This is a genomic window from Methylobacterium sp. 142-1Y (genome assembly GCF_057747795.1).
The window spans coordinates 2,507,501-2,565,171 of record NZ_CM173224.1; the positions used below are offsets into that span (position 1 = coordinate 2,507,501).

A 57,671-nucleotide genomic window follows, 5' to 3' on the forward strand; every position below is an offset into this window, starting at 1 on the left:
ATCAGGGGTGCGCTCTAACCACCTGAGCTACAGGCCCGTCGCTTGGCTTACCGCCCAGCGTGTCCGGATGATGAGAAAGAGAAACGAAGACGGCGCGTCCCGCCAATTGGGTCCTGACTGGACCCTTGATCCAACGACGCCGTACGAGGAGAGGACCGGTCACCCGATCGTCCTAACAAACAGCATCCTTAGAAAGGAGGTGATCCAGCCGCAGGTTCCCCTACGGCTACCTTGTTACGACTTCACCCCAGTCGCTGACCCTACCGTGGTCGCCTGCCTCCTTGCGGTTGGCGCAGCGCCGTCGGGTAAGACCAACTCCCATGGTGTGACGGGCGGTGTGTACAAGGCCCGGGAACGTATTCACCGTGGCGTGCTGATCCACGATTACTAGCGATTCCGCCTTCATGCACCCGAGTTGCAGAGTGCAATCCGAACTGAGACGGCTTTTGGGGATTCGCTCCAGGTCGCCCCTTCGCTGCCCATTGTCACCGCCATTGTAGCACGTGTGTAGCCCATCCCGTAAGGGCCATGAGGACTTGACGTCATCCACACCTTCCTCGCGGCTTATCACCGGCAGTCTCCCCAGAGTGCCCAACCTAATGATGGCAACTAGGGACGTGGGTTGCGCTCGTTGCGGGACTTAACCCAACATCTCACGACACGAGCTGACGACAGCCATGCAGCACCTGTGTGCACGCCTCCGAAGAGGACACCCGATCTCTCGGGTTCGCATGCCATGTCAAGGGATGGTAAGGTTCTGCGCGTTGCGTCGAATTAAACCACATGCTCCACCGCTTGTGCGGGCCCCCGTCAATTCCTTTGAGTTTTAATCTTGCGACCGTACTCCCCAGGCGGAATGCTTAATGCGTTAGCGGCGCCACTGACCTGCATGCAGACCAACGGCTAGCATTCATCGTTTACAGCGTGGACTACCAGGGTATCTAATCCTGTTTGCTCCCCACGCTTTCGCGCCTCAGCGTCAGAACCGGACCAGACAGCCGCCTTCGCCACTGGTGTTCTTGCGAATATCTACGAATTTCACCTCTACACTCGCAGTTCCGCTGTCCTCTTCCGGTCTCAAGCCAACCAGTATCGAAGGCCATTCCGTGGTTGAGCCACGGGCTTTCACCCTCGACTAAATCAGCCGCCTACGCGCCCTTTACGCCCAGTGATTCCGAGCAACGCTAGCCCCCTTCGTATTACCGCGGCTGCTGGCACGAAGTTAGCCGGGGCTTATTCCTCCGGTACCGTCATTATCGTCCCGGAGAAAAGAGCTTTACAACCCTAAGGCCGTCATCACTCACGCGGCATGGCTGGATCAGGGTTGCCCCCATTGTCCAATATTCCCCACTGCTGCCTCCCGTAGGAGTCTGGGCCGTGTCTCAGTCCCAGTGTGGCTGATCATCCTCTCAGACCAGCTACTGATCGTCGCCTTGGTGAGCCATAACCTCACCAACTAGCTAATCAGACGCGGGCCGATCCTTCGGCAGTCAAGCCTTTCCCCAAAAGGGCGTATCCGGTATTAGCTCAAGTTTCCCTGAGTTATTCCGAACCGAAGGGCACGTTCCCACGCGTTACTCACCCGTCTGCCGCTGACCCCGAAGGGCCCGCTCGACTTGCATGTGTTAAGCCTGCCGCCAGCGTTCGCTCTGAGCCAGGATCAAACTCTCAAGTTGAAGAGCTGATCAAAGCTGATCACAATAGTAACGGAGGCTCACGACCGATCGGCGTTTCCGCCTGATCGTGTGAGCACCGAAACGTTAAGACCAGCATCATCCTACTCGTGATCCCACCCGAAGGCAGGATCCGCAGGGACGACGCCGTCCACGCTTCTCTTTCTCGTATGCACTTGTCAAAGAGCGACCCGATCGAAACCGGGGTATCATCGGCAACAACGGGACCAGCGCCTGACCAAGGTCAGGCTCGCCGGCCCGGACTGTCTCGAAGATGGCTCAGCGGCCGGTCCGCGGGAGCGGCCGGCGCCGATGGGTGGTCGTATAGGCCCCGGATTTTCCCCCGTCAACCCGTTTGTGAAGCTCTCGCGACAGAAATCCCCCTCCCCTGCTGAATTCAGGCGGCCGCGCAATGGCTGCGGGCCAGGGCGACGGCCCGGCGGGCCTCGGTCACGGCGTCGGGCAGGCCGGTCCCGGCCGTGATGGCGGTTTCGAGCGCGCGGCAGGCGGCGGCCAGGTCGTCGAAGCCGAGGCTTCCGGCCATCGCCACGATGACGTGGGCCTCGTGCGCCAGGACGGCGAGGTCGGCCTGCGGCGCGAAGGCCGTGGCGAGCTGGCCCATCAGCCGGTCGCGCAGGCGGCGCAGTTCCGCCTCGCCGATCAGCCGCGTGAGTTCGGCGGTCTTGCGGGCGTCGAGCACCGGCGGGCGGGCGGGCTCGGACGGGCGGCGGGGTGTATCGCTGAGGGGGCCGGCGGTCGCCGCGCGGCTGCCGGCCTCGGTCAGGCGCACGCTTACCCCGCTGCCGGAGGCCAGGCAGGCAAGCGCCCCCGCCTCGGTGAGGGTCAGCACCGCAGCCATCAGGGCAGCAGGCGACAGACCGGTCTCGTAGGCCAGCCCTCCTTCCCCACCCGCCAGCGGCAGGTCGCGTGCGGAGGCGTGGAGCAGGGCCAGGAGATGGCCGGCGGGGTCGGCCGGCGCTTCTGCGGGGGTAAGCCCGGCGCGACGGGCGGAAAAGCCGGTGCAGGCCTCCGCCACCGCGGCCCAGGAGGCCGGCTCAGCCACCCGGAAGGTCACGTCGCAGGCCCCCGTCAGGCGCCCGGTGAGGTCGACGCTCGGCACCGGACGGGTCGATGTCCCGGCCCGGGCGGCGCGCAAGCCCGGGAGCCCGGCCTCGCCGCTCAGGAGGATCAGGTCGGCATCGGTCGCGCGGGTCACCGGCACGAAGGCCTGGGCGAAGGCTGCGGCCTCGGCGGGGCCGGGCGCCGGGCAGATCAGGGCGCGGGGCCGGCCAGTCAAACCGAAGCGGCGCCACACCGCATCGGCACCGGTCTCGGGGAGAGGCGCCTCCTCCGGGCGGGTCAGCCGGTCGAGGGCGGCGTAGAGCGCCTCCGGGTCGAGGGGCTTGACCAGGATGGCGTCGAACCGGGCATCGGCGCCGCGCCGGGAGGCCAGGCCGTGCCGGTCGGCGGTCACGCCGATCAGCCGCACCTTGTCCTCCGGGCGGGAAACCTCGCGCATCAGCCGCGCCAGGGCGTAACCGTCCATTTCCGGCAGGTGGTAGTCGATCATCACCACGTCGTGGCGGCGCTCGCTCAGGAGCCGCAGGCCGAGGAAACCGTCCGAGGCCACGTCGACGCTGTCGCCCCGGCGCTCGCACAGGGCGCGGACCAGGTCCTGGAAGCCGGGATCGTCCTCGACCACGAGAAGGCGCAGGCTCATCGGGTACTCCGCTCGGGCACAATCAGGGCAGGGTCGATCACGGGCGCGGGGCCGGGCCGCGCGTGGCTTCGGGCGGCAGGATCGCGGCGCCGGGGGGCAGGCTCGCGAGGGCCGGGGACGGGGTCTCGACCGCCCCCGCGAGGACGCCGCGCATTGCGGCGGTCCCCAAGCCGATCGCGGCCGAGCCGCCCTCGGCCGCGTCGCCGAGATACCGCATCCCGGACGGTGCGGGCTCGGGGGCCGGCGCGTCGGCGACCGGTGCCGGGCGGGCTCGGTGGACGGCTTCCTTGTGCGGGCGTGCCGGGCGGCGCGCGGCGCGGGCCGGCACCGCCACGGGCTCCCCGGAAAAGCGCGGCACCAGGCGAAGCTCGGTGACGGCGGCAGCCATCGCCTCGAAGGTCACGCCGTCCCGGCACAGGCGCAGGCGCAAGGACAGGGGCGCCGGCGCGCCGCCGGCGAGAACCGGCGCCTCCGCGATCCACTGCCAGGCATAGAGGCAGCGGGCCGCGCCGTTGCGGCCGATGGCGAGGCCGTAGGGGCCGTAGGCGTTGGCCGAGGGGCGGGTGACGACCTGCATCGCCAGGCCGGGGAACGCGCTGGTCAGTTCGGCGCGGATGCCGGCCTCGGTCGGTTTGCCGCCGAGGACGGCGTCGAGCGCGCCCTCCTTGGGAGACGAGACCAGCACCAGGTCGTCGCGCCCGCCCCGATGCGAGGGGGCGCTGAAGGCGATCGCCTGCTCGAACCCGCCGGCGCCGTCGCGCTCGCGCAGCGCCACGGGCCGCCCGATCCAGGCCGGCAGGACGACGACCGGGGTGGCCCGGCGCTGGACCGAGGCGGCCGGAAAGGCGGTGTCGAGGCTGGAAAAACGCGGCGCGGCGGCGCGCTCCTGCGCGGTGCAGGCTCCCAGGGCGACAGTGACGGCGGCGAGGGCGAGCGGGCGGATCACGGCAGGGGCTTCCGGTTGCGGGGAAGGAGGGCTCCGGTGGTGGCGACGTCGCGCAGGACGGGCGGATCGGCCGGGACCGCCTGCATCGCCGACCACAGGCTGCCGAGGGGGGCGGGACGCTCGGCCGCGCTCGGGATGCTGGGGCCGGTCTCGCCGGTCCAGGCCGGCAGGAGCGAGAAGCCGTAGCGCTCGTAGGGCATCGGCCCGACGCCCGGGACGCGCCGCGCAGTGGTCGGCAGGCGGCCGGCGGGACGGGACGGCGCGACGGCGACGGCGGAGAACGGGCTGCCGGTGGGGGCGGCGCGCAGCTCGTTCTCGGGCGCTACCGCGACCGGGAAATCGCTGCGGCGCACGACCGGGGCGGACGGCGCCTCAAGGGTGTCGGGCTGGGGCACGCGGCCGCGCGGCTCGGGCCTCTCGGCGCGGGGCGCGAGGTCGAGATAGGCGCTGCGCGGCGCCGTCTCCGCCGGGCGCGGCGCAGGCGCGTCGCAGGGGGAGGGCCGGTCGGAGCGGGGCGAGAAGAGGAGGCCGACGACCCGCGGAAACAGCCCGTCGTAGCGGTTGACGAGGTCGACGAAGGCGCGCTGCTGGCCCGCCCGCTGAAGCGCCAGGGCGTAGCCGTAGACGGTCGCTTCCTTCGGGTACCACGCCACGGCGCGGCGGAACCAGGCCAGGGCCGCGTCGAACTGGCAGGTGTTATAGGCGTACCAGGCGAGCGCCTGCGCGCCCTCGCCCGAGGCGGTGGCGGCGGTGACTTCGGCGTAGCGGCGCAGGCGCTCGGGCTCGATCGCCGGGGGGGTCGCCCGGGTCAGGTCGCGCTCCAGGATGTCGATGAACAGGAGCGCGTTGTTCACCAGCGGCTCGCGCCAGGCATAGGCCACGTCCTCCGCCTCCCGGCGCAGGCCGAGGCGCAGCAGGGTATGGGCGAGGCCGTGCGCCACCATCGCGTCGCCGCCCCGGGCGATGGCGCGCTTGAACCAGGACAGGGCCTCGGCCAAGTCGCTGCGCTTGAAGGCGTACCAGGCCACCAAAGCCGGCTGGTCGGGATCGGGCGCCGCCTCGGCATAGGCCTGGAAGGCGGCGAGATCGGCAGGGTTCACGGCTTGGCCGGCCTCGTCGTGCAACACCGCCGAGAGACGGGCACGGATCAGGTCGATGCGGATCGGCGCGAGGTCGTCGGCGGGGATTTTGGCGCCGAGCCGGTCGATCTCGGCCATCGGCAGCAGCGGCAGCGCCCGCAGCAGGCCGGCCCGGCGCTCGTCGGCGCCCGCACCGGGAGCGGAGAGCGCCCGGGTAAACAATGCGATCGCCTCCGGCACCCGGTCGGCGCGGGCGAGCGCTTCGGCCGCGCTCCAGACCACCTCCGCCTCGCCCGATTCGATCTCCGGGCGCCGCCGGTCGGCGAGGCCCGCGAGGTCGCTCCAGCGCCCGGCCTTGACGAGCGCCCGCACCTCGTCGCGCAAAAGGCGGCGGGCGATGGCGCCGACGAGCGCTCCGGAGGGCGTCCAGCCCGGCTCGGTGCGGGCGCGCTCGGTGAGCGCCTTCTTCAGGGCATCGAGGCGGCCGTCCTTGAGGAGGTCCCAGAAGGCCTCCTCGTCCTCGGCGCCCGGCTCGGCGGTCCAGAGGTCGGCAGGCGGCGTCCAGCCCGGGAAGCGGCGCGACAGGCGAGCCGTTTCGGCGGCGACCCGCTCGGGCTGGCGTTGGGACGCGTAATAGCGGAGTGCCGTCTCGTCGGGCCGGGACTCGGCGGCGGTGGCGGGCGTCGCCCCGGCGACACCGAGGGCGAGGGCGAGGATCAGCGCGGGGCGCATGCGGGATACCTCGTCTTGAGGGCGGCCAGCGCCAGGAGCTGCAGGGTCGCCGGGTAGTAATGCTCGGTCTCGGCCCGCACCCGGGTCAGCGAGGGCGGGAACGGCGTGCCGCGGGCGGCGCAGGCGGCGAGCGCCGGCACGGCGCCGTAGCCGGCCTCGGAGAGGCGGGCGGTGACCTTGCCGCTTCCCGTGTCGACGAGGGGGAGGTTGCCGGCATCCGGCCGCGGCCAGAGGGCGAGGAAGGGCGCGTAGAGCTCGGCATCCGTCGCGCCCGCCATGGCGAGGTAGAGCGGGATGCGCAGAGCGTTGTAGGCGAAGTCGGGCGCGAAGCCGTCGGCGGGCCTCGGCGCGGCTTCCGCCAGGGAGACCCACTCGCTCGGCAGGCGGGCGGGCCCGAACCGGGCGGCCCGGAGCAGCCGGCGGCCGCTGCGGTCGAGCCCAGCCCAGTCGAATTCAGGCGCCAGGAGCGGCATCCGGTCGAAGGCCGGGAAGATCCAGTAGGACAGGTTGACCACCGGGCCGTCGGGACGGTCCTCGGCGGAGAACCCGGCCACGCCGGGCAGGAGCAGCGGCCCGTGGGCGGCCCGCGGCAGGATCAGCTTGCGGCCGAGCTCGACCGCGATGCGCCGGCCGGCGACCCGGTGCGAGGGATCGTTCCAGAGCGTCACCGCCTCGGCGAGCGCCCAGGCGACCAGGAGGTCGCCGTCGGCGGCGTCGTTCATGTCGGCGACGGCCGGGCGCCGGTCGGGCTCCCAGCGCCAGGCGAGGAGCTGGTCGTCGCGCACCATCAGGTTGGCGCGGGTCCAGGTCCAGATCCGCTCGAAGGTGGCGCGGTCGCCCGCGAGAGCGGCGAGCAGCATGCCGTAGCCCTGGCCCTCGCTGTGGCTGATGCCGCCGTTGCCGGTATCGACCACCCGGCCGGCTTCGGTGACGAAGTGGGCCTTGTAGGCGCGCCAGCCGTCATGGTCGGCGAGCGGCGGGGCCTGGGCCGCGGCGCCGGTGCAGAGGGCCATGAGCGCGAGGAGGATCGCGACGGTCCTCATGACGTCTTCCTGCCGAGGTTGCGCACCAGCTGGTGGGTCGAGGCGGCCAGCAGCCCGGCGCAGGCGAGCGCCATCAGGGCGTAGACCTCGCGGTTGAGGGAGAGCCAGCCGGCGGCGATGCGGCGCAGGTTGCCGAACGAGGCCGGGGCGGTGGCGACGTAGCGGGGGCTCCCGGGACCCTGCACCGCGACCGCGCCGTCCGGCGCCAGCAGGGCGACGCCGCCGCGGGGCCGGCTCCAGACCAGGGGCTGGACGAGGCAGGCGGTCGCCTCGCTCAAGGCGGCCGGGCTCGGGGCGGTGACGAGGGTCAGCACGTCGTCCGGCGCCGGCCCGGTCACCCCTTGGGCGAGGACGAGGGCGGCCTCGGGCAGACCGAGCGCCGCGGTCGCCGTCGCGCGGCAGCCCGGGATGCCGCCGCGGCGCAGGAGTTGGCGGCGCACGATCGGGCTCGCCTCCGGCGCGGGATTCGGGGCTCCATCGTCCCGTCGCATCCATGCGTCGCGCAGGACCTGCGGGTCGAGGCCGGCGGCCGTCAGGAGCGGCGCGTCGAGGCTGCGCAGGGCCGCCACCATCACGGTCGGCCCGACCACGCCGCTGCGCCCGGCCGCGAAGGCGAAGGGGATCGGCCGGCCCGCCGCCACGCCGAGGCGCGTCGCCAGGGTGGCGGCGGCCGCCATGGTGTCGCGGTCGGGGGCGGGCACGGACAAGGTCGGGGCGCGGCCCTCGCTTCCCGCCCGGTACGGGAAGCCGGCCGCTGCCGTGGCCGCAAGCTCCGGCTGGCGGGCGATCCGGGCGAGGTCGGGGATGGTGAGCCGGGTGCTGGCGCGCAAGGTCAGGCGGGGGCCGCCCGGGCCGGCGCAGGCGCGGTCGTCGGCCCGGGGCAGTTCGGCCAGCAGGGTGATCCGGTTGGACCCCGGGCGCAGCAGGCGCAGGGGCAGGAAGACCCGGCGCCGGTGCAACGTCTCGCCGCCGGCCTTGCCGAGGGGGACGCTGCCCGCCGCCTCGCCGTTAATCGCCACGCTGACCTGCGCGCCGGGCGCGAGGCCGGCCGGATAGGTGGCGTCGAGGTCGAGGGCGATCTTGGCGTAGTCGGCGGCCAGCAGATCGTGCGGCAGGGCGAGATCGAGGGTGAGCTGGGCGGTCCGCCCGCCGACCACCACGTCATCGAGGCCGAGATCGGCGAGCGCCAGGCTCTCGCCCCCGGTGATCGGCCGGCCGTTCGCGTGGCGTAAGGCGTCGAGGCCCTGCGGCGTGCCCCGTGGCGGTGCCGCGGCGAGTTCGCCGAGTTGGGCCAGGGCCGCCGTCACGTCGGCCTCGCCGGGTCCGGTGACGACGACGACCGGGCGACGATCGGGCCGGCCCGGCAGGAGCGCGAGGCGCGGACCGGTGACGGGGCCGAGGGAGGCGATGTCGAGGCTGCGGGCGAGCTCGGCCGCAGGCGCCACCGCCAGGGCGATTCCGTCGCCGGATTCGGGCGCCGGCGCGAAGGAGACGGCGGGCTGGGTGAACCGGCCGGCCAGCGCCAGGGCCTGGGCCCCGGCGAGGAGGCCTTCCACCCGGCGCTCCGACAGGCGCTCGCCGGTCTGGATCAGGCGGATCGGCACGGCGCCGTCCGGCCCCGGCCGGGTGGCGGCGAGATCGGCGAGGTCGCCGATGCCGTCCCCCGACGCCACGAGGCCCGTCGTGTCGGGGTCGATCTGGGTCCACAGCTCGTAGGTCGCCGGCACCGAGCAATCGACGCGGTGGCGCTGGTCGACCGCGATCGTCACGGCGTTGAAGCCGGCGCGCAGGGCGCCGGGCGGGATCGTCATGGTCTCGAGCCGCAGGCCCCGGACGCCGTCGATCGCGGTGTGGCCGATCTCGGCACCGTTGAGGACGACGCGCAGGGTCGAGGCCTCGGGAAGGACGGAGATCGCCGAGAGGTAGCCGAGCTGGAACCGCCCGCCCGCCCGCGCCTCCGCGGCGGTGACGAAGAGCGGCCAGGTGACGGTGCCGGTCTCGCCCCAGAGCCGCAAAGGGCCTGCGACGGCGGGGAGGCGGCGCAGGGCCGGGCCCTTCGGGGCGGGGGCTGCCGGAACCGGCGGAACCGTGCCCGGCAGCACCATGGTGGGCGTCGGGCCGAAGCCCGAGAAGGTCTGGGCCGAGGCGGGCGTGCCGCACAGGACGGCGACGGTGGCGACGAGGAGGCGGCGCATCCGAACGATCTCCTCAGGCAGCGCTGCGGGAGGCCGCGTCGCGCGGGGCCGCGAGGATGTCGCGGAGACCGGCAGTCGTGGCGAGGTCGAGGGGATTCATGCGGCGCGGCGGCGCGATCGGGACCGGGGCGGCTCCGGTGCCGGCGAGCGCCCGGATGCTCTCGGCCCATTCCGTCGGGTCGAGCGCGCCGGGAGCCGAGGCCTCGCCGGAGGCGGGCGCGGCGGCGAGGAGGTCGCAGATCGCCATCCGCCAGACCGCCTCGTCGACCGGAGCCGCGGATACGGGGGCGACCGGGGGATTGACCGGCGCCTCGACCCGGACCGGCACCGGAGCGGGAGTCGGCGCGCGCAGGACGACCATGGGGGGCTCCGAGGACACGTCCGAGGTCGTTTCGACGGGAGCGTCCGGAAGTGCTTCCAGGGCGGCCTTCAGGAGGGCCTTCGAGGGGACTTCCACCGGAGGCGCGGCGGCGACCGGCACGGGCAAGGCGGCGGCGGGGCCAGGCATCGCGGGGGCAGGCATGGCGGGGGCAGGCATGGCGGGAGTCTGGGCGACGCTCGGCCGCTCGCGGGCGATCTCGTCGGCGAGGATCACCTGCGGGGCCGGCTCGGCGGCGGGCCGAAGCGGCAGCGCGGCGGCCTCCGGAATCCCGGCCAGGATCCCGGGCAAGATCCCAGGCAGGATCCCGGGCAGGTTGTCGATCGCGAGAGCCGTCGTCTCCGGCGCGGGCGCCGGCAGGACCGAGCGTCGCGACCTGCCGACATAGGACAGGGCCCGCGCCGGCTCGGCGATGCCCCAGGCGAGGAAGCGCAAGCTGCCGGTGACGAGGTCGCGGTGGCGCCGGCGGCTCGCGAGAAAGGCGCGCAGGGCGCCGGCATCGCCGTACATCAGCCCCGCCACGGTGTGGTACTGCGCAGGCGCGAGGGGCGCGAAGGCGACGACCCGCAGGTCCGGCGCCAGTGCAGCCCGGAGGGTGAAGCGCAAGGCCGGTCCCGCCGCGGCGTGCAGGAGGCCGCCCTCCGCCATCGCCGGCCAGGGCGCGCCGTCGGTCCGGCGCAGGGTCGCGGCCTCGGCGCTCATCCGCTCGATCGTCACGGGAATCCGAACGGATCCTTGCCCATCCCCGATCGCCGCCAGGGCCGGCCGGCCGACCGGCAGGCTCGGGACGCGCTCGTCCTGGCGCCGCTCGGCGACGACGCCGAGGCCGACGCCGGCGATCACCAGGTTGAACCCGCACCACAGCCCGACGACCAGCATCAGGCCGGTGACGCCGGGCTCGTAGAGGTAGCGCCACGCCGCCATGCCGCAGCCGGCCGCGAGGGCTGCGAAGATCGCGAAGAACGGCCAGGCCAGGGCGGAGAGGTGGTCGCGGTCGAGGCCGGCGCCCTTGGCGGTGACCGAGAAGCTCGGGCGCCGGGGCGACAGGATCACCGAGGCGATCGAGCGGACGAGGAACACGCCCTGGACGTACTCGTAGAGTTCCGAGACGAACGGCCAGCGCACGTGGCCGTACAGGTAGTTCTGAATCATCAGGTTGGCGACGATGTAGGTCGCCGTATAGGCCAGGGCCTCGTCCACCGACGAGACGAAGATCTTGACGTCGAAGAAGATGTGCAGGAGCGGCGCGAGCATGAAGATCAGCCGCGGCAGCGGGAAGAACCAGAACGTCATGCTCGACAGGTAGGCGAGCTTCTGGATCGGACGCAAACCCCGCTTGGTCAGCGGGTTCTTGAGCATCAGGATCTGGATCATGCCCTGGCACCAGCGGCCGCGCTGGACGATGAAATCGGCCAGGCTCTCGGGCTGGAGTCCGGCGATCAGCGGCTGGCCGACATAAGCGCTGGTCCAGCCCTTGCCGTGCAGGTCGAGGGCGGTCTCGCAATCCTCCGTGATGGTGATGCCGGAGAAGCCCCCGACGGCGTCGAGGGCGCGACGGCGCAGGAGCGCCGCCGAGCCGCAGAAGAACGAGCCGTTCCACTTGTCGAGCCCGGTCTGGGTCACGCCGTAGAACATCTCGTTCTCGGACGGCATGCGGGCGAAGGTGCGCAAGTTGCGCTCGATCGGGTCGGGATTGAGGAAGACGTGCGGGGTCTGGACCAGAAAGAGATTCGGGTCCTGCGCGAACAGCCCGACCGTCTCGGCGAGGAACGAGCGGAACGGTGCGTGGTCGGCGTCCAGCACCAGCACGATCTCGGCGCGCGAGGCGGAGAGCCCGTTGTTGAGGTTGCCGGCCTTGGCGTGCTCGTTGCGCGCGCGCGTCAGGTAGCGGGCGCCGAGTTCACGGCAGAGCGCCTGCAGCTCGGCCCGCCGGTCCTGGGCGGCCTTGGCCTTGGCGGGGTCCGGATCGGCGCATTTCTGGTCGGTGCCGCCGTCGTCGAGGAGCCAGATCGTGAGCTTGCCGGCCGGATAATCGAGGTTGAGCGCCGCCGCGAGGGTCACGGCCAGCAGTTCGGTCGGCTCGTTGTAGCTCGGGATCAGCACGTCGACGGCGGGCAGGTCCGCGGCGGGCGGCAGCGCGACGGGGGCGCGCACCAGGGGATCGGCATTGACCACCAGGCTGACCGCCAGGATCAGCACGCAGTAGAGCTCGGCGGCGAGCAGCAGCAGGCCGAAACCGAGGCCGACGGGATCGTCGAGGGACGGCAGCGTGCCGGTGAGGCGCCAGTAGACGTAGCGGATCACCACCAGGCTGCCGAGCGCCAGGAAGGCGAGGCGGGGCAGGCCGCGCCGCGGCGCCAGCAGCCACAGGGCGGCCATGCCGGCGCACGATGCGGCGCAAAGCCAGGTCTGCGCCTCCGGGCCGACCGGCTGGACGAGGAACCCGATTGTGAGGAGGGCCGAGAGCCCCCAGGCGATCCAGCGCAAGGCGGCCATCTCAAAAACCCGCCCGCATGTCGACCGTGGTGTAGAGGCCGCCCTTGCGGGTCTGGTCGTGCAGGTAGCCGGCGGCGACGCCGAACTGGAGCGCGCCGAACTGGAACCCGCTCCAATGGGCGCCGATCCGCCATTGCCGGTAGTAATCGTCGCCCAGCAGCGCGACCTCGGGCCCGAGGAACCCGCCCATCACCGCGACGCCGCCGCGCAGGCGGCCGTAATAGGCGTTGAAGGTGCTGGAATAGGTGCCGGTGGCGTGCACCATCGTGCCGGGGGTCGGCCGGGCATAGAGGTCGAGGGCGGCCTTGAGGCCGCCGGCGTTGCGCACGCTCGCCTCGAGCCCCGGCACCTCGTTGCGGCGCACGTTGAGGCCGACGAAGGCCGACAACACCGCCTCCGGCCAGACCCAGCCGTAGCCGAGCATCGCCGCGACCTCCGCCTGCTGGCCGAGCCCGGTTCCGGCCCGGTACGAGCCGATCGTCGTGTCCGCCCGCAGGCGCAGGCCGCTGGCGAGGAGAGTGCCGGACGGCGCCGCGGTCGCGGTGGCACCGGCGAATTGCGAGCCTTGAGAACTCACGGTCGCCGAGGTGTCGACAGAGACGATCCAGGCCTCCTGCGGGCTCGCCGGCTCGGTGCCGGTATACCAGTCGGCCGCGAACGCCGGCCGGCCGGACACCGCCAGGACGAGACAGCATCCGGAGAGGACGCGCGGAAACGGGCCGCGCCGGTGAACGACGCGGGCGAGATTGCGGTGCATGTCGATACGCTACCTGACCCAGCAACACGGGCAGGATCGGGCCCGCATCCTTAAGCGGACCTTGCCGGAACGGGCGGCATCCCGTGCGATTAAGTCTTACGTCCTTCAGGACGATTTTCGCTGGAACAGACTTGCCGGAGGGCCCGTCAAGCCCGCCGGCGACCCGTGTCCACAAGCGCGCCGGGATAGGCGGGTCCGGGGGCGGATGCGGCTTCCGCCGGCATGCCGCCCCACCGGAGAAGTCGCGGGATCCCCTCTCCCGAGTGGGAGAGGGGTAGGGGTGAGGGTGGAGACGGTGCCGCGGGCAGGCTGAACCGCTCCGCTGCCAGCACGACGCTCGGCGCTCTATTGCTGAAACGTGTCACCCTCACCCCCGGCCCCTCTCCCACACGGGAGAGGGGAGAGCGCTCGACTTGGGCAAGTTCGCATCGTGTGAAGGGGAGTCGGTCGGGGCCGGGTCGAATGCTTGCGGCCCGGGAATCTGCGCCGGATACCCCCACCCATCCCCCGCCTTAAGCCGTCCGGCCGAGGCTGGCCGGTGCAGGGGGAGCCTCCTCCAGCCCGGCGATCAGGCGACGGGTCTCGAAGGCCGCCGCGGTGCACCGGGCCCGAGCCCGAGCGAGCGTCATCGGGAAGGCGGAGGGATCGCGCGCGACCTCGTCCTCGGTGCAGGCCTCGAGTTCGGCGCAGGCCCGGGACAGGGCGGCGAAGCCGAGCATGCCCGCCGCCGAGACGAGGCCGTGGGCCTCGAAGCGCAGCCGCCCCCGGCCGGCGGCTTCCGTCCCCTCCCCGGCGAGCGCCCCGGTGACCTGCTCGGCGAGGTGGCCCAGCAGGCGGCGCACCGCCTCCGGCGGCAGGAAGGCGCACACGCCGTCATAGAGCGCCTGGTCGAGCAGGGCCGGCTCGTCCTCGGCGGGCGGCGCGCGATCGAGCCAGCGGGCGAGGAGCGCGGTGAGCTCGGCCGGCGCGAAGGGCTTGCCGAGATGGTCGTCCATCCCGGCCGCGCGAAACGACTGGACCTGGTCGGGCAGGACGTTGGCGGTCATGGCGATCACCGGCACCCGCCCGGCCTGACCGGGCAGGCAGCGGATCAGCCGGGTCGCCATGGTGCCGTCGAGGCCCGGCATCTGCACGTCCATCAGCACGAGGTCGTAGGCCCCGGCCTCGACCGCCCGCACCGCCTGGAACCCGTCGGTGGCGACGTCGACGCTGTGGCCGGCCTTGCGCAGCATCAGGCAGGCCAGTTCCCGGTTCACCTCGATATCCTCGACGAGGAGGATGCGGCCGGGGCGGCTCGGCTGGGCGGCGGCGCGCGCCTCCGGCGGCGCCTGGTCCTCGGCGCGGGGCAGGGTCAGGGTGAACCAGAAGGTGGCGCCGCGGCCGGCCTGCGAGATCACCCCGATCTCGCCGCCCATCGCCTCGACGAGGCGGCGGCTGATGGCGAGCCCGAGGCCGGTGCCGCCATAATCGCGGCGGATCGAGCTGTCGACCTGCGAGAAGCGCTCGAACAGCCGGCTCTGCTTGTCGGCCGGGATGCCGATGCCGGTATCGGCGACGGAGAAGCGGATCCGCTCGCCGGCCCGGCCGCTGCCCTCGTGGCGCAAGGACAGGGCGACGCTGCCGCGGGGGGTGAACTTCACCGCGTTGTTGAGGAGGTTGAGGAGGATCTGGCGCAGGCGCGCCTCGTCGCCGACGAGGCGGCGCGGCAGGCTCGCATCGATGGCGCTCGTCACGTCGAGCGTCTTCTCGGCCGCCGCTGCCCCGACCACGCCGAGGCAGCCCTCCGCCAGGGCCTCGATCGCGAAGGGCTCGCCGCGCAAGGCGACCGCCCCGGCCTCGACGGAGGAGAAATCGAGGATGTCGTTGACGAGCGTGAGCAGCCCCCCGGCCGAGGCGCGGGCAAGCCCCGCATAGCGCCGCAGCTCCGGCTCCAGGCCGTCGGCCTGCGCCAGCAGGCCGGTGAAGCCGATGACCGCGTTCAACGGCGTGCGGATCTCGTGGCTCATCGCCGAGAGGAAATCGGTCTTGGCGGCGTTCGCCCGCTCGGCGGCGGCCTTCGCGGCCTCGGCGGCCGCCTTGGCGGCGACGAGCCCGGCCTCGGCATCCTTGCGGGCCGAGATGTCGAGGTTGAGGCCGGTCACCCGCAGGGCCCGGCCGTCCCGGTCGTGGCAGAGCCGGCCGATCGCCTGGATCCAGCGCTGGCCGCCATCGGGCAGCCGGACCCGGAACGCGACGTCGAAGGTGCCGCCGCCGACGATCGCCCCGCGGAGCGCCGCGAGCGCCGGCTTGCGGTCTCCCGGCGTGAGCCGCCGCAGCCAGGCGCCGAGCGCGATCACCGCCGGGCGGTCGCCGGGCAGGCCGTGCAGCCGCGCGCTCTCCGGCGCCAGCGTCACCTCGCGGGTGACGAGGTCGAGGTCGAACAAGCCCGCCCCCGCGGCCTCCTGGGCGAGGCGCAGGAGGTCGCCGGTCTCCTCCAGCGCCTTGCGGGCGGCCAGGATCTCGTCGATGTCGAGGGCCGAGCCGAGCCAGCCGAGGAGCGCATCGTCCTTGCGCAGGGGCTGGAACGAGAGCTGGTGCCAGCGATAGGCGCCGTCGCGGTCGCGCAGGCGCCCCTGTGCCTCGCCGCTGCCGCCCTCGGCCGGAACCCCCTGGAGGGCCGCCTCGATCCGCGGCCGGTCGTCCGGGTGGTAGCGCTCCTGCCGCGCAGCCCGCCCCTGGCCGATCGCGCCGAAATAGCGCTCGAAGGCCGGGTTGGCATAGACCGTCTCGCCGGTATCGGTGCGCTCCATCCAGACGAGCTGGGGCAGCGTATCGGCGAGCGCCCGGTAATGCGCCCGGCTCGCGCGGAGCGAGGCTTCCGCCTCGTGGCGCGCGGCCGCGTCGCGGATCGACGCGATGTAGGGCGGTCCTTGCGCCGACAGCCGGGTCTCGACCCAGATCCAGCGCCCGTCGGCATGGGACAGGCGGTGTACCAGGGCGCCGCCGCCGGCGAGCAGGGCCGCCACACCGGCCCGGTCTTCGGGATGGACCAGTTCCGCCAGGGCGAGGCCCGCGAGCGTCTCGGGCGCGCGGCCCGTCAGCGCCCGGCTCGCCGGGGAGGCGGAGACGAGCCGGCCCGCGCCGTCGATCTCGGCGACGAGGTCCGGGCACCCGGCGAGCCGCCGCCCCGCCGCCCCGCACCCGAACAACCGCGCCAGGGCGGAGCGCCAGCCGGACCGCGCCCCGCTCACGGTGCGATGCCCCGAACCGTGCTCGCCACGGCCGTCCTGCCCGCGAGTTTCCTGCCCGCGAGTTTCCTGCCCCCGAGTGTCACGCCGCAACGCCCCGCATATCCAAGACGATCGTCTGTCCCCGCGCCGTGCGCCGCCCTCCGCGCACAGACAACCACCGGGTGCATGCCTGCATCGGGAGCCTTCGTCATGGTGTGAGCGGTCTCGAGGAAAGAACGAAAAATTGTCAGATGATAGTTAATCATCAATTCATTAAACGGGACTTAACCTATCTCTGCGATCAAAACGGGCATGAACCTCACGTCCCTCACGCCACAGATCGGTTCGGCTTCCTCGGCGACGGCCATCGCCGCCGAGACGCAGCTCGGCAGCGAGCGGCGGCGCGACCGGCGCTTTCCCGTGACCCTGTCGGCGCGGCTGCGCCATGGCGGCCGGAGCCACCGCACCGAGATCCTGAACCTCAGCCGCGGCGGCCTGCTGCTGGCGCCGGTGGAGGCGGCGGCGCTCGTCCCGGGCGCCGTGATCCGGGTCGAGGCGGCGACGATCGGCGAGGTCGAGGCCCGCGTCGTCAGCCTGAGCGCACTCGGGATCCATGCGCGGGTCGGGGAGACGCCCGAGCGCTTCCAGACCGCCCTGGTGCGCCTGGCGCGGCTGACCCGGATCTGGACGGCGCCGGGGATGTGAGGGCGGCGTTCTGGAGGCTCTCGACGATCCATCCCATCCGTGACCTGACCCTGAGAGCCGGGTTGCGCAGGATTTTCCCGCAAACCCTTGCGATGAATGGGATCCTCCCACCCGCTCATCTCGATCTGAGGTGCGACAGACGGGAGCCTCGAAGGAGGGCTCCAGGGATCATGGAGGCTTCTGGAGCCCTCCTGCGAGGTCAGTCGATCTTCGATCGTGTGCGATCTCCGATCGCCGACACCTCAGGACGAGGTGAAAGGCAGGATATCTCGTATTCGCTCTCGTTTCTCGGGAGAGAAATCCGCTCATACAAGTCCTGAAATGCGCGGACTGGAATAAAAACATCCCCAGTCAACGCTAGGGCTTTTGCCGAGCGCCGCTGAACAGTTCGGTATTAGCCAGCTGGAGCAGAACGGAAGCGGCCGAAATCGGGGCTCATCGGTCACCGGAAGGCGCACTCGCGGAGGAGTGGCTTCACCGCCCCATGGGGCCGCCTCCATCCCGTCATTCGTCGAGATGCCGCTACGCCTCGACCCGAACGGGTGCCGGGGCGATCGTCGCGGCCCGTGTCATGGGTGGCGTCATGCCTCCCTCCATCGGTCTCAGCCCTCCCGGCGAAAGCGGGAGAGCTACGAGTGAGGGTGATCCCGTCCGTGCCCGCCGTCAAGCGGTCATGGAACCGCCGCCGGGGCGTCGGCGCCGAGGCGTGCGGGCTTGGTGCGGATGTCCATGGCGTTGCCGCGCCAGACGATGTCGCGGGCGACCCAGGCGGCGAGCCAGATCGGGATGAACAGGAGGTCGCGGGCGAGGCAGGCGAGCGGCCAGCGCCAGGAGCGCGGCCAGCCGTTGCGCGCGGCGAGCCGCCACTCGGCGCCGTACCACACGATGGCGGTTCCGATCATCGCCGCCAGGCCCGCGAGGTCGCCGCCCGCCGCCGGATAGGCGGCCAGCATCGGGATCACCGCGCCGGTGCCGATCTCGGGGGCGAAGAACAACGGGAAGGTGACCCGGCGCAGGCGCGCCCAGCGCAGCTGGCGCGACCACACCTCGGCGGCGCGGCGGGGCCCGAGCGGCTGGGCGAAGGGCGAGGCGACGAGATGGACCTGCCGGCCCATCGCCCGCACCAGCTTGGTGGCGGCGGCGTCCTCGGCGATCTCGGCACCGAGCGCCCGGATGCCGCCCTGCGCGTCGAGCAGCGGGCGGTACCAGAGCATGCTCTTGCCTTGCGCGAAGCCGAGGCCGAGCGCCTCGCCGACATATTGCCAGCGCGCCTGCAGGGTGTTGAGGAAGGTGCACTCGACTTCGGCCCAGAAGCTGCCGGGCCGGGTGCCGACCGGGGTCGAGCAGACGAGTCCGGTCTTCGGCCGCCAGGCGGCGCGCAGGCGCTGGATGTAATCCGGCGGCATCAAGACGTTCGAATCGGCCAGGATGACCCAGTCGTGGCGCGCCGCCTCCCAGCCGCGGATGCAGTTGTTGAGCTTCGGGTTGTCGCTCACCCGCTCGTCGCCGACGATCAGCCGTGCCGGCACGCCCGGATGCATCGCGATCAGGCGCTCGACGAGCGGCACGATCGGGTCGGTGGCGCGGGCGACGCAGAAGATCAGCTCGTAGCGCGAATAGGCGAGGCGAAAGCCCGAGCCCAGGGTCTCCTCGCTGTAGGTCTCGAGGCCGCAGACCGGCCGCACCACCGTGACCGGAGCCTCCTCCAGCCCGGCGGAGGCCGGATCCGGCCGGCCCAAGTCCCTGTGGCCGAGGCGGCGCAGCGCGATCGCGAGGCTCGCGAGGTTGATCAGCGTGAGGGCGAGGCAGATGATGGCGGCGATGCCGGTACCGGTCATGCGGATCCTCCCGGGCCGGTGCCGACCCGCGCCCTGTCCTCCCCTCAAACAGGCGGGCTGTTGCAACCGTATGACGGTGAAGCGCTCCCGGGCGCGGTGTTCCCTCACGGCATCACCCTGGACCCGGGCCCCGGCCAGGCTACATCCTCGCGCAACCGAAGAACCGACGAGCCCGGCATGTCCCTGCCCCCCAACGCGCCGACCCCCGATCCCCGCCCGACCCTCGGGGCGCCCGACGACGATCCGCATCTGTGGCTCGAGGAGATCGACGGGGAGCGGGCGCTCGCCTGGGTCGAGGCGCAGAACGCCGACACGCTGGCGGCCTATGCCGATGGCCGCTACGCCGCCGACCGCGACGGGCTGAAGGCCGCCCTCGACCGGCCGGACAAGATCCCGGGCGTCACCCGGCGCGGCGGCCTCCTCTACAACCTGTGGCAGGATGCCGGGCATCCCCGCGGCCTGTGGCGGCGCACCACGGAAGCCGAGTACCGCACGCCTGAGCCGGCCTGGGACGTGCTCCTCGACCTCGACGCGCTCGCCCGCGACGAGGGCGAGGACTGGGTGTGGAGCGGCGCCGCGAGCCTGCCGCCCGGCCACGCGCGGGCGCTGATCCAGCTCTCCCGCGGCGGCGGCGACGCGACACTGGTGCGCGAGTTCGATCTGACGACCCGCCGCTTCGTCGAGGGCGGCTTCACGCTGCCGGAGGCGAAAAGCATCCCGGTCTGGCTCGATCCCGACACGCTGCTGCTGGCCTCTCCGCTGGGCGGCCCCGAGCACGCGACGCCGTCGGGCTATGCCCGCACCGTGCGGCTGTGGCGGCGCGGCACCGATCCGCTCGACGCCCCGGTGATCTTCTCCGCCGGTCCGACCAGCATGGTCGCCTACGGCTATCCGGACCGGGAGGCCAGCCCCGAGCGCCTGGTCTTTGCCGAGCGCACCGGCTTCTTCGACGGCACGGTCAGCCTCGGCGACCGCTCCGGCCCGAAGACCCGCCTCGACATCCCGACCGATGCCGATGCCCACTGGCACCGGGGGTTTCTGGCGATCCGGACCCGCACCCCGTGGGAGGTGGGCGGCACGACCCATCCCGCCGACAGCGTGCTCGGCATCGGCCTCGATGCCTTCCTGGCCGGGGACCGTGGCTTCCAGGTTCTGTTCACCCCCGGCCCGCGCCGGGCGTTGCAGGGCTTCTTCTGGACCGGCGGGCATCTGGTGCTCTCGATTCTCGACGACCTGAAGGCGGTGTTTCCGGTCTTCAGCCCGTCGCAGAGCGGGTGGGCGGAGAGCCGCGTCGCCGGCCTGCCGGAACTCGGCGTCGTCAGCGTCTGGTCGATGGACGGCGAGGAGGAGGAATCGAACGGCGACCTGATGGTGGCCGCCAACGACCCCGTCACGCCCTCGACCCTGCTGACCACCCGGCCCGACCTCGCCGCGCCCACTCTCCTCAAGCAGGCCCCCGCCCTGTTCGAGGCCGACGGAATGGTGGTGACCCGGCACGAGGCGGTGTCGAGCGACGGCGAGCGCATCCCCTACGTCCAGGCCGGCCCTCCGGGGGAGACCGGCGAGGCGCCGGTGCATCTCTCCGGCTATGGCGGCTTCCAGGTCACGAACCTCGCCGGCTACTCGGCGGTGCTCGGCCGGCTCTGGCTCGCCAAGGGCGGCACCCGGGTGGTGGCCAATATCCGCGGCGGCGGCGAGTTCGGCACCCGCTGGCACGAGGCCGGCCGGCGCGAGGGCAAGGCGCTCACCCACGACGATTTCGCGGCGGTCGCCGCCGACCTCGTGCGCCGTGGCGTGACCCGGCCTCACCGCATCGCCGCCGAGGGCGGCTCGAATGGCGGGCTCCTCATCGCCAACATGCTGACGCGCTATCCGGAGCGCTTCGGCGCGCTGTTCTGCACCGTGCCGCTGATCGACATGCGGCGCTACACCAAGCTGCTGGCCGGGGCGAGCTGGATCGCCGAATACGGCGACCCGGACGATCCGGCGGACTGGGGGTTCCTTCAGAAGATCTCGGCCTACCACGTCGCCGAGGCCGGCAAGCCCTACCCGCCGATCCTGATCGCCACGACCCGGCGCGACGACCGGGTGCATCCGGGCCATGCCCGCAAGATGGCGGCGAAGCTCCAGGCGCTCGGCTATCCCGCCCGCTTCTACGAGCCCGAGGCCGGCGGCCATTCCCACGGCAAGACCAGCGCCGAGACCGCCGCCTTCGCGGCTTTGGGCGCCGCCTTCCTGCGCCGGGCGATCGGCTGGGAGCCGGAGGTGGCGGGCACATAAAGGTTTCTGCGCAGTAAAACCCGGGAACCCGCGCGCGGCGCGCACGTCATTCCGGTGCCCAAGCGTGGCATAACGCCGTCACGCCCTGCCGGATGAAAGGCTCCCCACGATGCGCGCCGCAGCAATCCTCCTCGTCACCCTCTGCGTGGCCGGGACCGGTGAGGCGCGGGCCGGGATCCTGATCCGGGTCGACAAGACCACCCAGCGGATGACCGTGACCCGGGACGGGCAGACGCTGTACGACTGGCCGGTCTCCACCGGCATGACCGGCTACAGCACGCCGCGGGGTGCCTTCTCGCCCTCGCGCATGGTGGCCGATTACCGCTCGCGCGAGTGGGACGACGCGCCGATGCCGCATGCGATCTTCTTCACCGGCCGCGGCCACGCCATCCACGGCAGCGGCCATACCAGCCGCCTCGGCACCCCGGCCTCCCACGGCTGCGTGCGCCTGGCGCCGGCCAAGGCCGCGACGCTCTACGCCCTCGTCAAGGCGGAGGGCATGGGCAACACCCGGGTGGTGATCGGCGGCGACGAGACCGCCATCGCCGGACGGGCCTTACCCCGCCGGGAGGCGAGGGCGCGCCGGGAGCGCCTCGACGAGGACGGCTTTACGCGGACCTCCCGCGTCTCGCGCGGACGCGCCTACGATCCGTGGGGCGACGATGGGTGGCAGCCGGTCGGGGCGACCTACCCGTCGCCGTATGGGGCGACGTATTATTCCTACGGTCCGTCGTACTGAGCGATCGTTCGATCTCTCCCACCCACGACCTCATCCTGAGGCGTCAGTCGATTGAAAATCGACTGACCTCGAAGGAGGGCTCCAGAAGTCTCCGAGATCACTGGAGCCCTCCTTCGAGGCTCGCTTCGCTCACACCTCAGAGCCTGCTTGAGTGGTTTTTCTATCGCTAAAAGCCGGATAATCAAGGATATCCTACCCTCCCACCTCATCCTGAGGTGTTAGTCGATCGGAGATCGACTGACCTCGAAGGAGCCCTCCAGAAATCTCAGCGATCACTGGAGCCCTCCTTCGAGGTCAGTCCATCTCCGATGAACTGACACCTCAGGATGAGGTCGTGGGCAGGATATGCCCTGCCCTTTCCGGCTTTATAGAAGACGATCCCGCTCAAACAGGCTCTCAGGATGAGGTTCGGTGTGGGATGGCTCAGCGCCCCGCTTCGGACGCCCGATTCCCCCGGCAGGCGGCCCAACCCGCCTTGCCGAAAGCGGGCCCCCGCGACACCTAGGGGGTCTCGCGCCGCTACCAGGGAGCAGGCTCTCGGAATGCGCAGCCTGTTCGTCCTGATGTCGATCGCGGTCGCCCTCGGCTTCGTGGTCAGCGGGCTCATCAACGGCCTCGACGACCGGGCGCTGGCCCGGAGCGAGCGCGAGGCGCAGAGGCGGGTCGGGGTCGCGGTGGCGGACTACGCCCGCCGGCTCGGCCTGTCGCAGGACTGGGCCGCCTATTGCCGGGCCGAGACGAGGCGCAAGCTCACGACCTACCCGAAGGACGGCTCGGTCCCGTTCGGCCTGCGCTATTCCAGCGCCGGCACCGAGGAGGTCGAGCGGGCGATCCGCGAGCGCGAGACCTACGAGCGCCAGGACCAGATCCTGTGCCTGACGCAGCTGCCCGCGAGCCTGCGCGACCAGGCGGCGCCGTAAGGGCCTATAATCCGTACCGCGAAAAGGCCGCGCGCTCGTCGAGGGCGGCGAGCGCCCCCTCGATCGCCGCGAGGCCGACCGCCCCCGGCTCGCGCCGGCGCAGCAGCCGGGCGAGGAGGCCGCCGCGGACCTGCTCGATCACCGGCAGCTTCACATTGTCGCCGAAGCGCTCCCGCAGGACCGAGCGGACGTCGCCATGGCCGTCGACGAGGCCGAGCGCCATGCCCTGGCGGCCGGTCCAGACCGCGCCGGAAAACAAGTCGTCGGGATCGCCCTTGAGGCCGGGCCGGCGGCTCGTCACGAGCTCGGTGAACATCGCCTGCACGTCGGCCTGGATGGTCTTGAGGCGGGCGACGTCGTCCGGGTTCTCGGGCCGGAACGGGTCGAGCATCGCCTTGGCCTTGCCGGCGGTGTGAACCCGGCGCTCGATGCCCAGGCGCTCGATCAGCCCGGTGAAGCCGAACCCGGCCGAGACAACCCCGATCGAGCCGACGAGGGAGGACGGATCGCAGAAGATCTCGTCGGCCGCGCAGGCGATCATGTAGCCGCCCGACGCCGCGACATCCTCCACGAAGGCGAGGACCGGCACCCCGGCCTCGACCGACAGCGCCCGGATGCGGCGGAAGATCAGGTGCGACTGCGCCGCCGAGCCGCCCGGCGAGTTGACGACCAGCGCCACCGCCCGGATGCCCTTCATGCCGAAGGCCCGCTCCAGGGCCGGGGCGCAGGCGCCGAGCGACAGGCCGGCCCGCAGGGGCGAGACCGCCCCGATGGCGCCGCTCAGGCGTACGACCGGCACCACCGGGTGACGGCGAGCCCAGCGCTCGGGCAAGAAGGCGCGCAGGGCGGTGAGGGGCCGGAACGGCATGGCGGGATGGGGTCTCCGATGGCGGCCTCGACGGTTACGCGGAGCGCGGGGCTTGGGGCAAGCGAGCCCGGGGCCGCAGGCGCGGGCCGCGCGCAATGGCGAGACCTGCGGGGGCGCCTCGAGCCGGGAACAGTTTCAAGTCGAGCGCAAGTTTTTCGCGCAAGTTTTTCGCCCGCATCGATTGAAGCGAGGCCTTGCGCGTCTAGGTGATCCGACAGCGCCCCTCGGTCGTCCGGCGGGCGTCCCGCCGGTCCGTCACCGGCGGGGACGAGCCTCGTTGCCACCTGACAGCCGGGGCGCCGCGCGCCGCGCCGCCCGAGGGAGACAGACATCATGCGTGCTCTTCGATGGATCGGCCTGGTCCTGACCCTGCTCGTCGCAGGAATCGGGCTCGGCACCAGCCGCAGTTCCGCCGCCGCCCTGCCGAGCGCCGGCGCCCTCGCGGCCGAAGCCAGCGCCGCCGCCCCCCTGGCCGACAAGGCCTATTATTATCGCCGCGTCTACCGATACCGGCCGTATCGCCGGTATTACGGCTACCGGCCCTATCGCCGCTACTACTACCGCCCGTATTATCGTCCGTATTACCGCCGGTACTATCGTCCCTATTACCGGCCCTATCGCAGGGTCTACGGCCCGCGCTTCTTCTTCTAGAGCGCTTTCCGACGAAGCGGATGCCGCTTCGTCGTCGAAAATGCGGCACAATCAAAGACTTGGAACAGCGCCCGATGGTACCGCGATCGGGCGCCGCTCCAACGCGCATGTCGAGTCCATGCCGCCGACCGGTCGAGTGACCGAGCTCGGGCGGACGGACGGGACTTGCCCGACGGCTGCCTGTTTCGCGGCACGCGGCCCTTGCAACCGGACCAGGTCGGATCCAACCGCATCCCGTGCACCGGGATGCGGAGCCCGCCACGTTTCAGGCGGGACGACGCTCGTCGCCACCGTCAAGCATAACGACAATCCTGTTCATTGATCCTGGTGTATTCCCGATGTCAGGACTGACGGCGGCGACCGCCTCGTCACAAGATTGCAGTCTGACGCGACGGAACTGCGCCGATCTGCCCGGCTCCCCAAGCCTCGAAACCCGGCCGGCAGGCCCAGGCCGCGGCCGCGGCACGGATCCGACTCCGTATCCGAGATTCCAGCCCGCCCGTTTACTCACGCTTAAGTTCAAAAAGCCCATTCTCACCCTCGGAAAGAGACCGAATCCTGGTTTTCGAAGCCGGGGAGCCCACCGGCTCCCCATGCCGCGGGACCCGGCCCTGGCCGAATGTCGTACGCCGCGGGAGATGGGCAGATGGACGTACTCGTCATCGACGACAGCCAGGCGGTGCTGGCCCAGATGCAGCGGCTGCTGGAGCAGGACCAGCAGGCTGTCACGTCCATCTTCCGGAATCCGCTCCTGGCGCTCGACGAGGCGCGGATGTGCGCCTTCGATCTCGTGCTGGTCGATTACAACATGCCCGAGATGGACGGCCTGACCGTCATTCGCGAATTGCGGGGCATCGAGCATTACGCCCAGGTGCCGATCGTGATGATCACCAGCGAGGTGAGCGACGCGGTGCGCCTCGCCGCGCTGGATGCGGGCGCCACCGACTTCCTGGACAAGCGCATCGGCCGTGTCGAACTCCGGGTCCGGCTGCGCAACCTGGTGCGGCTGGCCACCGCGGTGCGCCGCCTCGACGAGCAGGCCTCGTGGCTCGCCGGCGAGGTCGAGAAGGCGGTGCGCACCTTGCGCGAGCGCGAGGCCGAGATCATCTTCCGCCTCTCGCTGGCGGTGGAATACCGGGACAACGACACCGGCGACCACACCTGGCGCGTCGCCCGCTACAGCCAGATCATGGCCGAGGCCCTGGGGCTCGACGACGACCTGTGCCGCCGCGTCTACTTGGCGGCCCCGCTCCACGACGTCGGCAAGGTGGCGATCCCCGACGGCGTGCTGCTCAAGCCCGGCCGCCTCGACGCGGAGGAATTCGCCCTGATCCGCACCCATCCGGCGATCGGCAAGCGCATCCTGGGCGGCAGCAACTGCGCGCTGATCGGGCTCGCGGCGGAGATCGCCGAATCCCACCACGAGCGCTGGGACGGCGGCGGCTATCCCCGGGGCCTCTCCGGCGAGGCGATCCCGCTCGCGGCCCGGATCGTCGCCGTCGCCGACGTGTTCGACGCGCTGACCACGGAGCGCCCCTACAAGGCGGCGATGCCCCTCGACGAGGCGCGGGCCTGTATCGAGGCGGAGAGCGGCCGCCACTTCGATCCGGCCTGCGTGGCCGCCTTCCTGTCGGGCTGGGACGAGATCGCGACGGTCCGCAGCGACGCCTCGGCGCGCCTGCGCGACATCCCGGTTCGGATCGAGCCCTGGGCCCGGGTGCCGTCCCTCCCCCGGGAGGTGCCGGTGGAGGCGCAGGCCGCACCGCGCGAGGACGCGGCGGCCTGAACCCCTCGTCAGCCCGCCGGGTGCGGCAGGTCCGGCAGCCAGGCCGCCCCCTCCCCCACCAGGAAATCCCAGAACGCCTGGCCGGCGGGGCTCAGCACCTTGTCGGCCCGGCGCACCGAGAACCAGTCGCGGCGAATCGGCAGGCCCTCGACGTCGAGGAGCACAAGGCGGCCATCCGCGACCTCGGACGCCACGGTGTGGCCCGAGATCAGCGCGATGCCGAGGCCCGCCATCACGGTCTGCTTGATGGTCTCGTTCGAGCCGCTGTCGATGCCGATGCGGGCGCGCCGGATCAAGAGGCCGGTCATGAACTCCTCGAACACCGTGCGCGTGCCCGAACCGTATTCCCGCACCAGGAACGGCTCCTCGGCGAGTTCCTCCCGGGTCAGTCCGCGCCGCCCGGCGAAGCGGTGGTCGGGGGCGGCGATCACCACCAGCGGATGGGGGCCGAAGCTCTCTGCCGCGATGGCGAAGTCCCGCGGCGGGCGGCCCATCAGGGCGAGGTCGACCCGGTAGTCGCGCAAGGCCTCGACGGTGGCGCCCCGGTTGCCGACCACGAGGTCGATCTCGACGCCCGGATGGGCCCGCGCGAAACCGCCGACGATCCGGGGCGCGAAGTACTTCGCGGTCGAGACCACGCCGAGGGAGACCCGGCCGCCATGGCCGCCGCGCAGGGTCCTGAGCCGCTCGGTACAGGTCTCCAGCACGGTGCCGATGCTGTCGATGGCCCAGAGCAGCTCGCGGCCGGCATCGGTGGGTTTCAGGCCGGCATGGGTGCGGTCGAACAGGAGCAGGCCGATCTCGTCCTCGAGCCCCTTGATCCGCGCCGTGAGGGCCGCCGGGGTCACGTTCAGCTCCTGGGCCGCCCGGGTCATGGTGCCGAGCCGCGCGATCGCCGCGACGGCGTGGAGCTGCTTGAGGGAGAGGTTGCGAATCCGGTCCTGCGCCATCCGGTCCTCGGCCGCCGGCCGTGATCGTGAGGCCGTAATAGGGGAAAGTTCCCGATCCGACATCGCCGGAGGCGCGGGCGCATCCCGTACTTCGGGACAGGATGACGGGACGGCCCCCCGCCGCCTAAGCTGTCCGGTAGAGACCATGGGCCGGTCCGGGTGGGGCATTCTCGGGGATCGCACATGCTTCTGAGCGCCCGCATCGACGCGACCCCGCCGCGGCGCCAGCCGGCGGCCGGGTCGATCCTGGCCGCCCTCGCCGGAGCCGCCGCCGCGACCGCCGGCGAGATCGCCGCCATCCCGGGGGACCCGACGGGGGCCGCCCGGCGGATCTTCACCGAGTCCTTGCGCGGGGCCGAGGTCGCGGCGATCGCCTGGCCCGACGGCGACCGGCCGGAATTCCGCGTGAGGGGCGCCGAGTTCGTCCTCGCCCTCTGTCCGATGGAAGGGGCCGACGGCCTCGACGGCGGCCTGCCGGCCGGCACGATCTTCTCACTACGCCCCGCCGGGGCCGACCCGGAGGCGGCCTTCCTGGCGCCGGGCCGGATGCAAGCCGCGGCGGGCTTCGTGACCTACGGCCCCCGCACCCTCCTGACCCTGACCGACGGCACGACGACCACGACGCGGATCTTCGATCCGCAGAGCGGCAGCTTCCGGCCGCCCTCGGTGCTGCGCCTGTCCCGGGAGCCCGCAATCCTCGGCGAAAAACCGCGGGGCGCCGCGTGTGCCCGGAAAGCCGCACCGGCCTGCCGCTCCCTCGCGGCGGGCGCCCAGCGGGTGCTGACCCGCGGCGGCCTGCACGTCGTCACCGGGGATCCCCGCGCAGGCACCGGGATCCGGCTCGTCCACGAGGCGGCACCGGTCGCCCTCGCGATCGAGGCGGCCGGTGGCGCCGCCACGGACAAGCGCGGGCGGGCGATCCTCGACCTTCCCGCCGACGACCTCGACCGGCGCACCTCGCTGGCCATCGGGCCGGCCAGGGAGGTGGCGGATCTCGTCCGCGGCCTCGAGGCGGACCGCGACGCCGGCGGCTCGCCGCTCTTCGCCCCCCGCGGCCTGCTGCGGGGCTGACCGGGCGTGTCGGCGCTCCATCCCATCGTGTCGGTCACCGGGTCGTCGGGCTCCGGCACCACCTCGGTGCGCAACACCTTCGAGCAGATCTTCCGCCGCGAGGGCGTCGAGGCGGTGTTCATCGAGGGCGACGCCTTCCACGCCTTCGATCGGGCCGCGATGCGTGCGGCGGAAGCCCGCGAGCCGACCCTGAGCCATTTCGGCGAGCGGGCGAACCTTCTCGCCGAACTCGAGGCGGTGTTTCGCGAATACGCCGCCTCGGGGCGCGGCCGCACCCGGCACTACGTGCACGATGCCGAGGATGCGGCCCGCTTCCGGGCCGAGCCCGGCACCTTCACGCCCTGGGAGGACTTTGCCGAGGGCTCCGACCTGCTGTTCTACGAGGGCCTGCACGGGGCGCTCGTCAACGAGCGGGTCGACATCGCCGGGCAGGCCGACCTCCGGATCGGCGTGGTACCGGTGATCAACCTGGAATGGATCCAGAAGCTCCACCGCGACAAGGCGGCCCGCGGCTACTCGATCGAGGCGGTGACCGACGTGATCCTGCGCCGGATGCCCGACTACGTCACCACCATCTGCCCGCAATTCACCAACACGGACATCAACTTCCAGCGCATCCCGACGGTCGACACCTCGAACCCGTTCGTCGCCCGCTGGATCCCGACCGCCGACGAATCGATGGTGGTGATCCGCTTCCGCGACCCGAAGGGCATCGACTTCCCCTACCTGATCTCGATGATCGCCGGCAGCTTCATGTCGCGGGCGAACTCGGTGGTGATCCCCGGCGGCAAGCTCGACCTCGCGATGCAGCTGATCCTGACCCCGATGATCCTGCGCCTCGTCGAGCGACGCCGCCGCCTGCTCTGACGACGGAGGGGAGGATCCGCCTTTGGGCACGGGCCTCCTTCTTTTGGGCAAGCCTCCGGCGCCCGCCGGCTCGGCTTGTGCTCGGGACAGGATGGCGTAAGAGTCCGGCGATCCGACGTGCCTCGGGGGAAAAGGCACCCTGGGGGACGAGACCCCGTGTTGCGAGAGTCCGGTGGATGGCGAGTGACGGGTCGAGCCGTGAGGCGCACGAGGCCGGGGGCCGGGCGGAGCTGCCCTACCGGCTGAGGCAGCAGGCGCTGATGGGCGCCTTCGCCCGCATGGCCCTGCAGACCCGCGACCTCGATGCGCTGCTGGCGCGGGCGAGCGAGCTCTGCGTCGAGGCCCTGGGCGCCGCCTGCTGCCAGGTGCTGGAATACCGTGCCGGCGACCACGCCTTCGTGATCCGGGCCTGCACCGGCCTCGGCGACGATCGCGTCGGGACCGGCTTCACCGCCGCCGACGAGGCCACGCCCGCGTCCTACGCCTTCCGCACCGGCGCCGGCCTGCTCGCCAACGGGATCCAGCCCGGGGCCGAGCACCACGGCACGCGCTTCCATCTGCCTGAGGCGCTCGCACCCGCGGGCTTGTGCCACGCGGTCAACGTGCCGATCGCGCTCGGCGACGAGAGCCGGCGCGCCTACGGCGTGCTCGAGGCCTGGGGGACTGAGGGCCACGGCTTCGACCGGGCCGACCAGGAATTCCTCGCGGGCTTCGCCGGGCTGATCGGCATCGCGGTCGAGCGCCACCAGGGCGACGCGCGCCTGCGCGACGCCCTCGACCACCAGGTCCAGCTCACCCGGGAGATGAGCCACCGGGTCAAGAACAGCCTCGGCGTGGTGGCGGGCCTGCTGCGGCTCCAGGCCCGCGACGCGCAATCCGACGAGGTGCGCTACGCGCTGGAGGATGCCGGCGCGCGCATCGCCACGGTGGCGGAGGTCCACGACCACCTCTGGCGCGGCATCCACCAGCTCGGCATGGTCGAACTGGCGGATTTCCTGCGCGAATTGGTGGCGAAGCTCCAGGAGGAGGCGCACGGCCACGCGCTGACCTGCGAGGCCGACCCGAAGGTGATCAGCGCCGACCAGGCGATCCCGATCGGCCTCGTGGTCAACGAACTGGTGACCAACGCGGTCAAGCATGCCTACCCGCAGGGGACCGGGCCGGTGCGGGTGATCCTCGCGGTCAGGGCCGACGGCCTGCGGCTCACGGTCCGCGACGACGGCATCGGCCTTCCGCCGGGCTTCGACGTGTCGATGCGCCAGCGCTCGCTCGGCCTCAAGATCATCGCCAGCCTGATCCGCCAGCTCGACGGCCGCCTCAGCATTGCATCGGACGGGCCCGGGGCGCATTTCGTGCTGGATATCCCGCTGGCCTGACGGCCCACGCGCCGCGGGGGACCGTCGTTCGGCCTTGCCGAGCCCTTACGCCGCCCGGACCGGCCGGACCGGCACCTGCTCGGCCAGGGCCGGCAGCGCATCCATCACCCGGGTCGCCGGGAAGGTGACGATCACCTCGGTGCCCTCGCGCGGGCGCGACTTCAGCTGGAAGCCGCCGCCATGCAGGTCGACGAGGCCCTTGACGATCGGGAGACCCAGGCCTGAGCCCTGCTCGGCGGTCTTGATCGCGAGCGAGCCGCGACCGAAGGAGGACATCACCGTCGGAATCTCCTCCTCGGGGATGCCCGGGCCGGTATCCTTCACGCTGACATACTGGCCCCCCGACGAGGTCCAGCCGACCTTGATGGTGATCTCGCCCCCCGGCGGCGTGAACTTGACCGCGTTCGACAGCACGTTGAGCACGATCTGGCGCAACGCCCGCTCGTCGGCCCAGAGCCGCGGCAGGGTCGGGTCGATCAGCTCGCGGAAGGTCTGGTTCTTGGCACGCGCGCGCAACGCCATCATGTGGCGGCTCTCCTCGACCACGTAGGCGAGTTGCAACGCCTCCTCGTTCAGCTCGTAGCGCCCGGCCTCGATGCGCGAGAGGTCGAGGATCTCGTTGATCAGGTTGAGCAGGTGCAGGCCGCTATCGTGGATGTCGGTCGAGTATTCCCGGTAGGAGGCCGCGGAATGGGGGCCGAACACCTCGTTCTTCATCACCTCCGAGAAGCCCAGGATGGCATTGAGCGGCGTGCGCAGCTCGTGGCTCATGGTGGCGAGGAAGCGGGACTTGGCCAGGTTGGCCTCCTCGGCGCGCCGGCGCGCCTCGTCGGAATTGGCCTTGGCCTGTTCCAGCTCGCCGAAGATCGCGTCCTTCTCGGCCCGCGACTGCAGGGCCGAGACCGTCGAGGCGTGGAGGTGGTTCGACAGGAACAGGAAGAATAGCTGCGCGCAGACCGCCATGCCGACGAGCAGGACCGATTCCGCCCCGCGCGACAGGACCAGGAGCGCCGCGGTGGCGGCGCTGAGCGGCAGGAGGCCCGCATAGGCGGCGAGCGGGACCGTCGCGGCGAGCATCGTGGTCACGGCGGCCACGATCACGAGGACGAACATCACGAAGGTGCGGGCGTTCGACGCCTCGACCTGGAACAGCATCAGGACGAGGAGCGCCCAGGCGACGCTCTGAAGCGCCTCGCCGACGATCACCCGCCGGCGCGAGGTCGGCAGCGACAGGGAGGCCGGGTCCTGCCTCAGGAAGGAGCGTGACAGGGCGGTGTTGCCGGCGATCGCCAACAGCACGCCGGCGCACCAGACGCCGCTCAGGAGCGCGGGGGCCCAGAATACCGAGGCCGCGGCGATACAGCACACCAGCACCACCAGCGGCAGGAAGGCGCCGATCCGGTACTGGGCGTACACGCGCAGCAATTCGTAATCGAAGGCGCGCTCGAGCCCGATCGAGGAGGTCAGCCGCTCACGCGCGGAGCGGACGTCCCGGGCGACCTTGCGCCGCCGGGCCGCCTCCTCCGCCGTCGGGCCGCGCCCGCGCTGAACCATTTCCGCCGTGACTTCGGACATCGCGATCGGGTCGTGCCGCTCCCTCGCCGCAAGTGACCGGCGGCCAGTCCCGGAGAGGTTCGTGGAAATTCGTTAAGGTCCTCCTGCCGGAACCCCACGAATGCGACGCATCGGGCCGTCCCGCCCTGCCGCGACGGCATGGGCGGACGGGTGCGCTGGCGCACATCGGCTCCGCTTGCCGAGGGTGCAGGAGCGGCCGCACACACGCAGGGCTGGAACCATTCCAGCCTCTCGTCGGAAGCGCACGATGACGAAGCTCACCCTCAACGGCCGGACCTACGAGGTCGAGGCCGATCCCGAGATGCCGCTGCTCTGGGCGATCCGCGACCACCTCAACCTCACCGGCACCAAGTACGGCTGCGGCATCGCGCAATGCGGCGCCTGCACGGTGCATCTCGACGGCCAGCCGGTGCGCTCGTGCCAGACGCGGCTGGGCGATGTCGGCGAGGCCAAGATCACCACGATCGAGGGGATTTCCGGCCCGGTCGCCGAGGCGGTCCGGACCGCCTGGCGCAGCCTCGACGTGGTGCAGTGCGGCTATTGCCAGTCGGGCCAGATGATGTCGGCGATCGGCCTGCTCACCGAGAACAGGAAGCCGAGCGACGCCGACATCGACGCCGCCATGGACGGCAACGTCTGCCGCTGCGGCACCTACCAGCGCATCCGCGCGGCGATCCACGACGCCGCCCGCTCCCTCGCCTGACCGGGACGCCGCCATGCTGAATTCTCGCCTCACGCCGCGCGCGAGCGCCGTCCCCTCCCGCCGCGCCGTCCTGGGCGGCACCGCCGCCGCCCTGGTGATCGGGCTCACCCTCGACCCCGACGTTTCGACCAAGGGCGCCCGGGCCGCGGGCGGTCCCGACCTGTCGAAGGCCCCGGCGAAGCCGAACGCCTTCGTGCGCATCGCCGCCGACGACACCGTGACGGTGGTGATCAAGCACCTCGACATGGGCCAGGGCAACACGACGGGGCTCGCCACCATCGTGGCCGAGGAGCTCGACGCCGACTGGGCTCAGATGCGCGCCACCTTCGCGCCGGCCGATGCCAGCCTCTACAACAACCTCGCCTTCGGGCCGATCCAGGGTACCGGCGGCTCGACCGCGGTGGCCAATTCCTGGATCCAGCTGCGCAAGGCGGGGGCGGCCGCCCGCGCCATGCTGGTCGCCGCGGCCGCCGAGGAGTGGAAGGTGCCGGCCGGCGAGATCACGGTCGAGAAGGGCGTGCTGCGCCATGCGAGCGGCAGGGAGAGCCGGTTCGGGGCGCTGGCTGCCAAGGCCGCCGTCCAGCCGATCCCCGAGAACCCGACGCTCAAGGACCCGTCCGCCTTCCGGCTGATCGGCACGAAGCTGCCGCGGCTCGATTCGAACGCCAAGACCGACGGCAGCGCGCGCTACGCCCTCGACATCCGCCGGCCGGGCCAGCTCACGGCGCTCGTCGCCCGTGCCCCCCGCTTCGGCGCGACGCTCAGAAACGTCGACGACACGGCCGCCAAGGCGGTGCCGGGCGTGGTGCAGATCGTCACGATCCCGAGCGGCGTCGCGGTGGTGGCGCGCGACACCTGGTCGGCGATGCAGGGCCGCAAGGCCCTGAAACTGACCTGGGACGATGCCGGCGCCGAACGCCAATCGACGCAATCGCAAGCTGCCGCGTACAAGGCGCTGGCCGACAAGCCCGGCCTCGTCGCCTCGAAGCGCGGGGACGCCGCGGGCGCGATCAAGGGCGCGGCCAAGGTGCTGGAGGCGGAGTTCAGCTTTCCCTACCTGGCCCACGCCCCGATGGAGCCGCTCAACGCCACGATCGAGCGGGCGGCGGACGGCTCCTACGACATCCATGCCGGCTCGCAGTTCCAGACCATCGAGCAGGCGGTGGCCGCCGGCATCCTCGGCACCACCGCCGACAAGATCCGCATCACCACGCTCTGGGCCGGCGGCTCGTTCGGCCGGCGCGCCACGGCCTCGGCCGACTACATCGCCGAAGCCGCCGCGATCCTGAAGGCCACCGGCGAGAAAGCCCCGATCCACCTCGTCTGGACCCGCGAGGACGACATCACCGGCGGCTATTACCGCCCGGCCGCCTATCACCGCATCCGCGCCGGCCTCGATGCCAAGGGGGCGGTCACCGGGTGGGAGCACCGCATCGTCGGCAAGTCGATCATCATCGGAACGCCGCTCGAGGCGATGATGGTGAAGGACGGGGTCGACGCCACCACGGTCGAGGGCGCGGCGGACACCCCCTATGCGCTGCCGGCCTACCGGTTCGAGGTCCACAATGCCCGCGAGGGCGTGCCGGTCCTGTGGTGGCGCTCGGTCGGGCACTCCCACACCGCGCAGGCGATGGAGGTGTTCATCGACGAACTCGCCCACGCCGCCGGCCAGGACCCGGTCGCCTACCGCCTCGGCCTGCTCAAACAGGCGCCGCGGCTCTCCGCCGCCCTGACGCTCGCGGCCGAGAAGGCGGGCTGGAGCGCCCGCGAGACGAAGCCGGGACGCGGCTACGGCGTCGCCGCCCACGAGTCGTTCGGCTCCTACGTGGCGATGGTGGCCGACGTGACGGCGGAGGCCGGCAAGGTGAAGGTGAACCGCATCGTTGCGGCGGTCGATGTCGGCGTGGCGGTGAACCCGGACATCATCCGGGCCCAGGTCGAGGGCGCGGTCGGCTTCGCGCTCTCGGCGGTCCTGCGCAACAGGATCACCTTCAAGGACGGCGAGGTGCAGGAGACCAACTTCGACGCCTACGAGCCGACCCGGATGAGCGAGATGCCGAAGGTCGAGGTCCACATCGTGCCATCGGCCGCCGCGCCCACCGGCATCGGCGAGCCCGGCGTGCCGGTGCTGGCGCCCGCGATCTCGAACGCGGTCTTCGCCGCCACCGGCCAGCGCCTGCGCTCGCTGCCCCTCGACCTCACGGCGCTTCGTGGTGTGTGATCGCGCCTTGCGGCTTTGCGCGGCGTGTGATCGCGCACCACACCCTTAACCTCCGCCCTATATGAAAGGCATGACTTCCAGTTTTGGACCCGAGACGACTTCAGGGTGCGGCGCAAGCTGCACCCTTTTTTCATCCGCGAAGCCGGATTTCGCCGAGACCGCCGAGCAGGTGCGGAACTGCCGGCTGTGCCGCGACGCGCCGTTCCACGGCCCACCGCTCCCGGTCGAGCCGAGGCCGATCGTGCAGGGCACGTCGCGGGCCCGGATCTGCATCGCCAGCCAGGCCCCGGGCAACCGGGCCTTCCAGAGCGGGCGGCCGTTCCAGGACCCGTCGGGCACGCGCCTGCGCGCCTGGCTCGGCCTCGACGAGCCGGCCTTCTACGACCCCGACCTGGTGGCGATCGTGCCGATGGGCGCCTGCTTTCCCGGCCACGATGCCAAGGGCGGCGACCTGCCGCCGCGGCGCGAATGCGCCGAGACCTGGCGCGCACCGCTGCTCGCCGGGCTGCCGGACCTCGAGCTGATCCTCTTGATCGGGCAATACGCGCAGGCCTGGCATCTCGGCCGCCGGCCCGGCGGCCTCACCGAGACGGTCGCGCGCTGGCGCGAGATCTTTTCGGAAGATCGGCGCCCCCGGCTGCTGCCGCTGCCGCACCCGTCCTGGCGCAACACGCCGTGGCTGAAGAAGCATCCGTGGTTCGAGGCGGAGCTGCTGCCGGTGTTGCGGACGGAGGTGGCGCGGCTGGCGGAGCGGGCTTGATTCCCGGGCGCGCTCCCGTGATGGGGTGCGTACGACATTCTTTCGTGACGGAGGTCCCGTGCCCGAGCCCATCAGCCCCCGCGACCGCCTGATCGTCGCCCTCGACATGGCGAGCCCCGACGAGGCCGAGCGCCTGATCGAGCGGATCGGCGACGCCGCGAGCTTCTACAAGATCGGCTACCGCCTCGGCTATGCCGGCGGCCTGCCCCTCGCGGAGCGGCTGGTCCGGGGCGGCCACAAGATCTTCCTCGACCTCAAGCTCCACGACATCGGCAACACCGTCGAGGAGGGGGTGCAGTCGCTGGCCGGGATCGGCGCCACCTTCCTCACCGTGCATGCCTATCCCCAGACCATGCGGGCGGCGGCGGCCGGACGCGACAAGGCCGGGACCGGCCTGAAGATCTTGGGCGTCACGGTGCTCACCTCCTACGACGATGCGGATGCGCGCGAGGCCGGCTACGCGCTCCCCGTCGCCGACCTCGTCGCCGCCCGGGCCGCCGCCGCCAAGGCGATCGGCATCGACGGCCTCGTCTGCTCGGCGGCGGAGGCCGCGCAGGTGCGGGCGGTGATCGGGCCCGACCGGCTGATCGTCACGCCCGGCATCCGCCCGGCCGGCGCCGAGATCGGCGACCAGAAGCGGGTCGTGACCCCGGCCGAGGCGATGCGCTCGGGCGTCGACCATGTCGTCGTCGGTCGTCCGATCACCGGGGCCGCCGATCCGCGCGACGTGGCCCGCCGCATCGTCGACGAGATGGCGGCGGCGCTCTAGAACTGACGCGACAACAACGGGAGGAGCCGGATGGCGAAGGGATACTGGGTCGGCCGCGTCGATGTCTCGAAGCCGGAGGCCTACAAGAACTATGTGGCTGCCAACGGCGCCGCTTTCGCGAAGTTCGGCGGGCGCTTCCTGGTGCGCGGCGGCGCCTTCGAGGCGGTGCTCGGATCGAGCCGCGCCCGCAACGTGGTGATCGAGTTCCCGAGCTACGACCAGGCGCTCGCCTGCTGGAACTCGCCCGAATACCAGGACGCCCGCGCCAAGCAGGAGGGCGGCGCCGAGATCGACCTGATCGTGATCGAGGGCTACGACGGGCCGCAGCCGGGCGAGGTCTGACCGGCGAGGCCGATCATCGGAGCCTGTGCCAGACGCCGCGCTCGGGCGGCTTGCCTCACCTGCGCCCGGCGCGGCTTGACCGCTGGGGGGTCGCGCACCACCTCCGCGCCAGCCTTCACGGCGAGCCCCGGAGCGGCGGATGATCGACCTCTATTACTGGACGACCCCGAACGGTCACAAGGTGACGATGTTCCTGGAGGAGGCCGGCCTCCCCTACACCATCAAGCCGGTCAACATCAGTAAGGGCGAGCAGTTTCAGCCCGAATTCCTCAAGATCGCGCCGAACAACCGCATCCCGGCGATGGTCGACCACGAGCCCAAGGGCGGCGGCGCTCCGGTCTCGCTGTTCGAATCGGGCGCGATCCTGCTCTACCTCGCCGAGAAGACCGGCCGCTTCATCCCCGCCGACGTGCACGGCCGGGCCGAGGTGCTGCAATGGCTGTTCTGGCAGATGGGCGGCCTCGGGCCGATGGCCGGGCAGAACCACCACTTCACGCAATACGCGCCCGAAGAGGTGCCCTACGCCATCAACCGCTACGTCAACGAGACCAACCGGCTCTACGGCGTGCTCGACCGGCGCCTGGCCGATCGCCCCTTCGTGGCGGGCGAGGATTACAGCATCGCCGACATGGCGATCTATCCGTGGATCGTGCCCCACGAGCGCCAGCGCCAGAACCTCGACGACACCCCGAACCTGAAGCGCTGGTTCCAGGCGATCGCCGAGCGCCCGGGCACGAAGGCGGCCTACGACAAGGCGGCGGCCATCAACCAGCAGCCGACGATGTCGGAAGAGGCCAAGAAGATCATGTTCGGTCAGACGGCCGCCAACACCAAGCGCTGAGGCGACCATGGCGACGGGCGGCACCGCGGGCCGGGGCTGGCGCGGGCCCTTGCGCCTCGTCCTCACGGTGGTGCCGCCCCTCGTCGGGGTGGTGCTGATCGGCCAGGCGGTGGTGGATTCGATCGGCGGCGACATCCGCCGCTGGCAGTTCGCCCTGGGCGCGGTCTGCCTGTGCCTGACCGTCGCCGGGCGGCTGGTGCCGGAGGAGTGAGCGGGTTTCCGACTTCGCGCGGGCCGCAGGGCTGTCCGGGACAATGAGTGGCGCGGGGTTCCCCCCCTTCTGCGGGGAAGGGGGAACCCCGCGCCATTCTCGTTCTCGACCCTCATAAAAAAACTCTCCCACCTTTCACCCTGGGCAGATCCCCGCCCCACCCAATCTAGGGAGGCTCGATACCCGGCATCAGGATCACCCGCCCGGCATGACATGCACCCGCCCCCTCGCCCGCAGCGCCCGCGCATGACCCTCGACCAGGGCCTCGCCTTCGGCCTCATCGGGGTCACCGTCCTGCTCTTCGTCTGGGGGCGGCTGCCCTACGACCTCGTGGCGCTCCTCTCCCTGGTCGCCGGGGTGGCTCTGGGGCTGGTGCCGGCCTCGAAGGCGTTCGACGGATTCGCCGACGACGTGGTGATCATCGTGGTGAGCGCGCTGGTGATCTCCGCCGCAATCTCCCGCTCGGGCGTGGTCGAGAGCGCGATGCGCCCGCTGCTGCCTTACTTGCGAAAACCCCGCCAGCAGGTGCCGGCGCTCGCCGGCGCGGTGATGGGGCTGTCGATCGTCACCAAGAATATCGGGGCGCTCGCCATCTTCATGCCGGTGGCGCTCCAGCTCGGGCGCAAGACCGGCACGTCGGCCTCGCTGCTCCTGATGCCGATGTCCTTCGCCTCGCTGATCGGCGGCCTCGTCACGCTGGTGGGCTCGTCGAACAACATCATCGTTGCCAAGGTGCGGGCCGACATCGTCGGCCAGCCCTTCGGAATGTTCGACTTCACCCCCGTCGGCCTCGGGCTGGCGGTGGCGGGCCTCGCCTTCCTGTCGGTGGGCTACCGGCTGCTCCCCAGGGACCGGCGCCCGGCCGGGTCGCTCGCCGCCGCCTTCCGGATCGAGGCGTATACCACCGAGGCCGGCCTGCCGGCGGAATCGCCCCTCGTCGGGGCCACGGTGGGCGAGCTGGAGGCGCTCGGCGACGGCGACGTGACGGTGGCGACCGTCATCCGCGAGCGGTTCCGCCGCTACGTGCCGGGGCCGGACTGGCGGCTGCAGGCCAACGACATCCTGCTCCTCGACGGCGAGCCGGAGGACCTGGAGCGCCTGGTGGCGCGGGCCAAGCTCACCCTGGTCGGGACCCAGCCGGCCGGCGGCGAGATGACGGTGATCGAGGCGGTGATCCCCGACGGCTCGGCGCTCGCCGGCACGACGGCGACGGAGGCGGATCTCGGGGCGCGCTACGGCACCGCGCTCCTGGCGGTCAGCCGCTCGGGCGCGGCGATCACCCGGCGCATCGGCAGCGTGCGCCTGCGGGCCGGCGACGTGGTGGTTTTGCGCGCCGAAGCCGAAAGGCTGGCCGAGGTGCTCACCGAATTCGGCCTGTTGCCGCTCGCCGAGCGCAAACTGGCGCTCGGCCACAGCCGCCGCAGCTACATCCCGATCGCGGTGCTGGCCGGCGCGATGGCGCTGGTCGCGCTCCACCTCGTGCCGGTGGCGATGGCGTTCTTCGGCGCCGCGGTGCTGCTCCTGGTCCTGCGCGTCATGACCATGCACGAGGCCTACGAGACGATCGAGTGGCCGGTGATCGTGCTGCTCGGTGCGCTCATCCCGGTGAGCGACGCGGTACGGACCACCGGCGGCACCGACCTCATCGCCGGGGCGCTGTCGCACGCGATGCAGACCGTGCCGCCGATGCTGGCGATCGGGCTCCTGCTGATCGCCGCCATGGCGGTGACGCCGTTCCTCAACAACGCCGCGACGGTGCTGGTGATGGGCCCGATCGGCGCGAGCCTCGCCCAGAAGCTTGGGCTCAATCCCGACCCGTTCCTGATGGCGGTGTCGGTCGGCGCGGCCTGCGACTTCCTCACCCCGATCGGCCACCAGTGCAACACCCTGGTGATGGGCCCGGGCGGCTACCGCTTCGGCGATTACGCCCGCCTCGGCCTGCCGCTCTCGATCATGGTGATCGTCGTCGGCACGCTGCTGATCAGCCTGTTCTGGCCGGTGGCGATCCCATGATATGTTTATGGAAACAACACTTTGTGCGGTCGAGATTTCGATTTTTTAATCTATCGCAATATAAAATCTTGTTAATTATATGAATAATAAATTAAATACTATCTATATACTAATAGTGCCACTAAGGCATTGTTCCAAGCGTGGACAAGAAGCAATGTAAAAAATGCCTGATTGGCGTACCTGAGATATGTCAAGGTCAGACCTAAGGGAATGATCGCGATCGGGAGTGAATTCGCTCCGGTATAATGCGACATAACCCAAACGACACAAGTAGATATGGCGACAATTTCTACATTATATTTGCAAGAGATTAATTCCCATAGCCCGACTCGAAAAAGCGCTTCTTCTGCGAGGGGCATCAAAAATATAATACTAAATAAAAATAAGATGAAATCTGCATCTAATTGCATTTTATATTTTTGAATCATTTGATAATAATCAGCAACGCAAAGATAAGAGCTTATTAATATGATGGATAAAATAATAGGCATCAATTTTAAATTCTTATAATATCCATCTCTTATGTAACTACATTTTTTCCCCCGCAAAGCGATTATAGTCGCTACGCAGCAGCCGACCAAATTTACTATTGACCCTAGATAAATTAAGCGAAAGTTTACGCACATATTTACTGAACAATATGGCAAAAAATTTGATCTAATTATCAGAATAGCAAACACAAATGAAACCATGTATGAAACTAGAATTACTATTGAAACAACAAATATCCTCACTAAAATCATATTCATATCGCGCCGCTGAATCGAATTACCGATACTAGGGATAGATCTGTAACGAGTGCGACCTACCTAGAGCACTTCACGATCGCGCTGCAATCGCGAAGCTCTCTAGGTCTTTGATTTTGCCGCATTTTCTGCGACGAACCGGTATCCACTTCGTCGGAAAATGCTCTAGGCAAGCCACACTCATCAATTTTTAGTTTTTTTCAATCATCCCGGCCCGCCACTCCAGTTATTGTCATAAGGATAGTACATCTGAGGGTAAGCACCATGTTCTGATATACCATATCCATTGTCTATCGGCATGAAAGAGCTAGTCCACGGCGCTGTTACAGGCGCGAACGATCCATAACCAAAATTCGGATCAGCAGGTCTATACTGAGAAGGATCGTACGACGTGATAGCCGCGCCCATCCAACTGAACATCATTGTTCCGATTTTTCCTCATATTCCTCCAAAGAATCCTGAAAAACCCGAAACCGTATTTCCAGCTACGTTCTTGTATATGTCGCTACTGAAAGGCAGACTGCCTCCATCTCCGCGACCGGGCACAAAGCCATAGCCATCGCTATAAACGGGCGTACCACTGAACAAGCTTGCGATATCGTTACGACCGACATCGATTGCCGGCAGTGATATTGCCCCTTCGTACATCAATCTGCCTTGGCGGTCAAAGTAATAATCGATGCCGCGGCGATCAGCTTCGATAGAGTCAATATCTAATCACCTATTTGTTTCAAGTGACCCAAGGAAAATACCCGTATCAATTTCTACAGCAACATTTTTATAGGATTATGCATTTCCGCATAGGCCTTACCATATAGTAGATATATAATAATATTTTGTTATGTAATTGAATTTTTGCTTATTTGATAAATTTGTTTTTCGTGTTCGCTATTAAATAGATTTTGTAAGTATTTTTTCTTGCGAATTCGCGGTTCACAAAACGTGATCCGAGCACCGGTAGAAATGTGTGACACCTTGTCGCCACGGGCCAGAATCGTGTCTCCCGGGCCCGGGGGATACAGAGGGGGCATGACGGCGATCTGGTTCATCTTCGCGCTCATGACCGGCCTGGCGGTGCTCGCCCTGCTCTGGCCCATGTCGCGCCGCCCGGCCCTCGCGGGCCTCCCCGAAGGCGAGGCGCGCATCGCCACCGAGACCGGATTCTACCGCGACCAGTTGCGCGAGATCGACCGCGACGCCGCCCGCGGGCTCCTCGCCGCTCCGGAAGCCGAGGCGGCCCGGGCCGAGGCCGCGCGCCGCCTGCTGCGGGCGAGCCGCGAGCCCGGCCGGAACCCGGGCGCGGTGGGCGAGCCGGCCCTGCGCCGGCGCCGGGCGGCCTCCGCCTTCGCCCTCTCGACGGTGCCGCTCGTCGCCCTCCTCGTCTACGGCATCTACGGCTCGCCGGACCTGCCGGCCCAGCCCCAGGCCGAGCGCCTGGCCCATGCCCAATCGGCCGGCAACGACCTCGCGGCGGCCCTGGCGCAGATCGAGGCCCACCTCGCCAAGGCGCCGGAGGACGGCCGCGGCTGGACGGTGATCGCCCCGGTCTACCTGCGCCTCGGCCGCACCGAGGACGCCATCAAGGCCTACGAGAATGCCCTGCGCATCCTCGGCGACGACGCCGGGCGCCTGGCCGATTACGGCGAGGCCCTGGTGGCGGCGGGCGACGGGGTCGTCTCGGCCAAGGCCCGCGACGCCTTCGAGCGGGCGCTCAAGCAGGATCCCAAGGCGGTCAAGCCGCAATTCTACCTCGCCCGGGCCGCCGAGCAGGACGGCGACCGCGAGACGGCCCGTGCCCGCTACGCCGCGCTCGCCGCCGCCGCGCCCCCCGAGGCGCCCTGGCTGCCGATGGTGCGCGACAGCCTCGCCCGCCTCGACGGCAAAGCCGTGCCGCCCGCCGCCGCGGCCGGGAATCCCGGCGGGAATCCCGGCATGAGCGAGGAGCAGCGCGGGATGATCCGCGGCATGGTCGAGGGGCTGGCCCAGCGGCTGGCCGAGAAGGGTGGATCGCCGGAGGAATGGGGCCGGCTAGTGCGCTCCTACGTGGTGCTCGGTGATCGCCCGAAGGCGGAGGCGACCCTCTCCCAGGCGCGGACCGCGCTCGGGGGCGACCCCGGCAAGCTGGCCGCTCTGGACGACGTGGCGCGGGAGCTGGGTTTGGGTGCAGCGAAGGCGGTGCCGTGAGAATCGCGACGCTCCTGACCCCTCCCCCCTCTGCGGGGGAGGGTGGCCTGCGGAGCAGGCCGGGAGAGGGGCGGCGCGACGCTGATCCAGGGGGCGCCCTTCATCAAGCGCACGACCTGTCCGGAAACGTGGTTCCCCTCTCCCGACCCCTGCTGACGCAGGGGCCACCCTCCCCCGCAAAGGGGGGAGGGTTCCAGCGCGCGCCCGTCTCGGCCTCGCCGGGCAAGCTCTGCTATGACATGACCATCGACAGAGCCGGCGTCTCCAGGCCGGCCCCCGGGAGACGCCCCTCATGACGCGCCGGCGCCGCCGTTCCGTCCTCATCCTCGTCTGCGGCGCCGTGCTGGCGGTGGCGGCCGGGCTCGTCCTCTCGGCGATGCGCGACACGATCGTGTTCTTCCGCTCGCCGACCGAGGTGGCGAGCCAGAAGGTCGCGCCCGGCACCCGCTTCCGCCTCGGCGGGCTGGTCGAGGCCGGCTCGCTCAAGCGCGAGGCCGACGGGCACGTGGAATTTTCCGTCACCGATACCGGATCGACCGTGCCGGTGCGCTACCGCGGCCTGCTGCCCGACCTGTTCCGCGAAGGCCAGGGCGTGGTGACCGAGGGCGTGCTCCAGGCCGACGGGACGTTCCGCGCCGACACGGTGCTGGCCAAGCACGACGAGACCTACATGCCCCGCGAGGTCGCCGACGCCCTCAAGGCGCAAGGGCGCTGGCAGGAAGGCGCCGGCAAGCCGGGGGCAAGTTCTTCCGCCCAGGGCGCGTCCGCGCAACCGCAAGCCGAGCCCGTCTCGCGCACCGCCGTCAAATAGCGCGGTCCCCGTGCGGCGGAAGGTCTTGGCGGCGCGGGAGACGAAGCGGATTACGATGACGCCCGCGATCCGCCGCGGCAGGATGCCGAGACGGGAGAGCCGTCGACCGATCTCCCGTTCCGATGACTGAAACGCTTACCGAAAGGTCGCCCCGTTGCTGATCGAGGTTGGTCACTACGCCCTCGCCCTGGCGCTCGCCCTGTCGCTGACGCAGATGGTGATGCCGGTCTGGGCGAGCCGCACCGGCGACCCGGTCCTGCGCAGCGTCACGGTGCCGGCCGCGCTCGCCACCTTCGCGTGCATCGCCTTCGCGTTCGGGGCGCTGACCTACGCCCACGTCACCTCGGACTTCTCGGTCCAGAACGTCGTCGAGAATTCCCACTCGATGAAGCCGCTGATCTACAAGATCTCCGGCGTCTGGGGGAATCACGAGGGCTCGATGCTGCTCTGGGTGCTGATCCTGGCGCTGTTCGGCGCCGTGGTGGCGCTCGCCCGGAATTCCGTTCCGCCGGTTCTTCGCGCCAACACCCTCGGGGTGCAGGCCGCGATCACCGCGGTGTTCCTGCTCTTCATCCTGGTCACCTCGAACCCCTTCGCCCGGCTCAACCCGGCCCCGATGGAGGGGCGCGACCTCAACCCGCTGCTCCAGGATCCCGGCCTCGCGATCCATCCGCCGCTGCTCTATCTCGGCTATGTCGGCTTCTCGATCACCTTCGCCTTCGCCATCGCGGCCTTGATCGAGGGCCGGATCGACGCCGCCTGGGCGCGCGCCGTGCGGCCCTGGACGCTCGCGGCCTGGTGCTTCCTCACCGTCGGCATCGCCATGGGGTCGTACTGGGCCTATTACGAGCTCGGCTGGGGCGGCTGGTGGTTCTGGGACCCGGTCGAGAACGCCTCGCTGATGCCGTGGCTCGCCGGCACGGCGCTCGTCCATTCCACCGTCGTGATGGAGAAGCGCGACGCGCTCAAGGTCTGGACGGTCTTGCTCGCCATCCTGACCTTCTCCCTGTCGCTGCTCGGCACCTTCCTGGTGCGCTCCGGCGTGCTCACCTCGGTCCACACCTTCGCCACCGATCCGACCCGGGGCACCTTCATCCTCGGCATCCTGGTGCTGTTCATCGGCGGCTCGCTGGCACTCTATGCCTGGCGGGCGCCGACCCTGCGCCAGGGCGGCCTGTTCGCGCCGATCTCCCGCGAGGGCGCGCTGGTGATGAACAACCTGTTCCTGTCGGCGGCCTGCGCCACGGTGCTCGTCGGCACGCTCTATCCCCTGGCGCTCGAATCGCTGACGGGAGAGAAAATCTCGGTCGGGGCGCCGTTCTTCAACCTGACCTTCGTGCCGCTGGCGGTGCCGCTGCTCCTCGTCGTGCCGTTCGGCCAGACGCTGGCCTGGAAGCGCGGCGACCTTGCGGCGGCGAGCCAGCGGCTGTTCGCCGGCTTCGCGCTGGCCCTCGTCATCGCGCTGGGCGCCGTCGCGGTGACCTGGGGCGGGCCGGTCGGGGCGCCGCTGGGCATCGGGCTCGGCGCCTATCTGGTGATCGGCGCCGCCCTCGAGATCGTCACCCGGGCCAGGGGCAAGACCTTTGGCCTGTCCCTGCGCCGCGCCGCCGGCCTGCCGCGCTCGGCCTGGGGCACGGCGCTGGCGCATGCCGGCGTCGGCGTGACGGTGATCGGCATCGCAGCGCAAGCCTGGAGCGTCGAATCGCTCGCCACCGTGCAGCGCGGCGGGGAGCTGCGCGCCGGCCCCTACGTCGCGGTGCTGGAGGGCGTCCTGCCCCGCACCGGGCCGAACTACACCGAGACCGTCGCCCACCTGACCATCCGGGACGACGGCGTGCCGGTCGGCGTGATCGAGCCGGGCAAGCGGTTCTACGCCTCGCGCAACATGTCGGTGAGCGAGGCGGGCCTGCTGACCCGCGGGGTGAGCCAGGTCTATGCCAGCGTCGGCGAGACCGCGGCCGACGGCAGCGTCGGCATCCGCCTGTACTACAAGCCGCTGGTGCTGCTGATCTGGCTCGGCGCCGTGGTGATGGCGCTCGGCGGCGGCCTCTCCCTGACCGACCGGCGCTTCCGCGTCGGCGCCCCGGCCCTGAAGCCGGCGATCCGCAACGCCGCCGGCCCGGTGCCGCCCCACTCGGTCCCGGCGGAGTAGGCCCCGATGCGCGCTGTCCGCTCCGCTCTCCTCGCCCTGGCGCTGCTCGCTCCCGTCGCCGCCGGCGCGGTGCAGCCCGACGAGGTGATGAAGGATCCAGGCCTGGAGTCGCGGGCCCGGTCGATCTCGGCCGGCCTGCGCTGCCTGGTCTGCCAGAACCAGTCGATCGACGATTCCGACGCGCCGCTCGCCCGCGACCTGCGGCTGATCGTGCGCGAGCGCCTGCGCCAGGGCGACAGCAACGACGCGGTGGTCGATTACGTGGTCCACCGCTACGGGGAGTTCGTGCTGCTGCGCCCGGTCCTGGCCTGGCACACCGCCTTTCTCTGGCTGACGCCCGTTCTGGTGGTCGGCCTCGGCGGCCTCGCCCTGTGGGCCGCGGGCCGGCGGCGCAAGGCCACGGCGCCGAAGGCCCTCTCGGCCGCGGAAGAAGCGGCGGTCGCCGACCTGATGCGCCGGGCCGAGCCGCGGTGAGCGGCAGCCTCACCGACATCGCCGGCCTCCGCGTCGGTCACGCCGAGGATGCGCGAGCGCTGTCCGGCGTCACCGCGATCGTCTTCGACACACCCACGGTGGCGGCGGTCGACATCCGCGGCGGCGGGCCCGGTACGCGGGAGACCGACCTCCTCGATCCCGAGCGCACGGTGCCGGGGGTCGATGCGCTCGTCCTGTCCGGCGGTTCGGTCTTCGGGTTGGATGCCGCCTCCGGCGTCACCGCCTGGCTCGCCGAGACCGGCCGCGGCTTCGCGGTCGGCCCGGCGCGGGTGCCGATCGTGCCGGCGGCGATCCTGTTCGACCTCCTCAACGGCGGCGACAAGGCGTGGGGCCGCTACCCGCCCTATCGCGACCTCGGCTTCGCGGCGGCCGCTTCCGCCGGCACCGATCCGGTGGCGATGGGCTCGGTCGGGGCCGGGCTCGGGGCGCGCACCGCCAACCTCAAGGGGGGCTTGGGCAGCGCCTCGGCCGTGGTCGAGGGCACGGGCGCCCGCGTCGCGGCGCTCGTCGCGGTGAACGCGCTGGGGCGGGTCACGGTCGGGGACGGGCCGCATTTCTGGGCCGGCCCGTTCGAGGAGGGCGACGAGTTCGGGGGATTGGGCCCCGCGCCGACCATCCCGGCCGACGCCTTCGCCTGGCCGATGAAGCCGATGCCCGGCGCCAACACGACGATCGCGGTGGTGGCGACCGATGCCCGCCTGACCAAGGCCGAGGCGCGCCGCCTCGCCGTGACGGCGCAGGACGGGCTCGCCCGGGCGATCGTGCCCGCTCACACGCCGCTGGACGGCGACCTGGTCTTTGCCGCCGCCACGGGCGCCGTGCCGCTCGCCGATCCGGTCGGGGATCTGGCGCGGCTGGGCGATGCCGCGGCGCGGGTGCTGGCGCGGGCGGTGGCGTTGGGGGTGTACCACGCGAGCGCCTTGCCGGTGGCGGGGGCGCAAGCCGCGTGGCGGGATCGGTTCGGAGGATAGGCGCGGCTTTGCGATACAGTCAGTGTGCATCGCCGCTTCTTCGCGCGTGATTCCAACGGTCGTTGAAGACGACCTTTGATATTAGCATGAATATTATCGAGAGAGTGGGAGCCTGTTTGACTGATCGACATACTCCAATCCCATCCACAACCTCATCCTGAGGTGCGACCGCAGGGAGCCCTCCTTCGAGGCTCCCTGCGGTCGCACCTCAGGATGAGGTCGCGGATAGGATGGAAAATTACCTTGCGATGCTGTTCTTGCAACTCAAGTATTCTTTCAGAGTCTGTTTGAGCAGTAATTTCTGAAAAATACATGAGATTATTGGGGGGATATCCTACCCAGCACCTCATCCTGAGGTGCGACTGAAAGGAGCCTCGAAGGAGGGCTCCAGAAGCCTCCGCGATCCCTGGAGCCCTCCTTCGAGGTCAGTCGATCTTCGATCGACTGACACCTCAGGATGAGGTGGATGGGTAGGACATCTCATGCTCACCGTCAGATTTTGGCTGTCAAATCCGCTCAAACAGGCTCTGAGGTCCCCACCCCTCAGAACTGATACCGCAGCCCCGCCGTCACCCCATGCGCCACCCCGGCCCGGGTGCCGATCGCCGCCTGGTAATCCACCCGCCAGCCGAGGTTCTCGGTCAGGCTGCCCTGGAGGCCGACCCCGGCGGTGACGTAGTCGGATGTCAGGAACGGGATCGCCGCGGTCGCGACGGCCATCGGGTTCTGGACGCTGGCGAGGCGGAACAGGCCGGCTTTCTGCTGCGGCCCGAGGCCGAGATTGTAGGCCACCCGCACCGAGGGGACGATGCCGCCGAAGCCCGTATAGGCGAGTTCCGCGCCGAAGCGGGCGGTGGTCTGGAGCACCGTGAGGCCGCCATAGGCGACGTTGTTGCCCGCCGCCCCCGTCTCGGTGAAGCCGCCGACCCGGGCCGAGAGGTGGCTCAGGCCCGCGAAGGGCATCAGCCGGAAAGCGTCGCGGTCGAGGATCAGGCCGGCCTCGCCGTCGAGCGACAGCGCGGTGGCGGAGGTCTTGGAGTCGGCCGTCAGCCCGTACGCGGCCGGGCGGCGGATGCCCGAGAGGTCGATGATCGGGGCGCCGCCGACGATGCCCTGCGCATAGAAGGTCGGGCCGTAATAGCCGCCATAGGCCGCGACCGTGAAGGCGCTCTGGTCCTGGCGGAACCCTTGCGGCCGCGACAGCGAGCCGCCGCCCCCGCCGACCGCGAGGCCGGCCCGCCACGGGCCGGTGAGCGGCAGGTCGAAGCCCGCCGAGCCTTGCGCGATGGTGCGGTCGAGGGACAGGCCGCCGTTGCGCGGCTGGTCGGCGAAGACGAAGTCGCCCCCGACCCAGAGCGCCGGGCCGGAGGTGCCCCAGGCGCCCTGGCCGGGAAGTCCGGCGCTGCGGCGGAGCGCCGAGAGGTGGTCCTGCACGCCCCGCGTCGCCGAGGCCGCGACGCCGATCGCGCCGGCCCCGAGGCCCTGGAGCACCGTCGGCGCCGTCGCCTTCATCACGGCGAGCGAGAGCGGATCGACGTAGGTCGGCAGGGTCAGCCGGTAGGCGAGCAGGATGTTGTCGTTGTTGATGCCGGCATCGTAGGGCTGGCCGTTGATGACGCCCTGGCGGGTCAGGAAGTCGTTGTCGTTGCCGACGAGCAGGAAATAGTCGTTGGGCGCCCGCTCGCTCAAGACCGGCACCAGGCCCATCGCCTCGATCTTCTCCGGCAGGGTGGTCTGGCTCGCCGGGTTGGTATTCAGGTTCATCCCGAAGCGGTTGAGCTGCACCGAGTTGAGCAGGTCGACGACCTCCCGGCTCTGCACCGGGGTCAGCCCGGCCCGCAAGGTGCCGTTCGGGGCGATCGGCGTCGTGCCGTCATAGGCGGTGCCGGCGATGTTGGTCGCGCCCGCGGTGTCGACGAAGAGCACGCTCTTGTAGACGATCGGCGTGGTGTTGCCGGTGCCGAGCCCGTTCGAATCGCGCGACAGCACCAGGAACTGGGTGTCGTTGAGCGCCAGCATCTCGCTCTGGGCCGCGGTACGGTTCGGGGCGCCGCCATTGCCGTTCTGCTGGTAGGCCGGCAGCTGCAGCACGTATTCGCGGCTCGGGGCTCCCGGGGTCGGGGTGCCGGAGACGTCGTAGTAGAGGATGCGGGTATTGGTCCGCTGCTGCTGGTTAGGCCCCGAATCCTGCAGCGTCGCGCTCTGGAGGATAGCGACGAGGCCGCGCCCGTCCGGCGTCAGTGCCAGCGCCTCGAGGCCCTGGTTGTTGCGCCGGCCGGTATCCGGGGGATTGAGCGAATTGAAGTTGAGCTGGCCGTTCGTCACCGGCTGGAGCGCCGCCGGGATGCCGATCAGGCCCTGGAGGCGGCCCTCGCGGCTGAAATAGTAGATGTTCGGGCCGTACTCGTCGCTGACGTAGAACGAGCCGTCGAGGCGGCGCGCCAGGCCCTCGGCGTCGAGGCTGATGCGCCCGGCGCTCGGGCCGGTGGCGGCGGAGGGCAGCACGGTGCCGAGCTGCGTGGTGGTGCCGGCGCCCGGATCGAGGCCGCTGAAACGCTGGCCCCTGGCATCGGTGAGCACGATGCCGCCATCCGGCGTCAGGGTGACCTGGCGCTGCGAGGTGGTGGCCTGCGGCAGGGCCGCAGTGCCGGCATAGGGCGTGAAGCTCAAGTTGAAGCGGTTGAGCCGGCCGGCATAGTCGCTGAACAGCCCGCCGTCGGGGTTGTTGTAGCCGCGGTCGGGCAGCGTGTAGAGCGTGCCCGTATAGGTGTCGCCGTTGCGCCGCCAAGTCGAGAGGTCGACGGCGAGCGAGGAGAACGAGCCGAGGGAATCGCCGAGGAAGTCCCGGGTGGTGGCCGGCAGCCGGGCCACGCCCTGGAGGCCCTGGTTGACGACCGTGGTGCCGCCGACATCGGTCGAGACCGGCCCGTCGACGGGCTGGAGGTTCGGCACCCGCACCTGGACCGACTGGGCCTGCGCGAGCCCCGCGCCGGCGATCAGGCCGCCCGCCGTGAGCGCGGCGCGGATGGAAAGAATGGTCACGATTCGCCCCCAGGCTCACTTTGCGGCAGGGATGGGGCGGTTCGGTGACAGGCACGTGACGGAGTGTTGCCCGTTCGCACCGAATGGAACCCGGTGCGGCGCGCAGGCCACGGTTGCGCCGGCGGCCTCGCCCCGATCGGCGGACCGTGGCAGAAGCCTCGCGGGATCGACGGAGACGTCGCAGAAGACTTGGCAGGAGACTTGACGGCGGTGAGCTACCTGGTGGTCTTTCTCGGCGCCGGCCTCGGCGGGGCCCTGCGCCACGGCGTCAATCTCTGGGCCGCGCGGGCGGGCAGCAGCTTCCCGTTCGGCACGATGGTGATCAACATCCTCGGCTCGATCATGATGGGCGTGCTCACCGGCTGGTTCGCCGCAAGGGGCGGAGGACCGCAGGCCCTGCGGCTCTTCCTCACCACCGGGATCCTCGGCGGCTTCACCACCTTCTCGACATTCTCGCTCGAGGCCTTCCTGCTCTGGGAGCGCGGCGCGCACGCGGCGGCGCTCGCCTATGTGGGAGGATCGGTGGCGGCCGGCATCGTCGGCGTCGGCGTGAGCCTCCTGGTGCTGCGCCAGCTCGCGTGAGGCGGGAGCCGCGGCGACCAATCCGCGCGGGTTGACAAGCGGGGGGATCGGAGGCGGAGTCTCCCTCACGATGAGCGACACCGCCCCCCGTCCAGAGGCCGAGAAGCCCCGCATCGCCATCACCTACTGCACCCAGTGCAACTGGCTGCTGCGGGCCGGCTGGATGGCGCAGGAGCTGCTCTCGACCTTCCGCGACGCGATCGGCGAGGTGGCGCTGATCCCCGGGACCGGCGGCGCCTTCGCGATCACCTGCGGCGACGCCCTGATCTGGGAGCGCAAGCGCGACGGGGGATTTCCCGACATCAAGACCCTCAAGCAGCGGGTGCGCGACCGGATCGAGCCGGGCCGCGACCTCGGCCACATCGACAGGGCCTGACGCCTTGACCGAGCCGCGCCGCCGGCGCGCCGCCAGGACAGGGCACAAGGCAAGACAGGGTCCAGGGACGGTCGTCATGAGGACCACGCCATGATCCGCCGCCGGCTGAACGCCCTGCGGCGGGACGGGCTGTCGACGCAGGTCTACCTCGTCGCCCTGGCGATCGCGCTGATCGGGCCCGGCCTGCTGTTCACCGCCGTGCTGCTCGGTCGCTACGCCTCCCTGGAGCGGGTGCGCTTCCAGCAGGATGCCCGCGAGAGCGTGCGCGGCATCGCGCTCAGCGTCGACCGGGACATGGCCGGGCTCGTCTCCGTGCTCCAGACCCTCGCGGCCTCGCCGCGGCTGCGGCAGGAGGGATTCGGCCATCACGGACTCGCCGGCTTCGAGACCCAGGCCCAGGCGGTGACGGAGGCGACGGGCTTCCGCCTCTCGCTGCGCCGGCCGGACGGCACCCAGCTCGTCAACACCGCCCTGCCCCACGGCGCGCCGCTGCCGCAGGACCCGCATCCCGAGGATGCCGCCGTGCTGGCGACGAAGCGCCCGGTGGTCGGCGACGTCCGGGCGGGCGCGCCCGGGCGGGCGCCGACCTACGACGTGGCGGTGCCGGTGATGGTCGCAGGCGTGCCGGCCTACGTGCTCAGCCTCACGGTGCCGGTGGCGCGGCTGCACCAGATCCTGGTCCAGGATCTCGCGCCGGGCTGGACCACCGCGATCATCGACCGCAAGGGCCTGCTGCTCGCCCGCTCGGAGGATCAGGACAGCCTCGCCGGCCAGCCGATGCAGGCCTCCTTGCGCGGCTCCCCGTCCGGCGCCCCCGACATCTGGGAGGGGGTCGACCGCCGCAAGCGGCCGGTCCTCTACGTCGAGACCACCGCGAAGGCGGCGGGCTGGACCGTCGGCGCCAGCATCCCCAAGCAGCAGGTCGAGGCGCCGCTGCGCCACTGGGTCCTGGCCTTCGGGGGGTTCGGGCTCCTGGCGCTGGCGGTGTCCTCCGTCCTGGCGGTGAAGCTGTGGGCGCGGGTCGCCGAGCCGCTGCGCCAGCTCGCCCAGGCCGGCGGCGCGCTCGCCGTCGGCCAGCCGGTGCCGCGGGTCTCGACGCCGATCCGCGAGATCCGCCAGCTCGCCGACGTGCTGGCCGACGCCTCGCAGAGCCTGCGCCGGCGCATCGCCGAGCGCGACCAGGCGCTCGAGCAGCAGAGCCGCAGCCTCGCGGCCTTGCGCGAGAGCGAGGCGCGGTTCCGCCACATGGCCGATTCGGCCCCGGCCCTGATCTGGATGACCGACGAGGCGGGCGAGATCGTCTTCGCCAACCTCCACTACGATTACCTGTTCGGCCGCGCGACCGGGACGCTGACCGGGGGACGCTGGCGCGAGATCGTCCACCCGGACGACCTGCCGGGCTTCGCGGCGGCGTTCGAGACCGCATTCGCGGCGCGCACGCCCTTCCGCTGCGCGACCCGGGTGATCGACCGGCACGGGGCGACGCGCTGGCTCCTGTGCGAGGGGGTGGCCCGCCTCGACGATCACGGCCGCTTCCTCGGCTATACCGGCTGCAACGTCGACATCACCGAGGCCAAGGACGCCGAGACGGCGCTCCGCGAGGGCGAGGAGCGCCTGCGTCTGGCGCTCGCCGCCGGCCGGCTCGGCACCTGGGAGATCGACCTCGCCTCCGGGCAGCACCGCCTCTCGGCCCGCTCGGCGGAGATCTTCGGGGCAGCCCCGCTCTCGCACGAGGCCTGGACCCGCACCGTGCACCCGGAGGACCGGGCCCGGATCGAGGCGGCGCTCGCCGCCCTGCTGGCCGGGGATTCCGACTACCGCACCGAGTTCCGGATCCGCCCGGACCGTGCTCAGCTGCGCTGGGTCAGCGCCCAGGCGATCGTGCAGCGCGATGCCGGCGGCCGAGCGCGCCGGGTGATCGGCATCCATCAGGAGGTGACCGAGCGCAAGCGGGCCGAGGAGCACCTGCGCCTCCTGGTGCACGAGCTGAACCACCGGGTGAAGAACACGCTGGCCACCGTGCAGTCGATCGCGATGCAGAGCCTGCGCGGCCTCGACGGGCCGGCCGCCGCCGGTGCCAGGACGGCCTTCGAGGCGCGGCTGATCGCGCTCGCCCGCGTCCACGACGTGCTCACCCGCGAGAGCTGGGAGGGGGCGGAGCTGGCCGAGGTGGTGAAGGATGCGCTCGCGCCCCTCGACGGGCCGGGGGAGCGCTTCGTCGTCGGCGGCCCCGCCTTGCGCCTGCCGCCCCGCATCGCCCTGTCGATCGCCATGGCGCTGCACGAGCTCGCCACCAACGCGGTCAAGTACGGCGCCCTCTCGGTGCCGGCGGGCCAGGTCGCCCTGTCGTGGAGCGTCGCGGAGGGGCGTCTCGCCTTGCGCTGGCAGGAAAGCGGCGGGCCGCCGGTCGTCCCCCCGACCCGCACCGGCTTCGGCTCCCGCCTGATCGAGCGCAGCCTCGCCCGCGAGCTCGACGGCACCGTGAGCCTGAGCTTCCCGCGGGAGGGCGTGGTCTGCACCATCGTGGCGCCGTTGGGGGAGCCTGAGGTGACGCAGCCGGACGCGCGGGAGGAGGAAACCGCGCCGGCCCGGCGCCGGGCGGCGGGGCAATCGTGAGGTGCGGGGCTGTCCGGAGCAATTTTCGGAGACGACAATAGCGCGGGTATTCCCCTCTCCCCGCGGGCGGCTATCGCATTCACACATCTCGGTTCGAGCGTTCTCCCTCTCGAAGGTAGCGCGCCTCCCCTCCCCCTTGCGGGGAGGGGTATGGGGGTGGGGGTGGTACCGGATAGACCGCGCGCTTTACGCGGCACCACCCCCACCCCTAACCCCTCCCCACAAGGGGGAGGGGAAAGCGCCCATATTTCCAGAGGGTTAGCTCTCGGAGGAGAAGTGTGAATCCGCTCGCCGCCCGCGGGGAGAGGGGGCGGCCCGCACCGGTCTGATCATCGGACCTTCCCTAAGAGAAATCCATAAACCCCGAAGACTCCTGCATCGGAGCGGAAGTAAGCCGCCCGGTCGATGGCCGGCGGCGAAAACTCTCCCATATCGCCTGGGAAAGCCGAGGGCCCGTCCCGCGCCCGGCGCCGGACGGATCACCGATGACCCCAGACCCGACGCAAAGCCCCGCGCCCCGCCGGCCGCTCCGCGCGCGGCTCGGCCCCGTGCGCAGCCGGGCCGGGCTGACCACCGCGGGGGCCGCCCTGCTGCTGCTGGTGGGCTCCGCCAACGGGCTGCTGCTGGCCTGGCAGAGCACCGTCCAGCACCGCATCACCCACACGCTGTCGGTCGACCGGACCCTGATGCAGGTGCTGGCCGACCTCCTCGACAGCGAGACCGGGCAGCGCGGCTACCTCCTGACCGGTGATTCCTCCTTCCTGGTGCCCTACACCGCCGGCCAGGCCCGGATCGCCGCGGAGCTGCCGGTGCTGGACGCCGAGCTGCGCGGCTCGGCCCCCCAGGAGGCTCGCCTGAAGGCGCTGCGCCCCGCCATCGCCCGCAAGTTCGTCGAACTCGACCGGACGCTCGCCCTCGACCGGGCCGGCGACCGCGACGGGGCGCTGGCCCTGGTGCGGGCGGGCGAGGGCAAGACCGAGATGGACGAGATCCGCCGGATCATCGAGGCGATGCGCGCCCAGGAGGACGAGGTGCTGCTGGGCTACCAGCGGCACGCCCACGGAATCGAGGCGATGGTGGGCATCGGCAGCGTGGTGTCGGTCGGCATCATGGCGCTGCTCGCGGTGCTGGCCCTGCGCGAGACGGCGCGGCGGGCGGCCCTGTCGCGCTTCCTGCCCGCCGAGTTGGCGCCGCTCCTGGAGCGCGGCGGCAGCATGGCGCAGGGCGGCGGCCTGCGGCTCGGCGAGCGTCGCCACGCGGCCATCGCCTTCGTCGACATGCGCGGCTCCACCACGATCGCCGAGCGGGCCGATCCCGAGACGGTGGCGATCCTGGTCACGGGGTTCCGCCGCTGCGTCGCCCAGGCCGCCCGGGAGACCGGGGGCGTGATCGACAAGTTCATGGGCGACGGTGCGCTCGTGGTGTTCGGCGTGCCAGAGGCGCGGGCGGAGGCCGCCGCTCAAGGACTCGCCTTCGCGGAGCGGCTGGAGGAAGGGGTGGCGGCGTGGAACGCCGAATCGGGCGAAGCACCGGTGCGAATCGGCATCGGGGTGCATTGCGGCGAGGTGTTCGTCGGCGTGGTCGGCGACGACGACCGGCTCGAATTCACCGTGCTCGGCGACGCGGTCAACGTCGCGGCCCGGCTCGAACAGGCGACCAAGACCTTCGGGACCACCACCCTGGTGTCGCAGGCGGCGCTCGATGCGGCTCAGGTCTCCGGCGGGGCTTGGGCCTCCGGCGAGGCCTGGCGCGAGGTCAGCCGCCAGCCCCTGCGCGGCCGGCGGGAGGCCTTCCCGATCTACGGCCGGGCGGCCTGAGAGCGATGTGGGGAAAAATGGCGCGGGACGGGGTAGCGGTCCCGGCCGGCCTCTGCTATCGCAGCCGCCCCGGCCGGGTCGGCTCGAAGACGATCCGGCGGTGGAAGGCGCACCAGCTCTTGCCGTCCTGCACCGGCGCCCCGCAGCAGACCGCACGGTCGTTCGGTTCGCCGATGATGAACTTGCACACGAAGGCGCCCGATTGGGCGAACGGAACCCGGAGGCTCGGAGAGGGCTCCTCGACGGCGTCTGCGGTCACGATATGCGACATGCGCACGAGCTGGTTCATCGGGTACTGACTCGCTGGCCTTCCGCCACCCTCGACCAGAAGGGCACCGGGCCGGTTCGTTGCGGGCAGGTCCGTCACCGGATGCTCCACCCATGAGATCCGCGCCCCTGTCGACCCGCGCACACGCGTCGCAGGGGCAGCGGTGTTCGTACGAATTTGGGGTTGCGTCTCGCAGAACGCAAGCCCCTTAAGCATTTACGCGTGGTTTTCGACAGCCGGGGCGGGTTCGCGAAGGCCCTGTCAGCCCTTGCCGCGTCATCGACTTGCCATCCGGGCGCCCTATCCTTGGCGGATCGCCGCCACGAGTCTGCCCACGGGTCCGCCATGTCCGACGCCGCCCTCGCCCCCGACCGCGCCGGCGCGGCGCATGGTCACGCCCGGCCCGGCCGCCGGTTCGACCATCGCGTCCACCCGGCGGCGACGATCGGCTTCCTGGCCGTGCTGGCCGCCGGCCTCGCCTATGGCGGCACCAACCTCCTCGCCGACATGCAGCGGGCCGGCCAGCCGCCGCTCGCGCTGGGGGCCTTCGCGCTCCTCGGCCTCGCCCTCCTGATCGCGCTCGCCTTCGAGTTCGTGAACGGGTTTCACGATACCGCCAACGCGGTGGCGACGGTGATCTACACCCACTCGATGCCGCCTCTCGTCGCGGTGATCTGGTCCGGCGCCTTCAACTTCCTGGGCGTCATGGCCTCGACGGGTGCGGTCGCCTACAGCGTCGTGACCCTGCTGCCGGTCGAGCTGATCCTCCAGGTCGGCTCGGGGGCCGGCTACGCGATGATCTTCGCCCTCCTGCTCGCCGCGATCGTGTGGAACCTCGGCACCTGGGCCCTCGGCCTGCCGAATTCCTCGTCGCACGCGCTGATCGGCTCGGTGATCGGCGTCGGCCTCGCCAACCAGCTGATGGCGCCGGGCCATGCGGCCTCCGGCGTCGCCTGGGGACAGGCGGCGAGCGTGCTCGAATCGTTGCTGTTCAGCCCTCTCATCGGCTTCGTCTGCGCCGCCGGGCTGCTCCTCGTGCTCAAGCGCCTGGTGCGCCGGCCCGACCTCTACCGCGCACCGGAGGGCGAGGCGCCGCCGCCCCTTTGGATCCGCGGCCTGCTGATCCTCACCTGCACCGGCGTGTCCTTCGCGCATGGCGGCAATGACGGCCAGAAGGGCATGGGGCTGATCATGCTGATCCTGATCGGCGCCGCCCCCACGGCCTACGCGCTCAACCGCACCATGCCGGATTCGAGCACACAAGCCTTCGTGCAGGGCTCGGAGAGCGCGAGCCGGGTGTTTCGCGACCATGCCGGCGGGGCCCCGATCCCGGACGCGGCGCGAGCCCGGGCCAAGGTCGGCGAGGCCTTGAAGGCGGAATCACCGGCCAAGGCGCTCGCCGCGCCGGACGCCTTCGCGGCGCTCGCCGGCCTCGCGGACGACATCGCCGGGCAAGTGAAGAATTACGGCGCCATCCGCCACGTGCCGGCGGAGGCGACGCCGAACCTGCGCGCCGACATGTATCTCGCGAGCGACGCGGTGCGGCTCCTCACCGGCGAGCACTCGCCGCTCCGTGACACCGAGAAGGCGACCCTGACGGCCTATCGGCACACCCTCGACGACGGCACCCGGTACATCCCGACCTGGGTCAAGGTCGTGGTCGCCCTGGCGCTCGGCCTCGGCACGATGGTGGGCTGGAAGCGGATCGTCGTCACGGTCGGCGAGCGCATCGGCAAGCAGCATCTGACCTACGCGCAGGGCGCCTCGGCCGAGGCGGTCGCCGCCGGCACGATCGGGCTCGCCGAAGCCTACGGCCTGCCGGTCTCGACCACCCACATCCTGTCGAGCGGCGTCGCCGGCACGATGTGGGCCAACGGCACCGGCCTGCAGATGACG

General features: G+C 70.8%; 42 protein-coding genes, 1 tRNA gene and 1 rRNA gene (2 of these 44 running past the window's edge). 27 read left to right on the plus strand and 17 right to left on the minus strand.

Annotated features, from left to right (window positions below; translation table 11 throughout):
• From AC3AOF_RS11445 to AC3AOF_RS11490, 10 genes are all read right to left on the minus strand, one after another.
• Positions 1-37, minus strand: a tRNA-Ile gene (locus AC3AOF_RS11445) (it extends 40 nt beyond the left edge of the window).
• A 155-nt stretch (positions 38-192) separates the two neighbouring features.
• A 16S ribosomal RNA gene (locus AC3AOF_RS11450) occupies positions 193-1,676 on the minus strand.
• A 394-nt stretch (positions 1,677-2,070) separates the two neighbouring features.
• Positions 2,071-3,393: a response regulator gene (locus tag AC3AOF_RS11455; protein ID WP_236990512.1), complete on the minus strand. Its 1,323-nt coding sequence runs from the start codon at positions 3,391-3,393 to the stop codon at positions 2,071-2,073.
• Between the two features lie 37 nt (positions 3,394-3,430).
• Entirely contained in the window at positions 3,431-4,339 is a 909-nt protein-coding gene (gene bcsN, locus AC3AOF_RS11460) for a cellulose biosynthesis protein BcsN (RefSeq protein ID WP_236990513.1), read from the minus strand.
• The gene (locus AC3AOF_RS11465) at positions 4,336-6,150 is read right to left on the minus strand and encodes a hypothetical protein (RefSeq protein ID WP_488348581.1); all 1,815 of its coding nucleotides are present in this window, start codon (positions 6,148-6,150) and stop codon (positions 4,336-4,338) included. The genes bcsN and AC3AOF_RS11465 overlap by 4 nt, the downstream gene beginning before the upstream one ends.
• Positions 6,135-7,163: a family 8 glycosyl hydrolase gene (locus AC3AOF_RS11470; protein WP_488348980.1), complete on the minus strand. Its 1,029-nt coding sequence runs from the start codon at positions 7,161-7,163 to the stop codon at positions 6,135-6,137. Before AC3AOF_RS11470 ends, AC3AOF_RS11465 begins: the two co-directional genes overlap by 16 nt.
• A 26-nt stretch (positions 7,164-7,189) precedes the next feature.
• Positions 7,190-9,388 (minus strand): cellulose biosynthesis cyclic di-GMP-binding regulatory protein BcsB, encoded by a 2,199-nt coding sequence (locus AC3AOF_RS11475; RefSeq protein ID WP_488348582.1) that lies wholly within the window; start codon positions 9,386-9,388, stop codon positions 7,190-7,192.
• A 13-nt stretch (positions 9,389-9,401) separates the two neighbouring features.
• Positions 9,402-12,263 (minus strand): UDP-forming cellulose synthase catalytic subunit, encoded by a 2,862-nt coding sequence (gene bcsA, locus AC3AOF_RS11480; RefSeq protein WP_488348583.1) that lies wholly within the window; start codon positions 12,261-12,263, stop codon positions 9,402-9,404.
• Between the two features lies 1 nt (position 12,264).
• Positions 12,265-13,020 carry a cellulose biosynthesis protein BcsS gene (gene bcsS / locus AC3AOF_RS11485; protein ID WP_488348584.1) on the minus strand — a complete coding sequence of 252 codons (756 nt, stop codon included), beginning with the start codon at positions 13,018-13,020 and terminating at the stop codon, positions 12,265-12,267.
• A 512-nt stretch (positions 13,021-13,532) separates the two neighbouring features.
• On the minus strand, positions 13,533-16,250 hold the full coding sequence (locus AC3AOF_RS11490) for a PAS domain-containing protein (protein ID WP_488348585.1): 2,718 nt from the start codon (positions 16,248-16,250) through the stop codon (positions 13,533-13,535).
• A 291-nt stretch (positions 16,251-16,541) separates the two neighbouring features.
• On the opposite strand from AC3AOF_RS11490, the gene AC3AOF_RS11495 reads away from it, so the two are divergent.
• Positions 16,542-16,934: a PilZ domain-containing protein gene (locus AC3AOF_RS11495; RefSeq protein ID WP_236990518.1), complete on the plus strand. Its 393-nt coding sequence runs from the start codon at positions 16,542-16,544 to the stop codon at positions 16,932-16,934.
• A 671-nt stretch (positions 16,935-17,605) separates the two neighbouring features.
• Here AC3AOF_RS11495 and AC3AOF_RS11500 read toward each other — a convergent pair.
• On the minus strand, positions 17,606-18,772 hold the full coding sequence (locus AC3AOF_RS11500; RefSeq protein ID WP_488348586.1) for a ceramide glucosyltransferase: 1,167 nt from the start codon (positions 18,770-18,772) through the stop codon (positions 17,606-17,608).
• A 177-nt stretch (positions 18,773-18,949) separates the two neighbouring features.
• Between AC3AOF_RS11500 and AC3AOF_RS11505 the strand changes: the two genes are divergently transcribed.
• The 3 genes from AC3AOF_RS11505 to AC3AOF_RS11515 all read left to right on the plus strand — a co-directional run bounded on the left by AC3AOF_RS11505 (position 18,950) and on the right by AC3AOF_RS11515 (position 22,711).
• The gene (locus AC3AOF_RS11505) at positions 18,950-21,052 is read left to right on the plus strand and encodes a prolyl oligopeptidase family serine peptidase (protein ID WP_488348587.1); all 2,103 of its coding nucleotides are present in this window, start codon (positions 18,950-18,952) and stop codon (positions 21,050-21,052) included.
• A gap of 109 nt (positions 21,053-21,161) precedes the next feature.
• Positions 21,162-21,791: a L,D-transpeptidase gene (locus AC3AOF_RS11510; RefSeq protein WP_488348588.1), complete on the plus strand. Its 630-nt coding sequence runs from the start codon at positions 21,162-21,164 to the stop codon at positions 21,789-21,791.
• Between the two features lie 542 nt (positions 21,792-22,333).
• Positions 22,334-22,711: a hypothetical protein gene (locus AC3AOF_RS11515; protein ID WP_488348589.1), complete on the plus strand. Its 378-nt coding sequence runs from the start codon at positions 22,334-22,336 to the stop codon at positions 22,709-22,711.
• Positions 22,712-22,715: 4 nt separating this feature from the next.
• Here the strand turns inward: AC3AOF_RS11515 and AC3AOF_RS11520 are convergent, their stop codons facing one another.
• The gene (locus tag AC3AOF_RS11520; protein WP_488348590.1) at positions 22,716-23,579 is read right to left on the minus strand and encodes a S49 family peptidase; all 864 of its coding nucleotides are present in this window, start codon (positions 23,577-23,579) and stop codon (positions 22,716-22,718) included.
• Positions 23,580-23,912: 333 nt separating this feature from the next.
• Here AC3AOF_RS11520 and AC3AOF_RS11525 point away from each other — a divergent pair, with 333 nt between their 5' ends.
• Positions 23,913-24,230, plus strand: coding sequence for a hypothetical protein (locus AC3AOF_RS11525; protein ID WP_488348591.1), 318 nt, complete (start codon positions 23,913-23,915; stop codon positions 24,228-24,230).
• Between the two features lie 646 nt (positions 24,231-24,876).
• The gene (locus AC3AOF_RS11530) at positions 24,877-26,016 is read left to right on the plus strand and encodes an HD domain-containing phosphohydrolase (protein WP_236990525.1); all 1,140 of its coding nucleotides are present in this window, start codon (positions 24,877-24,879) and stop codon (positions 26,014-26,016) included.
• Positions 26,017-26,024: 8 nt separating this feature from the next.
• Here AC3AOF_RS11530 and AC3AOF_RS11535 read toward each other — a convergent pair whose 3' ends face one another.
• Positions 26,025-26,951 (minus strand): LysR family transcriptional regulator, encoded by a 927-nt coding sequence (locus AC3AOF_RS11535; protein WP_236992816.1) that lies wholly within the window; start codon positions 26,949-26,951, stop codon positions 26,025-26,027.
• A gap of 198 nt (positions 26,952-27,149) precedes the next feature.
• On the opposite strand from AC3AOF_RS11535, the gene AC3AOF_RS11540 reads away from it, so the two are divergent.
• From AC3AOF_RS11540 to AC3AOF_RS11550, 3 genes are all read left to right on the plus strand, one after another.
• Complete coding sequence (locus AC3AOF_RS11540; RefSeq protein WP_236990526.1) at positions 27,150-28,037, plus strand: FIG domain-containing protein; 888 nt, start codon at positions 27,150-27,152, stop codon at positions 28,035-28,037.
• A gap of 6 nt (positions 28,038-28,043) precedes the next feature.
• Positions 28,044-28,904 carry a phosphoribulokinase gene (locus AC3AOF_RS11545; RefSeq protein WP_488348592.1) on the plus strand — a complete coding sequence of 287 codons (861 nt, stop codon included), beginning with the start codon at positions 28,044-28,046 and terminating at the stop codon, positions 28,902-28,904.
• A gap of 176 nt (positions 28,905-29,080) precedes the next feature.
• The gene (locus AC3AOF_RS11550; protein ID WP_488348593.1) at positions 29,081-30,280 is read left to right on the plus strand and encodes a sensor histidine kinase; all 1,200 of its coding nucleotides are present in this window, start codon (positions 29,081-29,083) and stop codon (positions 30,278-30,280) included.
• Positions 30,281-30,325: 45 nt separating this feature from the next.
• Here the strand turns inward: AC3AOF_RS11550 and AC3AOF_RS11555 are convergent, their stop codons facing one another.
• Complete coding sequence (locus AC3AOF_RS11555; protein WP_488348594.1) at positions 30,326-31,855, minus strand: sensor histidine kinase; 1,530 nt, start codon at positions 31,853-31,855, stop codon at positions 30,326-30,328.
• A 247-nt stretch (positions 31,856-32,102) separates the two neighbouring features.
• Between AC3AOF_RS11555 and AC3AOF_RS11560 the strand changes: the two genes are divergently transcribed.
• From AC3AOF_RS11560 to AC3AOF_RS11595, 8 genes are all read left to right on the plus strand, one after another.
• Positions 32,103-32,558 (plus strand): (2Fe-2S)-binding protein, encoded by a 456-nt coding sequence (locus AC3AOF_RS11560; RefSeq protein WP_236990530.1) that lies wholly within the window; start codon positions 32,103-32,105, stop codon positions 32,556-32,558.
• 13 nt (positions 32,559-32,571) lie between these two features.
• Positions 32,572-34,779: a xanthine dehydrogenase family protein molybdopterin-binding subunit gene (locus AC3AOF_RS11565; RefSeq protein ID WP_236990531.1), complete on the plus strand. Its 2,208-nt coding sequence runs from the start codon at positions 32,572-32,574 to the stop codon at positions 34,777-34,779.
• 169 nt (positions 34,780-34,948) lie between these two features.
• The gene (locus AC3AOF_RS11570) at positions 34,949-35,539 is read left to right on the plus strand and encodes a uracil-DNA glycosylase family protein (RefSeq protein ID WP_488348595.1); all 591 of its coding nucleotides are present in this window, start codon (positions 34,949-34,951) and stop codon (positions 35,537-35,539) included.
• Positions 35,540-35,597: 58 nt separating this feature from the next.
• Positions 35,598-36,308, plus strand: coding sequence for an orotidine-5'-phosphate decarboxylase (gene pyrF / locus AC3AOF_RS11575; protein WP_488348596.1), 711 nt, complete (start codon positions 35,598-35,600; stop codon positions 36,306-36,308).
• Between the two features lie 30 nt (positions 36,309-36,338).
• On the plus strand, positions 36,339-36,650 hold the full coding sequence (locus AC3AOF_RS11580) for a DUF1330 domain-containing protein (RefSeq protein WP_488348597.1): 312 nt from the start codon (positions 36,339-36,341) through the stop codon (positions 36,648-36,650).
• A 139-nt stretch (positions 36,651-36,789) separates the two neighbouring features.
• Positions 36,790-37,491: a glutathione binding-like protein gene (locus AC3AOF_RS11585; RefSeq protein WP_488348598.1), complete on the plus strand. Its 702-nt coding sequence runs from the start codon at positions 36,790-36,792 to the stop codon at positions 37,489-37,491.
• Positions 37,492-37,498: 7 nt separating this feature from the next.
• Complete coding sequence (locus tag AC3AOF_RS11590; RefSeq protein ID WP_236990536.1) at positions 37,499-37,702, plus strand: hypothetical protein; 204 nt, start codon at positions 37,499-37,501, stop codon at positions 37,700-37,702.
• A 246-nt stretch (positions 37,703-37,948) separates the two neighbouring features.
• Positions 37,949-39,715, plus strand: coding sequence for an SLC13 family permease (locus AC3AOF_RS11595; RefSeq protein ID WP_488348599.1), 1,767 nt, complete (start codon positions 37,949-37,951; stop codon positions 39,713-39,715).
• Between the two features lie 98 nt (positions 39,716-39,813).
• Here AC3AOF_RS11595 and AC3AOF_RS11600 read toward each other — a convergent pair whose 3' ends face one another.
• The gene (locus tag AC3AOF_RS11600; protein WP_488348600.1) at positions 39,814-40,464 is read right to left on the minus strand and encodes a CPBP family intramembrane glutamic endopeptidase; all 651 of its coding nucleotides are present in this window, start codon (positions 40,462-40,464) and stop codon (positions 39,814-39,816) included.
• A gap of 1,026 nt (positions 40,465-41,490) precedes the next feature.
• Here AC3AOF_RS11600 and ccmI point away from each other — a divergent pair.
• From ccmI to AC3AOF_RS11625, 5 genes are all read left to right on the plus strand, one after another.
• On the plus strand, positions 41,491-42,645 hold the full coding sequence (gene ccmI, locus AC3AOF_RS11605) for a c-type cytochrome biogenesis protein CcmI (RefSeq protein WP_236990538.1): 1,155 nt from the start codon (positions 41,491-41,493) through the stop codon (positions 42,643-42,645).
• A gap of 292 nt (positions 42,646-42,937) precedes the next feature.
• Entirely contained in the window at positions 42,938-43,456 is a 519-nt protein-coding gene (gene ccmE / locus AC3AOF_RS11610) for a cytochrome c maturation protein CcmE (protein WP_236990539.1), read from the plus strand.
• Between the two features lie 154 nt (positions 43,457-43,610).
• A complete protein-coding gene (locus tag AC3AOF_RS11615; RefSeq protein WP_488348601.1) occupies positions 43,611-45,608 on the plus strand; it encodes a heme lyase CcmF/NrfE family subunit in 1,998 nt (665 codons plus the stop codon).
• 6 nt (positions 45,609-45,614) lie between these two features.
• Positions 45,615-46,082 (plus strand): cytochrome c-type biogenesis protein, encoded by a 468-nt coding sequence (locus AC3AOF_RS11620; RefSeq protein WP_488348602.1) that lies wholly within the window; start codon positions 45,615-45,617, stop codon positions 46,080-46,082.
• Positions 46,079-47,074, plus strand: a complete 996-nt coding sequence (locus tag AC3AOF_RS11625) for a P1 family peptidase (RefSeq protein ID WP_488348603.1) — start codon at positions 46,079-46,081, stop codon at positions 47,072-47,074. The genes AC3AOF_RS11620 and AC3AOF_RS11625 overlap by 4 nt, the downstream gene beginning before the upstream one ends.
• A gap of 543 nt (positions 47,075-47,617) precedes the next feature.
• Here the strand turns inward: AC3AOF_RS11625 and AC3AOF_RS11630 are convergent.
• Positions 47,618-50,116 (minus strand): esterase-like activity of phytase family protein, encoded by a 2,499-nt coding sequence (locus AC3AOF_RS11630; protein ID WP_488348604.1) that lies wholly within the window; start codon positions 50,114-50,116, stop codon positions 47,618-47,620.
• A 210-nt stretch (positions 50,117-50,326) separates the two neighbouring features.
• On the opposite strand from AC3AOF_RS11630, the gene crcB reads away from it, so the two are divergent.
• The 4 genes from crcB (at position 50,327) to AC3AOF_RS11650 (ending at position 55,507) form a co-directional block, all read left to right on the plus strand.
• Positions 50,327-50,698 carry a fluoride efflux transporter CrcB gene (crcB, locus tag AC3AOF_RS11635; protein ID WP_236990546.1) on the plus strand — a complete coding sequence of 124 codons (372 nt, stop codon included), beginning with the start codon at positions 50,327-50,329 and terminating at the stop codon, positions 50,696-50,698.
• 70 nt (positions 50,699-50,768) lie between these two features.
• Positions 50,769-51,074, plus strand: coding sequence for an Rdx family protein (locus tag AC3AOF_RS11640; RefSeq protein ID WP_236990547.1), 306 nt, complete (start codon positions 50,769-50,771; stop codon positions 51,072-51,074).
• Positions 51,075-51,164: 90 nt separating this feature from the next.
• The gene (locus AC3AOF_RS11645; protein WP_488348605.1) at positions 51,165-53,690 is read left to right on the plus strand and encodes a sensor histidine kinase; all 2,526 of its coding nucleotides are present in this window, start codon (positions 51,165-51,167) and stop codon (positions 53,688-53,690) included.
• A 485-nt stretch (positions 53,691-54,175) separates the two neighbouring features.
• Positions 54,176-55,507, plus strand: a complete 1,332-nt coding sequence (locus AC3AOF_RS11650; RefSeq protein WP_236990549.1) for an adenylate/guanylate cyclase domain-containing protein — start codon at positions 54,176-54,178, stop codon at positions 55,505-55,507.
• A gap of 55 nt (positions 55,508-55,562) precedes the next feature.
• Here AC3AOF_RS11650 and AC3AOF_RS11655 read toward each other — a convergent pair whose 3' ends face one another.
• On the minus strand, positions 55,563-55,796 hold the full coding sequence (locus tag AC3AOF_RS11655) for a GcrA family cell cycle regulator (RefSeq protein WP_048430796.1): 234 nt from the start codon (positions 55,794-55,796) through the stop codon (positions 55,563-55,565).
• A 324-nt stretch (positions 55,797-56,120) separates the two neighbouring features.
• Between AC3AOF_RS11655 and AC3AOF_RS11660 the strand changes: the two genes are divergently transcribed.
• Positions 56,121-57,671: the 5' portion of an inorganic phosphate transporter gene (locus AC3AOF_RS11660; protein WP_488348606.1), read on the plus strand. The gene runs 96 nt beyond the window's last position; 1,551 of the gene's 1,647 nt are visible here — the first part of the coding sequence; its start codon is at positions 56,121-56,123; its stop codon lies off the right edge, out of view.

Coding starts and splice junctions, on each gene's coding strand:
- AC3AOF_RS11455 (WP_236990512.1), bottom strand. CDS start 3,393: ATGAGCCTGCGCCTTCTCGTGGTCGAGGACGATCCCGGCTTCCAGGAC.
- AC3AOF_RS11465 (WP_488348581.1), bottom strand. CDS start 6,150: ATGCGCCCCGCGCTGATCCTCGCCCTCGCCCTCGGTGTCGCCGGGGCG.
- AC3AOF_RS11470 (WP_488348980.1), bottom strand. CDS start 7,163: ATGGCCCTCTGCACCGGCGCCGCGGCCCAGGCCCCGCCGCTCGCCGAC.
- AC3AOF_RS11475 (WP_488348582.1), bottom strand. CDS start 9,388: ATGCGCCGCCTCCTCGTCGCCACCGTCGCCGTCCTGTGCGGCACGCCC.
- bcsA (WP_488348583.1), bottom strand. CDS start 12,263: ATGGCCGCCTTGCGCTGGATCGCCTGGGGGCTCTCGGCCCTCCTCACA.
- bcsS (WP_488348584.1), bottom strand. CDS start 13,020: ATGCACCGCAATCTCGCCCGCGTCGTTCACCGGCGCGGCCCGTTTCCG.
- AC3AOF_RS11495 (WP_236990518.1), top strand. CDS start 16,542: ATGAACCTCACGTCCCTCACGCCACAGATCGGTTCGGCTTCCTCGGCG.
- AC3AOF_RS11500 (WP_488348586.1), bottom strand. CDS start 18,772: ATGACCGGTACCGGCATCGCCGCCATCATCTGCCTCGCCCTCACGCTG.
- AC3AOF_RS11505 (WP_488348587.1), top strand. CDS start 18,950: ATGTCCCTGCCCCCCAACGCGCCGACCCCCGATCCCCGCCCGACCCTC.
- AC3AOF_RS11510 (WP_488348588.1), top strand. CDS start 21,162: ATGCGCGCCGCAGCAATCCTCCTCGTCACCCTCTGCGTGGCCGGGACC.
- AC3AOF_RS11515 (WP_488348589.1), top strand. CDS start 22,334: ATGCGCAGCCTGTTCGTCCTGATGTCGATCGCGGTCGCCCTCGGCTTC.
- AC3AOF_RS11520 (WP_488348590.1), bottom strand. CDS start 23,579: ATGCCGTTCCGGCCCCTCACCGCCCTGCGCGCCTTCTTGCCCGAGCGC.
- AC3AOF_RS11525 (WP_488348591.1), top strand. CDS start 23,913: ATGCGTGCTCTTCGATGGATCGGCCTGGTCCTGACCCTGCTCGTCGCA.
- AC3AOF_RS11530 (WP_236990525.1), top strand. CDS start 24,877: ATGGACGTACTCGTCATCGACGACAGCCAGGCGGTGCTGGCCCAGATG.
- AC3AOF_RS11540 (WP_236990526.1), top strand. CDS start 27,150: ATGCTTCTGAGCGCCCGCATCGACGCGACCCCGCCGCGGCGCCAGCCG.
- AC3AOF_RS11550 (WP_488348593.1), top strand. CDS start 29,081: ATGGCGAGTGACGGGTCGAGCCGTGAGGCGCACGAGGCCGGGGGCCGG.
- AC3AOF_RS11555 (WP_488348594.1), bottom strand. CDS start 31,855: ATGTCCGAAGTCACGGCGGAAATGGTTCAGCGCGGGCGCGGCCCGACG.
- AC3AOF_RS11560 (WP_236990530.1), top strand. CDS start 32,103: ATGACGAAGCTCACCCTCAACGGCCGGACCTACGAGGTCGAGGCCGAT.
- AC3AOF_RS11565 (WP_236990531.1), top strand. CDS start 32,572: ATGCTGAATTCTCGCCTCACGCCGCGCGCGAGCGCCGTCCCCTCCCGC.
- AC3AOF_RS11580 (WP_488348597.1), top strand. CDS start 36,339: ATGGCGAAGGGATACTGGGTCGGCCGCGTCGATGTCTCGAAGCCGGAG.
- AC3AOF_RS11585 (WP_488348598.1), top strand. CDS start 36,790: ATGATCGACCTCTATTACTGGACGACCCCGAACGGTCACAAGGTGACG.
- AC3AOF_RS11590 (WP_236990536.1), top strand. CDS start 37,499: ATGGCGACGGGCGGCACCGCGGGCCGGGGCTGGCGCGGGCCCTTGCGC.
- AC3AOF_RS11595 (WP_488348599.1), top strand. CDS start 37,949: ATGACCCTCGACCAGGGCCTCGCCTTCGGCCTCATCGGGGTCACCGTC.
- AC3AOF_RS11600 (WP_488348600.1), bottom strand. CDS start 40,464: ATGAATATGATTTTAGTGAGGATATTTGTTGTTTCAATAGTAATTCTA.
- ccmI (WP_236990538.1), top strand. CDS start 41,491: ATGACGGCGATCTGGTTCATCTTCGCGCTCATGACCGGCCTGGCGGTG.
- ccmE (WP_236990539.1), top strand. CDS start 42,938: ATGACGCGCCGGCGCCGCCGTTCCGTCCTCATCCTCGTCTGCGGCGCC.
- AC3AOF_RS11620 (WP_488348602.1), top strand. CDS start 45,615: ATGCGCGCTGTCCGCTCCGCTCTCCTCGCCCTGGCGCTGCTCGCTCCC.
- AC3AOF_RS11640 (WP_236990547.1), top strand. CDS start 50,769: ATGAGCGACACCGCCCCCCGTCCAGAGGCCGAGAAGCCCCGCATCGCC.
- AC3AOF_RS11645 (WP_488348605.1), top strand. CDS start 51,165: ATGATCCGCCGCCGGCTGAACGCCCTGCGGCGGGACGGGCTGTCGACG.
- AC3AOF_RS11650 (WP_236990549.1), top strand. CDS start 54,176: ATGACCCCAGACCCGACGCAAAGCCCCGCGCCCCGCCGGCCGCTCCGC.
- AC3AOF_RS11655 (WP_048430796.1), bottom strand. CDS start 55,796: ATGAACCAGCTCGTGCGCATGTCGCATATCGTGACCGCAGACGCCGTC.